Here is a 57,671-nt window from a genome sequence, read left to right on the forward strand (position 1 = left end):
TCCATCGGCGTGCGTCTGCTCATCGACCTGCACATGAAGCAGTTGCAAAGGTTCCAGTTGAATCCCGAAGCGCACACGGGTAAAGCTCATTCCGGCGGGCTCGCGTACGTCCGGAAAACCAAAAAGCACGGCAAGTGACTCGGTGCGGTCATCGGGCTGAAGGTCAACTACGTATTCGCGATACACGGGAATGAAATCCAGAGGATCCGCTACCGGCAGGATCTCGTACGGCGGGTCGTCTGACGCCACCACGGTCCCGACCGGCAGTTCCATGTTCTCTCCCCATACATCATCGTGGGCGATTCGGAAAAAGCCGTTTGCTCGCGTACTTTGATACAGAAAGCTCAATACATGAGTCACACCCTCGTTGCGCAGCACCGGCAATGGGAACTTTTGCTCGAGAGTTGCCTGAACGACCAGGCGCGCGACGTAGATCCGTCCCCCTTCATAATCGGGTTCCTCCAGGCTGGCAGCGTGGTGTGGGGGGGCACCCTTTTTCCACCCCTCAAACCAATCATCTTTGTCAAAACTGCCATTGACTATCAGGCTCTCGCCTTTCCTTACGGATTTCTTATTCATGATGATCAAGTCCTTGTATTCAACCAAAGTCGCCGACTGCGCAACCCACCGAAAACCCCTCACTGGAACTCACGGCGTCGTCTCCGGGGGGGGCGAGCAGCTTTTCCACCTCGCGTGCCAGATCCGGTCCGCCATCCCTGGCCAGATAGCGGACGGTCACAATGATGTCGTTCAGAGTCGCAAGCATTGACGCTTGTTCTTCCTTGCCATGCCGGGGGAAGCTCAACGTCCAATTCGACACCGCACCGGTACCTTCGAAGGGCAGGTAACGGTCGTCGGTCGCCATGACGACCATGCCGTTATCGTCCAGGCCGGTGGAAACGCAGATCTGTTGGCTGTTGCGCACGTTGATCTTGATATCCGGCCCCGCCGCGCTGTCCTTCACGCCGTGCATGAACTGCACCGCTGAAAACAGTGGTTTTGTCAACGTATGGCTGCCACGCTGCACCAGAGTCGCTCGCACGTCCTGATAAGGCCCCACCAATACTGGCAGCGAAACGCTGACCGAAATGATCTGCCGGCAGTAATGCCCCGGGTAATCGAAGTCGAACAGCTTTTGGGTGAGGTTAAAGTTCAGGCTGCCCGCCCCGTCGATGGGGTCAAATACCGTCAAGGCCTCCCGCCAATTGCCAAAGTCTTGGTCCGCCGCATGGACCGGATTATCGAACAGCTGTCGCAACGACACCGTCTTGACCAGCTCCAGCCGCCGTTCGTGTCGTTTGAGGTACTCGCTTTCCAGCAACAGCAAGTCCAGTTTCAGCGACTCGGCCGCCGTCAGGCCGTGGTACTTCTCCATCCACACTTCCGGGCGAATAAAGGACTTTGAGTCATAGTCGCCGGTTTCGTAGCGCAGGCAGGTTTCAACGGTCTGACACAGTGAGATCACCGCATCATGGGCCGGAAAATAAAGGTTCTTCATCTGGCCCAGCATCCAGGAGCTGAGTTCGACCGTGGTCAAGCGCTCCTGTTTGTAAAACGTGTAAAGCGCCTGAGCCTGGGCACTCGCGGTTTCGGTCTGGCGCAGGCTGGCCGTGGCCGCGCTGATGGAGTGGTCATGAGCCAGCAGTTGCTGATCCATCGCCTGCAGTTCAAGCCTGGCCTGCTGGCTGTTGAAGTTCCAGTCTTGCTGGCGACGCCGGTACTGTTCGGAGCTGGCCATGCGGTCGGCGTCCATGAGCAAGCCTTCCGAGATCACTTGCATCCCGTAACCTACAGCACGAAAGGGACTGCCAATCTGATGACCGCCATTGGCCAGACCGAAGACATTGGGAAATGTATCGACAATGGCGCCCACGCCGTTCAACGCGGAACCCGTGGCAGCAAATATTTTGCTAGCCAGTATTTGATCCATGACCTCGTATTCGACCACCGACACATTCTCGCGGGATAACTGCTCGAAATGCACCATGCGTGCCTGCACCTGCCCCCGGGTTTGCAACAACGCATTCCTGGCCTCTTGCAACTGGCTGATGGTTTCCTTCTGAACATTTTCGGCAAAGGCACCCAACTCGATCAAATGGCTCTGTTGCAATTCCTCCTGCTGGCCGCGATCACGCTGCTCCATATGAAGGCGCAATTGCTCGCCAAAACGCGCATGGGTTTCCACGGCACGCAAGGCCATTTCCAGCATCGTGCGGAACCGATACGGTGGCACCACCAGTTGCCCCCCCATCCGTCGTGCCAGACCATCGGTGCCGGCCGCTTGTGCCCGCAACAGTTCCCGAGGGTCCGCTGGCGGCGCGTAAAGGGGCAGGGACAACGGTTTGCCATCCAGCGTCAGGTAGTGACGCAGGTTGAACATTCGTTGACTGATTTCACGGTAAGTATTCAGCCACTCCTGGTTGAGCGGTGCCCGAAAGACGTTGACCCCCAGCATCTCCAGTCGGGGTCGGGTGGTCGTGCCCTGGGGCCAAGTGTCCGCCGACAGCACAAATGTTTGCTCGAACTCCCTCAATGTCTGACGTTCGCCCAGTTCGCTAATCAGATCTTCGATGGGTTGGGGCACCCAATCGTTGGCCGTACCAAACTCAGGGGCTTCGCCCATCAGCGACTGCGCACGCAAGTAATGCAATTGCGCCGCCGCCAGACTGTCGCGGGTCAACTGCCGGTACAACCAGTCGCCCCATTCGATCAGCGTACGCACATACCCCATGAACAAGGCAATCTGGTAATGCCTGGGTTTGCCATAGGCAATGGCGTCCGGGTCATTGGGCAAGGCCAGTTCATGGGCAATGTCGCCCGGCAGGTTGAGCGGCCGGCAGCGCCAATAGTCGGGGGCGTCCGGCACACCGGGTTCGATGTCCGTAAAAGACTGCGCCTTCAATTGCGGATCGAACAGGTAATGACTCCAGCGCTGAGCCTCAAGAAAACGCCCTTCATCGCGCAGGCGATGGGTGACCAGGTGCACCAGGTGAAAAAACAACTCCCAGAAGTACAGCCCATTGCTGCCGTCGAAGGGGCCATTGATTTCCACGGCACCACCGGGCAGCGCGGGTTCTGGCAAATGCTGGGTCGTCCAGTCCAGTACCGCCGCCACGGAAATATCTGCCCGGGCCACCAGTTGCGGGCCAATCAGCGTATTCAGTCGGGTGTAACGGAATTTTTGCCCGGCGATCGCATTATTGAAGTCCAGAAACTGCGCCGCCGAGTCGGTGCTTCGATGGAGTTTTGGCACCACATACGTTTGCGGTAATGAGGACAGCTTCACATCGAAAGCGTTGCGACCGTGCCCCTCGGCCCCAAACACAAAAGGAATCGCCTTATTGATGGGTAATTCACCACCACCGCGTTCTATTTTCATCCACGGTGTGCGCAGATTTCCGTCGATATTGAGCTTGCCTGTCCATGGTGCCGGGTCTACTTCTGTCGCGGTGGTGAATTCAAGTTTGAACGTCGCCTCCACGCCGCCAAGGTTCTTGTCGCAGGTCCCCCGCACCCGCAGGACGTCCTTCAGCGTGCCGGCTACCAACTCGCGCGCAATGGTCACCTCCAGCTTGAGGTGCTCATTCAGGTCTCCCGACTCGTTGGTTGTACTGTCCACCGTCAACGAAATGCGCTCCTGCGGCATGACGGAGAACTGCAACGTATCGCGGTCCTTGAACCGTACGTGCGCCAACTCCAACAGGGCGGCCATTTCGTTCGGCCGCTTGCGAAACAGCGTGTCACGGATCTCGTAGATGGAAGGCTTGCCGTCGTCATCCTCGTCCATCGATGAGAGGCCGGTGAAACACACCGCCAGTTTGTCATCCGCGCCGCGTTGCTCGGCAAACACCACCGCTACCAGACGCCCCGTTAACGGTTCAAAGTCCTTGTCGTACTGCGACTGGTGCAAAGTCACCGGAGCGGACCATTGCCCGCTGATTGTCACGAAAGACGCCAGCACGTCCAGCCGCGCCGGCTCCACCTGCTGACCTTCATCGTTAGTCAGCGCCTCGGCCCAGGTGGCCCAGACCACGGACAAACGTCCCCTCCAGAACACTGGACGAATATCCAGCATCGTTTCAGTCAACGGAATATCGATCGATTGCCACTCGCCCCAGGCCGTCGGGTTGACATAGTTCGGGTTTGCAGAGACATCGATCCGCGCCTTACGCCAGAAATACCGGTAAGGCGGAGTGCGCTCCCTGCCGATGAAATAATACGTGGCGTCCTTGAAGTCGCTGCGGTCGATATAACCGCTGAGCACCTCCATGTCACAGGTTTCCTGGAAGGCTCGCAAATACTCCTTGATCGCACTGTGCACGGAATCTTCGGTGAGCCGCGTCTGGTTCAGGTTGCTTTCAAGGGTTTTGAACAAACTCGTCCGTTTGATCCGCAACGAGGGATCGATAAAATTTTCCGGGTAATCCTCGACCATTTGATTGGCGGCCCAGATATCAAAGCGACTTTGGATGTTCTGCCAGTACTCCACATCTTCAGGGTCGAAACGCGCCTCGGAATAACCCGGTTCCATGCCGTTGTATACGCTGTTGATGTACTGCTGGACGCTGGCGATCGCCTGCGCCACATGAGTGGTCCGAGGCTCGGCACTGACCTGCGGGTCGACGAACAACAGCTCGTACAAATCGTCCCGGGTCACCGGTTTTACGCCACCCGGTTGTGTAATCAGTCGTGTATTGCGCGCGAGGCTGGCGACGGCGTCGAGCAATGACTGAGCCATTGGGCCCTGGTTGGACATCGACATGTTGGACTCCCATCCTGTTAACTCAATGCCTCAGCCCGACAACGGGCGCAGGGGCAACCGTGGTTTACCGAACGCCAGGGCCTGGTGGCCCCGGCGAGACATTCAGCTCGCGGCAGGTTTTCTCAACGTGCCCGGCAAAAATAAAAGCTCGCTCACTTGCGAGCAATTGAGTGCCAACTGGAAATCGCCATCGCGCACATCGGCGCAATCGATGAGCCAGGACAACGGTTCGCCCGGTTTAAACGCTTCGGTAGCGGCAAGCCTTGGCGTGAACGTTATGCCCATTGCGGCGGCGCTATGGACGGCACTCCAGCCGACAACGGCGGTCGCCTTTTCCCTTTCGGGCAGCGCACTCACCGGCTCGATCTCCAGCCGGTAGCGACTGTTTCTCAGCAAGGGCAGCGTGTCGTTCACCTGTTCTACGGGGTGTTCGACGCCGTCCTCCAGCCTGAAGAGCTTGACGTCCCATATGAAAGCCGCCTCGACGGTCAGGTTGAAAACCTTCCCGGAGTCCTGGTCTTCCGGTTGTGCCGTTACCTTGTACGTCCCTTCGTTACTGACCTTGAATGGGAACGTCGAGCGCCCGGCCGAATCGGTTTCGATCGTAATGCTTTGGGGGGCGGCCCCTTTTTTCGAGCTCGATTCAATGCTCCATCTGACCGGATACTTCGTGATCGGACGAGCACCGTCCGAGAGGCTGTCCTTGAGCTCGATCCAGAGCATGCTCGGCTCACGCGCCCCCGCGACAGGCGCCCTATAGTCGGTGGACCAGTCCGTAATCAACACATCCTCAGCCACGAAGATCTCTATACGTTCCTGCAGACCGAGCGTGCCGACTTCCGCCGTCACCTCCGATTCACCTGCGCTGTCCAACCTGGACGTCCAGACAGCACGACCGTGTTCATCGGTCTTCGCGGTTCCCACATTGATTCCCACACTCCATCGAACGTCGTAGCCCGCATACCCTTCACCGTCTAACCCGATCACATCACATACCAACCGCAACGACCGGCCAGACACGGCTGCCGAATCGATATAAAAGGCTTTGATGCGGGGCTCATCGACAAATCTGATGTCGGTGAACACTGCGGCCTCCCCGCTGAGCGCATGGCGGGCAATGACTCTCTCCGCCCCCGGCTGCCGGCTCGTCAAGTACACTCTGGCGATACCCTCGCTGTTGGTGAAGGTTTCTTCCGGACTGATCGTGCCCAACATCGAGGACCAGGAAATCGGCTTGCCGATGGCCAGGTTTCCATATTCATCGATGACCCGCACCGAAACCCTGGCGGTGTCTTTTCCATCGGCCAGCAATTCGCGATCCGGCACGACCTCTTTACTGAACGTCTCAAAGTACAGAGCATCACCGCAATCAATCACTACGGTGCCCGCATGGACCTCTTCACGCATGTCCAGCCTATACGACACATGAGCAGCGCCCATTTCACTGTCGGCCAGCAATCGGGTCGACGTCTTGCCCTCATGGTCGGTACGGGTGGCGTAATCCAACAGCACCCCGACTCCGCTGTGGCTCCAGTACACATCGACATACTTCATCAACTCACCGGCGAAGTTGCGCAGGACCAGAGTGAAGGTCGCCATTTCACCCGGCACATTGGCCACCAGTTTTTTGTTGTCCACCTGGCAACGTACATCAAGGCTTTGGCCGAACTCGCCAAGGGGCTCGTCCTGTCCGTCCACAGACGCCCGCGACAGGCTTTCCAGCGCACGCTCTGCGGCCTCGCGATAGGCTTCGTCGCTGCTTTTAGGCGTCAAACGTCCCAACGTCAGCAACGTTGTGAACCCCATGCCTGTCAGCTCCTCGCCTTCCAGTAATCGCAACAGCAACGCCAGTTGCGGCAGGTTGCGGATCAGCGGTTTGGGTGCCTCGGATCCGTCCTGCGCAGGCGGGTTGACATGGGCGGCGCACTCCAGAACGTCTCTGATGCCACAGCCGAAAAAGTCGGCCAACTTCCCGGCCGCCGCATCACGTACCAGGCTCAGGGCATCCTCGGAGAGGTCCTCGGGCAGTTGATTGACCATTTTCAAGTAGTCGAGCAGTTTCTCAGCCGGTTGCCTGGCCAGTTTCACGGCCCGACCGTACAGAGTCAGATAGAAGATGGTTCTGAGTGACAGCTCGCTTCTGTCCTCCACGCCGAACCAGGTCGATTGTCCACCTTCCAGGTACTGCACCAACATCGCCGAACTGAGCTTGATCTCGCGGGCCACGCTACTGCGCCGGCTCAATTCGACGAGCAACCGCAAAAACTCCCGTCGCTCGGACTCCTCAGGTTCAGGGGGCTCAACCGGCTCCTCGGCGGCTTCCGCCGGCAGGCCTGCGGGAATGGCCTTGATCGCCTGGTCAAGGAGTTGATAGACATTACCGCCCGACCAGTCGATAACCGGCAATACCAGGTCCGAAGACAACTCCAGATACACCGCAAAACTTTCCTGCACCACCGTGCGCTGTCCCGTCCGGGTCTTTAATACCGCCGTCAGGATGGTGTCTTCTACCCAGGGCATGCTCTCTAACGGAACGCCGGCGGCCTTCACTGCCGCATTGATTTCCACACTGGCGCGGTCCCGGTAACTGTTTTCGGACTCCCCGCTCCGGCCGATTATCAGCCCGGCACCGTCCACCAACTCTGCAAGCAGCTGCATCCAGCCTCGAAGGGGCTTGTCGGGTGGTACCCCTGCGTCCAGCAGTAGCACTTCGCTCATGCGTACCGGTTGCAGCTGGGTATTCAATTGCTCCAGCAACTTGAGTTCCGCATCGGCCGCCGCCACCGGCACCTGCACCGGCTGCACATGCTGCATCAGCCACATTGCGCTCAACTGTTCGTGCCGGCTCCAAAACACTGCCGTAAGCGCTGCATGGATAACACTCAACGTATCGGTCTGCGTCGTGAGTCTGTGCAGGGCAACCTGCGTAGGCCCCGCCAGTTGAGCGAGCCAACCATCGTTTTCGGTATCCAGAAAATTCAGCAGCGCCACCCCTTCCAACGGGCTGATGCCAAACAAGCGAGGCAGTCGATAAAAACTCGATAGCACCGAGAGGCTGCGCTTGAGCTTCATGGCCGACGCGCCGGCCTCCGGGTCATGGGCAATCGCAATCAACACGGCCAGATACCGGTAAGTGCTGAAGGTAATGCCCAGGGCCGCACAAATGTGATCGGCGGTACGTTGATCTTCGTCGTTTTGCGGGACCACGGAGAACTCGACGTCATCGATCTGCAGTGGCTTGAGGAACAACGATTGCGCGTTGTAAATACGGTCGAACTGCGAGAGTTCCTTGCCCCGCCCATACACCGAAACAACGTCCAGAAAGGCCGCACACTCTTCCGCCGTACAGCCGTAATCGCCTCGCAACTCTTGAAACAGGCCAATAGAGCGCATCGTGTCATCAGTGATCCAGATGACTTTGACGCGCGCCGATCCTCCACGGTTTTCGGCGTTGATTGACGCAATGATCAATTGGTCAGTCTCGTAGGCCGCCAGACCCAGCCAGCGATCCAGGCGCACCTTGCGATTGATGCGGTCAAAACGATGCTGGTTGCTGCTGTCCAGATTCCGGAGCCTGAAATTCACTGCGTTGCCGTTGCTCACCCTTTGCAGAGAGATCGGCTCTCCCTGGCCACCATTGACATACACCGATCCGAAATCGACCGGGGTGGTCGGTGCGGCAGGATTCGTTTCGTCGATCGGCTTGAGCGGGTCTCGCCCCCTGAGCAGGGCCGGGGCATTGGGAGACAACACAGGGGCAAACGAGCCAATGGAAAACAGCGCCTCCACCCCGGTCTGATCAAGCTGCGTGGCCCGGCTGAACGCATCGAGGTCCAGCAATTCCTGATAGCGTTCACAGTTGAAGTTGTCCCGAAAAAAGTCCTCGATCGGAGTATTCGATGGCTCAACGACATGCCGGGTTCGCGGGTTGACCCAGGGCAGCGCCGGTCTTTTATCACCGAGGGAGGACGAGGCGGGCGTGCGCCCAGGCTCGGTCAACAGCGCCTGCTGTCCGGGTGCCAGGCCTGACGTCATGCGCAAGGCAATATCGGAATTGGCACCACGGGCACCCGTTTCCTTGAAGTACGGATACTGCAAGTCAGTCAGGCGCACGATATCGCCCAGCAGGTTGGACGTCCTGCGAGCCTTGACGGCATGTTCAATGGTTTGCCAGGAGCGGTCGAAAGGTAGTGTGTTGGGGTAGCGCGCGGTGATCAGCAAACCGTCGATGTCCAACGGGACCTGCTTGTTGGCTTCGATGTTGGCCATCAACACCTCGGTCACGATACTGATCGCCGGTTCCACACGATTGACCGCGCCCTCGTCGATCAAAAGAGCCCACAGATCGGGACGTCGCACGTTCAGACCAATGCTTTGCCCTGGCGCCCCGCTGGGCTCAACATTGAGTAACGCCCATTGAATGATCGACATCAGGTACGCCACCGGGGAAACGCTCGATTCAATAGACCCGGCGGGGCTGCTGTTGGCCAGATCCGGCTTGAACAGATCGGCGAACGTCGGCCCGTCAACCAGCGCTCGCACGCCGGTACGCGGCCCGCGGCCGGCATCCTCGTGGCGCGTCAAACGCTGCTCGCGGAACTCACGCGCCAGGTACCGGGCCAGGCTGTAACTGCGCTGCAGCAACAGACGCCCCTCGTGCGCGGTGAGTTTGAACTCCTTGCACAGATCGGCGTGGCGTCGCTGCACCAGATCGAACACGTTACCGCCCTTGTCCATGAACGCCTGCAACGTGCCCAACCGGGCAATGCGCGCCTCATCGAAGAGATTAACCAGCAGTTGCTGGCTGGGACGAAGACTGGAACCTGTCATTGTCATGCTCCTTGATTGACCGATAGCGCCGAGCATCGGCCTGGGCGCTTGAAAAGCGCATACTGTGGGGAGATTCAATACCTGCATCGGAGCCGCGTCTACTGTCATAAATGACAGTAGACGCAACTATTTATCTAAATATTCACGCATCGACATGAACGCTCATTCAACCCGCGTTAACCACCCGCAGCCGGACGGGCACCGGCATCCAGTCAGACGGTGTCCCTGCTTTGGTTACATTCCCGGTAATGACAAACTGGCCAATTGGCAACGTACGTGTGACGACGATCGCCCAATGCCCCTGAGCGTCCGCCACACCCGTGCCGTAACCGGTATTACCGTCACCGTCCTTGCGCAGGTTCACGGTCGCCCCCGGCAATGCGATGCCGCGGATCAATGGGCGAGGGGGGACTTGAGCGTTGCTCTGTGGGCTGAGTATGACCAGGGGTCTGATTGTGTTTGTCACGGTGACGTTGATCGGGCCGAAAAAGACTGAGAGCTGGCCGTCGATAAACTGTCGCGCCACAATCTGATGCGGTCCAACAGTCAGCACAGGCAGACGAACCGACCACATGCCCTGTGCATCCACGATGGCGCTGGCTTCGACCTGCGTCAGGTTGTTGTGTTTATGCACATCGATACGGGCACCCGGCATGCCAGTACCGCTGATCAGTGGCTGCACTTCGACTTGTTCGTTCATCTGCGGCCCGATAATGACGGGGCCTGGAAAATTGGCGGGTACCTGAACCACAGTCAACGCCTGATTCGACAGCCGCAAGGCCGACGACACATCATCCCGGAGCTGACGAACAGAACAGGTAAACGCCCCTACCGGCAACGCTGCCGTGAAACTGGCCGTCCAACGCCCCTCGCGGTCCACGAAACCACCGGCCAATTCGGTGAGGACGCCTGCTTTAAAAATCTGAACATACGCCCCTGGCACACCACTGCCCGACATCACCGGCTTGCGCCCCACGCGGTCACCTGGCTTTGGATAATCGATCGTCGGTGCCGTGAAGTCCCTGGGCAATTTCTCCACCATAAAACGCCCGCTTTCGACCCGCTCCGATACGACGCCCCCAGAGATTTGTTGCACCACGACCCGGCAAGCCCCCTCCGGCAACGTCTGCGAACTCTGTATCTCCCATCGCCCGTAGGCATCGGCAGTTGTGGACGCCAGCACCTGCGCAGGGTTGAAGCAGGAGGCAACGGTGATCGCCGCCCCCGGCGTGGCCAGCCCCCGGTAAAACGGTTGGGCGCCCACCCAGTCACCGGCGGCCGGTTCGTAAAGGGTCGGCCCGGCAGCGAGCAACGTCACGCTGGCGACACTCCAGTCCGACACCACGGCATTAAAGGTACTGAGTGCACGATACAAGTAAGGATCTGCCCCTCCCAGCACATGGGTCAATTTGCCAGACCAGTAACCCTGCGGATCCACCACAAAACTACCGATGACCTCCGTGTAACCATCCCGCGTCACGCTCACCGTATCGCCGGGATAACCCGCCCCGGACGCCACTACCCACGCTGGCGTGACGAATTCGCCCCCGCTCGGGCTTTCGATCACCGGCGCATTCGGCACGACGGTGAACACACGATTGATACTGGGCCGCATCCCGCCCCTGTAACTCTGCTCGGCCACCATTGTTGTCGAGCCCACAGTCGGCAGGTTGACAGTCCGGCGCCATTGGCCATTCGCGCCCACCGGAATGTCGGATGCAATCACCGTGTTGCCAATCTTCAGCGTGACCGACGCTCCGGGTATACCGGTGCCCACCACCTCGCTGCTGCGAGCAAACCGGGCATTGGCAGCGGGCGTGGTGATGACCGGCAACCCCACCTTGACGTTGAAGACTATCGCGGCACTGGGTTCGGATGGATACGTCCCGAACTGTTGCACGACATAGATAACCTGCTGCCCCTCTTTCTCGAACTCCTTGTCGAGCTCAACCGCCCAGGCACCCGTGGTCGATACGGTCGTTTGCCCCAACACCTTGTTGCTGCTCGTTGCGTCGAACACTTTGATCGTGCTGCCCGGGAAAGCGTTCGTGCCCCGGACGATGAGTTTGAAACCCACCTCGTTATTGTTCTGCGGGTAAGTAATGCCCGGCACCGGGGTTTTGACCGTGAAGGTGTGATCCTTCCAGGTGGATGCCTGTCCGCCAAACGTCGCTTCTACCTGAACGGTGATCGAGCCGGGAGACTTCAGCGTGGCGTTAAAACCCCAATACCCTGTCGTGGCGTTGGACTTGAACGCGTGGATCTGCGCGCCATCCTTGTAGCGCACGACGACATCGGCATTCGGCCAGGTGGTGCCGTTGAACTCTGTCGTTAGCTCCACGGGCGCGCTGCCGGGTTTGGTGACGAGCGACGGGTCAGGTTTGATGATCAGATTGGGCGCTGTTGCCGCAGTGGACCAGACGTTGTTCATCAACTGAAAGACAGTGACCACGTAAGTACCGGGGGCCAACTTGGCAGTAGCCCTGACGGTCCACGTACCGCCAGCGGCCACATTTGCTTGCCCCAGAAGGGCATGAGTGCTGCCGTTGAGCCGGACTTCGATCCTGGCAGCGGCCTGCCCCGTCCAGACGTTGCCTCGCCCGGTGAACGTAGGGATCTGTCCGCTCAGAGTGGGAGTATTGAGGATCGGCTCGGGCGTAATCATCGTCACTACTGCCGTGGTCCAACTCGCGTTCTTGATCCGACCACCGATGCCGTCAGTAACGCTCTGCTGTGCGTCGAACGTGTATGGAGAGTTACGTGGCAAGAGACCCATGATGTCCCTTGTCCAGCTTCCGCTTGAGGCATCGACATCCGGCAAGGTCGGCGCACTAGGCTGCCTGTAATGAATGTGGACCTTCGTATCCGCGCCCACAGCGTTATATGCCGTGCCTGACAAACGCACGGTGGTCTCGTTGGGGTACGTGACAGTGATTGGCGGTAACTGGGGGGGTCGGATGTTGAATCCGCGCGGAGCACCTCGCTGTGACTGTTTCCCGCTATGGTTTTGTAACGCAACCAGAGATTGGTTCCCCGGGTCCACAGTGACCTGAGCGGTCCAGTTCGCACTCGTCAACACGCCACTTTCGCCGACCTTCGTGGTTCCCAAATCCTTGAATATCTCGACCTTGGCGCCGAGAAGCCCCTGGTTACCGGAAAGGGTGAACGTCTGGTTCTGTTGGCTACCGGAAGCAGGGGCGGCGATGACTGGAGTGCCCAGTACACGAAAGGTCAGTGGGTCGGAAAAAGTGTATGAGCCTCCCAAAAGATACCGGGATCGCACAGTTATAACGCCACTAGGCAGACGCGGCGTTTCTTTGGCAGCAGCTTCCCAGAGTTTGGTCTCTTGGTCCGGCTCCGCAACGACGCTCACTACTTCGTTAAGGTCTTTCTGATTCACCACTGTGACGGGAAAAGTGAACAAGGAGCTTGTCCGGCCCTTGAAGACGATCTTATCGCTGCGCACAACTTCATTCGACGTGGGTGAGGTGAATACAAGACCCGAAACCCATAGAACAACCCTTTCAGAGTAAACAGGCGGGTAAGTGCCGAAAGACATCTGCGCAATAATCCCGTTGCCCGGGGTCTGGGGTATATATTGGTTCAGCTCGACTTCCCAGGTACCTAAGCTAGATACGTCGACAAAATCGCTCAAGACAACGTTCAGATTATCGGACCGGACGATTCTAATCTTCGCGCCTGGTGCCCCCTCTCCTTTGACTCGCAGAGGATTCATTACCGACTGAAGGCTCAACGGCTCCGTGATGCGTACGGGCTTTCCTGCCCAGCACTCCCTCCGTAAGCGCTCACGGGGATAACCACTCCTGAAACCTTCAAACAACAATGGCGTTGCGTGGGTGTAATCCAGACTCCCCGCAGAGGGAAAGTCGAATCGCAAACCGGCTAACAAAAGCAGCCCATCCACCTTGGCAACTTCTGAGCCAGCTGCCTTCAGAGACAGCCATACTTTATCCGGCAGAATCCCGCCTAAACTCCAGACAAAGTGGGGGTTGCGTCCTGTAAACGACATACTTTCGGGACCATGTAGTTGCATGCCAAAAATCTCGTCGTCCCCTTCGGAAGTCATCTCAGTGCGTTCTTCGTCTGCCATGAGGAAATTACCTATCAGCCTGGTAAGGAGAGTTGATTTCTTGACTCCTGTTCTACAACGCCTCCAACAGACCTTCAACCTGTAAAAACTGACAGTCCCGACGAACGGCAAGCCCCTTCGCCAACTCATTCGCAGTGATTCTTCAGCAGTCGGCGAGTGACTACACCGCCTTGCGTAACGGACTACAGATCCGCCAGAATCCGCCGGCTTGTGCGCCTTGGTATTGCCCCGTAACTTGATCCGCGTCGCTGCCAATCAGCGGCCGGGTTTAGTCGCCTGGGTAGGTATTGCGAAAGGTGCATAAGCGTCATCCAGTCGGGTATTCCCTATCCCCGCACTCGATGGTGGCTGTGCGCAGGGCGCCCTCGGGCGCGCCGGTTTTTTCGTAATCCTCCCGGTCGACTAACCTGCGTACAGCCGCCACCCCTCGTTTAGTCGCGAGACGGTGGTAGCCCCATTAGAGGATTTACGTTTATGTTCAAACCAACACCGAATCCCCCCGAAACCAACCCGGTTTCCCCCTACTCCACCCTCGATTCAAAAAAGCTCCACGCCGCTGCCGACAAGGCGCTGGACCATTACCTCAAACCCGACATCAACCACCTCCGCTCTTCCCAGGACCGCGCCATGAAAATGTTCACCGTTGTCCCCGATGCCAATCCCGAAGCCTTGACCATCGAGACCTACGAGGCCTTTTCGACCGTCAGCATTCTGCTGCTCGACCTGGCTGAAAGCCTGGACGACAGACCGCGTCACCTGGCGATGGCGATTTATCGGATGAGTGAGTTGGGGTTGATGCTGGTGGAGCGGTCACTGGCGAACGAGATGGCGATCAAGACGACGTAGCATTTCAGCCGTTGGTTCTTTGTTGTTTGCGCTGACGTCATCGCGAGCAAGCTCGCTCCCACAGGAGATCGTTGCTGGGCACAAATCTTGTGGATCAACACCGAGCCCCTGTGGGAGCGAGCTTGCTCGCGATGGCTATCGCCAAGATTGCGTAGATTTCAGGCAGAGGCAGGCAACGACTGAAAACTGAAGTATCGCTTCAAGGCGCTGATCAGTTGCCCATACTCCGGCGGGGCCCGTTGCAGGCTGAACCCGGCGTCATAGTGGTGAGGGGTCGTGTCTTCATGGCACCACAGGCAACACGCCTGAAGATCAATGACCTGCATGCAGCCATCGCTGGCAGGGATTTTCAGGCGCAAATCGAAATCGGCGCCGATCATCATCGGCAACTGACTGATCAGCATCAGCCCGTCTTCGGACACGTTGCCCAGAAAGCCGATGGGTTTGTCGGTGACGCTGTTGAACACTCTTAGAAAATACGGCAGTTGATGCCGCTCGATCCGGCGGTCAGTGAACATGCGCAAATGGCCCAGCAAGGCCCTTAAGCAGAGCCGCACTAATGCTTCGGAACGGGCCTGCTTCTTTTATACAGAGGCATGGGCGCGCTCTCCCCGATCCCGGTGCGACAGTCCATAAAGCTGCTGCCGCTTACTCCTGCCGATCACAGGTGTTGCGTCGATTAGAGGCAAGGCTCTAAATCGATCTATTCGACTATAGCTCACCACCGCCGGTGAGCCAGTCTTTGAACAACTACGGCAATCAGAACTGCGTCGGGCGCACGACCGCAGCCGCACTGCGCAGCGGGTAGTGGCCCAGCGACTGCAAGGTTTCCAGGCGGGCGCGGGCGCGGTAGGCGTATTCACTTTGCGGGTACGAGGCCATGATGAACTGGTAGGTTTGCGCCGCATCGACAAACAGTTTCTGCCGTTCCAGGCACAAGCCGCGCAACATCGACACCTCCGGCCACACATACGGCCGCGCGCGGCTGGCGCGTTCGACTTTGGACAGTTCGAGCGTTACTTGCTCGCAATTGCCACGGTCATAGGCGCTGTAGGCGTTATTCAAATGATGGTTCATCGACCAACGGGTGCAGCCCGTGACGCTGAGGGCACTGATGGCAAGGGCGGCAATGAGCACGAATCGCATGGGGGTTCTCCTGTCTTGAGCTCTGTATCGACCCGCTGGCGGAAATCTTCAGGGAACCCATATTGAAATAACGCTGCGCCAAAATCTGTACATAAAAAGCGCCGACCTGGGTCGGCGCTTGTTCACCGCGACTAAAACGCCGGATCAATCGACTGTGAATGCTCGATCGGGTGACCAGGCCGAAGCAAAACCATCACGCCGCTGACGTGCAGTAATGCTGTGCACACCTTTCAGCAATTTGGCCGACCCCTGCCAAGTGCCAGCAGCACTCACGGTCGAAATCAGCAGAGCACCGCCTGCGACTGCGACCTCAACAGTCGCGCCAGGCTCTCCACTGCCCGTGATATTGAACGGATCGGAAACCGTTGAACCCTCTACCGGTTGCACGATGACTGGAATGGAAATCTGAGTCTGTGTTGTCATCTTCATCTCCTTGGTGCGTCACCTGTTGACGACATCCAGAGAATACAAACACCTCCGCCTGCCAAACGTACCTGATAGAAATGACAGTTCAGACAAACGGCCGACGTAGCGCATTGTCGGACGCCTGCGCATCGCGACTTGCCTTCAACTCTGCAATCTGGCGCCCGAAAGAAAAACTGCCCCCACTCACGTTCAATAAAGAAAGCAATAAGTAGTGCAAACGAACAATGACTACACCCGCAGAGCATAGTAGCCTCACTCAGCGCTTGAACTCAGGAGTCTATGCATGTCCGTCCGTCGCACCAAAATCGTCGCTACCCTTGGCCCGGCCAGTAACTCGCCGGAAGTTCTCGAACAGCTGATTCTGGCTGGCCTGGACGTCGCCCGCCTGAACTTCTCCCACGGCACCCCCGACGAGCACAAGGCTCGCGCGAAGCTGGTGCGTGACCTCGCTGCCAAGCACGGCCGCTTCGTCGCCCTGCTGGGTGACCTGCAAGGCCCGAAAATCCGTATCGCCAAATTCGCCAACAAGAAGATCGAGCTGAAGATCGGTGATCAATTCACCTTCTCCACCAGCCATCCTCTGACCGAAGGCACCCAGACCGTCGTCGGCATCGACTACCCGGATCTGGTCAAGGACTGCGGCGTAGGCGACGAGCTGCTGCTCGACGACGGCCGCGTGGTCATGCGCGTTGATACCGCCAATGCCACCGAGCTGAACTGCACCGTGCTGATCGGCGGCCCGCTGTCGGACCACAAAGGCATCAACCGTCGCGGTGGCGGCCTGACCGCACCGGCCCTGACTGAAAAAGACAAGGCCGACATCAAGCTCGCTGCCGAGATGCAAGTCGACTACCTCGCCGTGTCCTTCCCGCGAGACGCCGCCGACATGGAATACGCCCGTCAACTGCGCGACGAAGCCGGCGGTACTGCCTGGCTGGTGGCGAAGATCGAACGCGCCGAGGCCGTGGCCGATGACGAAACCCTCGACGCGCTGATCAATGCATCCGACGCCGTCATGGTGGCTCGTGGTGACCTGGGTGTGGAAATCGGCGACGCCGAGCTGGTGGGCATTCAGAAGAAAATCATTCTGCACGCGCGCCGCCACAACAAGGCTGTGATCGTGGCGACCCAGATGATGGAGTCGATGATCCAGAACCCGATGCCAACCCGCGCCGAAGTGTCCGACGTGGCCAACGCCGTGCTCGACTACACCGACGCCGTGATGCTCTCGGCTGAAAGTGCTGCCGGTCTGTACCCGCTGGAAGCCGTGCAAGCCATGGCGCGCATCTGCATCGGCGCTGAAAAGCACCCGACCAGCAAGACCTCCAGCCACCGCATCGGCAAGGTCTTCGAAAGCTGCGACCAGAGCATCGCCCTGGCGGCCATGTACACCGCCAACCACTTCCCGGGCGTGAAGGCGATCATCGCGTTGACCGAAAGTGGCTACACGCCGTTGATCATGTCGCGTATCCGTTCCTCGATACCGATCTACGCGTTCTCCCCGCACCGCGAAACCCAGGCCCGTGCGGCCATGTTCCGCGGTGTCTACACCGTACCGTTCGACCCGGCATCGCTGCCGCCTGAGCAAGTCAGCCAGGCCGCGATCGACGAGTTGCTCAAGCGCGGTGTTGTGGAGAAAGGCGACTGGGTCATCCTGACCAAGGGCGACAGCTACCACACCATCGGCGGCACCAACGGGATGAAAATCCTCCACGTTGGCGACCCGATGGTCTGATTGACCGGTTGCTGAAAAACAAAAGCCCCGCCATGTGAATGGCGGGGCTTTTTTGTTTCTGATCCAGAAGAGGTGTTGCCTGGGCTGACGCTATCGCGAGCAAGCTCGCTTCCACATTGGATCTCAAGTGTTCACAAATCCCCTGTGGGAGCGAGCTTGCTCGCGATGGGGCCCGCCCAGTCACCGCAGAATCAATGGCGTTTGATGAACCCGGTCAACGCCGCAATCGCTTCCGGCGAGCGCAACCGTTGGGTGAACTGTGCGCTCTCTTCTTCTATTGCCTTGCGCAGTTGTTCGCGGTCCGGGGCTTTCATCAATTGCTTGCTGATACGCACCGCTTCCGAAGGCAGCGACTCGAAACGCAACGCCATCTCCCGTGCCTTGGCCAACGCCGCTTCGCCACTGTCCAAGGCTTCGGTTGCAATGCCCCACCGCGCGGCTTGTTCACCACTGAAACCTTCGCCCAGCAGCAACAACTCGGCGGCTTTGGCCTGCCCGAGCAACCGCGGCAGAAGCAGGCTGGAGCCGAACTCCGGGCATAACCCAAGATTAACGAACGGCATGCGAAGGCGCGCATCGCGACTGACATACACCAGATCGCAATGCAGCAGCATCGTCGTGCCAATGCCCACCGCCGCGCCGGCCACGGCAGCGATCACCGGTTTGCGGCATTCGAGCAGGGTGAGCATGAACTGAAACACCGGGCTGTCGAGGTTGCTCGGTGGTTGCTGGATGAAATCGGCGATGTCGTTGCCAGCGGTGAAGCACTCGGTAGAACCGGTGATCAGCACGGCGTTGATTTCCGGGTCGGAATCCGCCAGTTTCAGCGCTTCGGCCAAGTGGCTGTACATGGCGCGGGTCAGGGCGTTTTTCTTGTCGGGGCGGTTGAGGCGCAGGATCAGCAGGCCGCGCTCACGTTCAAATTGGATGGCATCGCTCATGGTGGTCTCGGTGTCTGAAAATCAGCGCTCAACCACGGAGAACAAAGACATCCGCCAGCAGTTGATTGCGCGGCAATCCCGCCAGGTACAAGCGCCGGGCAAAGGCGTCGACGCTGTCAGGGGCCCCGCAGAGTAAGGCCAGGGTTTGCCGGGAGACAAGCCGCAGTTGCGCCAAAGCCTCTGGCAACTCGGCCGCTGTCCACAGCTCAATGCTCAGGTTCGGGTGGCTGGCTGCCATGGCTTGCAGGGGTTTGGCCAGGTAATGTTCCTCGCCATCATGGGCCAGGTGAATGACACGAATGGCACCTTGGTGATCTTGCCGTAGCGCTTCACGCAAGATACCGAACAACGGCCCCAAACCCGTGCCGGCGGCCATCAGCCAAAGCGGTCGGGTGTTCCAGTCCAGGTCGTAATGCAAGGCCCCACCGCGCAACTCGCCGAGGCGGATCGAATCGCCGATTTTCAGCTGGCGGGCCGCGTCGCTGAATTCCCCCGACTGGCGACAATCGAGATGGAACTCCAGAAAGCGGTCTTCTTCCGGCAGGCTGGCCAATGAATACGGGCGCGCCACGTTGCCCGCCCACAACACCAGATGCTGCCCGGCGCTGTAGCGCAAAGGGCTTTGAGGGGTCAGGCGCAAACGCAACACGCTGGCGCTCAGCCAATCGACAGCCGCCACCTCGGCCGGGCGGCCATCCTGCTGAGGATCGAAGGTGTGCACCTGCAAGTCCTCGACCACCTGACACTGACACGCCAGGCGCCAGCCTTGCTGACGCTGGTCTGCGCTCAGGGCGTCGGGGCGGCTGTCACTCGGCAGCCCTTGGACACATTGCACCAGACAGGCATGGCAACTGCCGGCGCGACAGCTGTAGGGCACAGACACGCCGTTCTGATTCAACGCATCGAGCAGGTTGCTGCCCGCCGCCACCGACCATTGGCGTTCGCCGACCCGTAACTCAGGCATCGACGTTCTCCCACGCGGCCGCGCAACGATTGCGGCCGTCACGCTTGGCGCGATAAAGCGCCTGGTCGGCGCGCTGCAAGGCTTCATCGAGATCGTCGCCCAGTTCGAGCAATGTCATGCCCGCCGACAAGCTGAGATGGGCGACGTTGAGTCCGATCAGTTCTACATCGGTGAACGCAATGCGCAGCCGCTCGCAACAGGAGGTCAAGCGCTCGGCGTTGCAATCGGGCAACAGCACGACGAATTCTTCGCCACCGTAACGGGCCAGCACATCGCCATCGCGCAAGCAGGCGGTGGCCACGGCGGCAAAAGCTTGCAGCACCTGATCACCGGCGGCATGGCCGTGCACATCGTTGATCCGTTTGAAATGGTCGAGGTCGATCAGCGCCAGGCCATGCATGACACCGGCGTCCATGGCCTTCAGCTCACGGGAGGCCAGGCGCAGGAAATGCCGGCGATTAAACAGCCCGGTCAGTTCGTCGGTGGCCACCAGGTCTTCGAGCTGGCGCATCATCCCGCGCAGGGTGTCCTGATGCGCCTGCAAGGCGAATCGGCGCTGGCGCATGCGTTGACGGGAGGTCTGGACGTGACGGGCATAAAGTTCCAGCCAGACCAACACGATGAGCAACACGCACACCTGCAATGCGGCCAGTGCCGGGTCGGGTAACTGGAAGTGGTAGCCCTCCCACAGCGTGATCGCGCTGAAACTGAAAAACACCAACAGCGCGCACCGCAAAAAGGCCATGCGCGAAAGATGGAACAACCCGAACAGCAGAATCAGCACGTAGAACACCAGGAACGCGCCGCGTGCTTCATCCAGATTGGCGATCAGCCAGGTTTGCCAACCCAGCCCCAGCAACACTTGCGCTTCAGTCAGGCTGGGGTCGGAAAAACGCAGGTTGCAGCCACTGTAAAACACCGCAAACAACGCGGCCTGACTGATGACCACCAGCGCACTGCCGATGGCCACGTTGGCCAGGGATTCATCGTAATGACCGGTGAAAAACGCCAGCCACAACAGCAACAAAGCCAGGGCGTAGGTGCCGGCTGCGAGGGCAAAGCGTTTGAGCAACAAGCGTTGGATGGCGTTATGGGTCAATCGTTGACTCACCGTGCGAAGGGAGGCTGCTTGAGTGTCCTACTCTACAGACCGAATGCCACTTTAGTAGCGTGCCTGATAAATGACCATTCAATTTTAAGGGCGGAAAACTGGCGTCAGAACGCTGACTGACTTCCCCTTGTAAACGCTGTGTAGGAGCTGTCGAGTGAAACGAGGCTGCGATCTTTTGACTTTGCTTTTTAAAGACAAGATCAAAAGATCGCAGCCTCGTTTCACTCGACAGCTCCTACACAGCTCCTACAGGGATCGGGTTCACACGACCGACTTGCGTATGCGACCAACGATTGACTACCGGCGGGTGTGCCCGGAACCGAGGCGCGTTATACTGCCGCGCCTTTTTAGCGTCGCGCCAGCAGCCCCGGCGTGCCTTGTAAAGGTGCTTGCAACCGACCGATGCACCCAAGCTGCAAGCACCTTATTGAATGTTCCCGTCTTTTAGAGGAGCGCGACTCATGACCGTGATCAAGCAAGACGACCTGATTCAGAGCGTTGCCGACGCCCTGCAGTTCATTTCCTATTACCACCCCGTTGACTTCATCCAGGCGATGCACGAAGCCTACCTGCGCGAAGAATCGCCAGCAGCCCGTGACTCCATGGCGCAAATCCTGATCAACTCGCGGATGTGCGCCACAGGCCACCGCCCGATCTGCCAGGACACCGGCATCGTTACCGTGTTCGTTCGCGTGGGCATGGACGTACGTTGGGATGGCGCCACCATGGGCCTGGACGACATGATCAACGAAGGCGTGCGCCGGGCTTACAACCTGCCGGAAAACGTCCTGCGTGCCTCGATCCTCGCCGACCCGGCGGGCGCTCGTAAAAACACCAAGGACAACACCCCGGCCGTTATCCACTACTCCATCGTTCCGGGTAACACCGTGGAAGTGGACGTGGCGGCCAAGGGCGGCGGTTCCGAGAACAAGTCGAAAATGGCCATGCTCAATCCGTCTGATTCGATCGTCGACTGGGTGTTGAAGACTGTTCCGGAAATGGGCGCCGGCTGGTGCCCACCGGGCATGCTGGGTATCGGTATCGGCGGCACCGCCGAGAAAGCCGCCGTCATGGCCAAGGAAGTGTTGATGGAATCCATCGACATTCACGAACTGAAAGCGCGTGGCCCACAGAACCGTATCGAAGAGATGCGTCTGGAGCTGTTCGAGAAGGTCAACCAACTGGGCATCGGCGCCCAGGGCCTGGGTGGCCTGACCACCGTGCTCGACGTGAAGATCATGGATTACCCGACCCACGCCGCTTCGTTGCCGGTGTGCATGATCCCGAACTGCGCCGCCACCCGTCACGCGCATTTCGTGCTCGACGGTTCCGGCCCGGCCTCGCTGGAAGCGCCACCGCTGGACGCCTACCCGGAAATCGTCTGGGAAGCCGGCCCGTCGGCCCGTCGCGTGAACCTCGACACCCTGACCCCGGAAGACGTGCAGAGCTGGAAGCCGGGCGAAACCGTGCTGCTCAACGGCAAGATGCTCACCGGTCGCGACGCTGCGCACAAGCGCATGGTCGAGATGCTGAACAAGGGTGAAACCCTGCCGGTTGACCTCAAAGGTCGCTTCATCTACTACGTCGGCCCGGTTGATCCGGTGCGCGAAGAAGTGGTGGGCCCTGCCGGTCCGACCACCGCGACGCGGATGGACAAGTTCACTCGCCAGATCCTCGAGCAAACCGGCCTGTTGGGCATGATCGGCAAATCCGAGCGCGGCCCGACCGCGATCGAAGCGATCAAGGACCACAAAGCCGTTTACCTGATGGCAGTCGGCGGCGCGGCTTACCTGGTGGCGCAAGCCATCAAGAAATCCCGCGTGGTGGCTTTCGCCGAACTGGGCATGGAAGCAATCTACGAGTTCGACGTGAAAGACATGCCGGTTACCGTTGCGGTCGACAGCAAGGGTGAGTCGGTACACATCACCGGTCCTGCCATCTGGCAGAAAAAGATCAGTGAAAGCCTGGCGGTAGAAGTGCAGTAAGCGCTTCAGCTTGCCAATACGGCCGGGTCGTCTTTTAGATGACCCGGCCGTTTTTTTGCGTGTCTCTTTTACTATTCGCTATATAACGCAGCGTTTCCCACGGTATTCGGTCTAAAAAAACCGGCCTCACCTGTCAGATCTGACAGGTCACGCCTTCCCCTGATTTTGTTAGCGTCGCTCTATCACGCGACACCGTTGCTACGGGAGAGCGCAAAGCCGACACAGGATCAGCCCCATGGAAGAGCAAGCCTCTCTGAGCATTACTGAACCCTCCATCGCCAAGAGTGCTTCCATTGCCACGATTGGCAAAAGCTGGGGATCGGTCGGCGTGACGGGCAGTGCCTCGTTCGAGTTGCCGCTGCCCCTCTCAGCAGGGCGCGGTTTCGATCCCGCCATGGCGCTGAGTTATGACAGCCAGGGCGGTAACGGTCCGTTTGGCATTGGCTGGCGTTTGGGCACCAGTGCTATCACTCGCCGGACCAGCAAGGGGGTGCCCGATTACCTAGACGTCGACATCATGGTCGGTCCTGGTGGCGAGGAGTTGATGCCCGAGCTGGATGACAAGGGCAAGCCAACGTCCAGAGAGGAACTCCTCTATCGTGGCCTCCCCATTGGTAAGCACGATGTTGTGCGCTACAGGCCACGGGTCGAGAGTTCGTTCGATCTGTTCGAGCTGTGGCAACCGGATGAAAAAAAACCATCTTTCTGGTTGGTGCACGGGGCCAACGGCAGTCTTCACGTCTATGGCAAGACCGACGCTTCGCGCCGTGCCGAACCTGTCGACCCGAACAACGCTGACGCGCCGCAGCGTATCGGTGTGTGGCTACTGCTCGAAAGCATGAACCCCCACGGCGAACACATTTGTTTCGACTACAAGCCCGAAGATCAGGCACACACCCCGAATGACAAACACGACTATCGTGCCCAGCGTTACCTGCACCGGGTGTGTTACGGCAATGCCCGGGCCAGCAAAGACTTGTACGCCTGGACGGTGGAAAACCCGGCGAGCCTGGACTGGCATTTCCACTTGGTGTTCGACTACGGCGAGCGGACCCTCGATCTGGAAAAAAAACCGCTCTACGGACCGCCATTTGATGCGCCCGGCGAGGGTTATGGTGAGTGGCAACTGCGCAGCGACCCCTTCCACAGCTACACCTACGGATTCGAACTGGGCACCCGACGTCTGTGCCATCAGGTATTGATGTTTCACCACTTCCCCGAGCAGTTGGGCCCCAAACCGGTACTCGTACGACGTTTGCTGCTGCAATACCAAACGACTCCCCTGGCATACACCCAACTGGCAGCAGCGCACTATCAGGCGTATGACGCCAGCGGCACCGTGGAAAACATGCCACCGGTGGAGTTCGACTATTCAGGCTTCGAACTCAATAAGGAGTCGAGCCCGTTCTTCCCCTTCGAAAACATGCCCGGCATCGAGGACGGCGCGCACCACCAATGCGTGGATCTGTTCGGTGAAGGCGTGCCCGGATTTATCTGTCGTTACGACCAGAGTTGGTATTACCGCGAACCCTTACGCGCACTGACGGGGGGCGATGACATCCACTATGGCCCATGGACAGAACTGGCCCGCATCCCCGTGGCCGATCGCAATCAGCCGACCTATCAGGCGCTGACCGATCTGACCGGCGACGGCCGGCTCGACTGGATCCTCGCCTCGCCCGGCGTGAGCGGTTTCCACACCCTGAATCCCGATCGCAGCTGGTCAGGGTTCATTCCCTTTTCGGCGTTCCCGGTGGAGTTCTTCCACACGCTTTCACAATCTGGCGACTTGATAGGCGACGGGCTCAGTTCGATGGCGCTGATCGGCCCGCGGAGCGTGCGCCTGTACGCCAATCGGCGTGAGGACGGTTTCGCCCCGGGCCAGGACGTCGAGCACACACCGGCCACCGACCGCCTGCCACTGTTCAGCAACTCCCGCACCGAACTGGTGATGCTGGGCAACTTGCTGGGCAGCGACATGACCGAGCTGTGCCGCATCCGGTACGACGAAATCAAATGCTGGCCGAACCTCGGTCACGGTCGGTTCGGCGAGGGTATTGTCATGAGTGCCCTGCCCTTCGATTACGCGACATTCGACGCGGCGCGAGTGCGGATTGCCGACCTCGACGGCTCTGGCGCACCGGCACTGATTTATCTGAAGTCCGACTGTTTCGAGATCTATTTCAATCACGGCGGCAATGGTCTGGAGCAAACCCCCGTAACGGTCCCGTGGCCCGAAGAAATCCGCTACGACAACCTGTGCCAGGTCACCCTCGCCGACTTGCAAGGCCTGGGTTGCGCGAGCCTGATCCTGACCGTGCCGCATATGAAGCCACGGCACTGGCGCTACGATTTCGTCAGCGCCAAGCCTTACATGCTCATCGCCAGTAACAACAACATGGGTTGCAGTACGCAGGTGGTGTATCGCAGTTCGGCACAGGAATGGCTGGATGAAAAGAATCGGATACTCAAGCTCAAACGCTTGCCGATTTGCTACCTGCCGTTCCCGGTACCGGTGGTCAAGCAACAAAGCCAGCTCGATGAAATCACCGGCAACTGCCTGAACCAGTTTCTCCAGTATTTGCACGGTTACTACGATGGCCGAAACCGCGAGTTTCGCGGCTTCGGGCTGCTGTGCCAGACCGACAGCGAAACCAGCGCAAGTGAAGACGACATCGGCTTTACCGCCCCGGCGCTGGTCTGCACCTGGTTTCACACCGGACGGCAAATCGACCTGCCACGCGATGGCTATTTCAACCGTGACTCCGAAGCGTGTGATTTGAAACCCACGCTGTTCTGCCAGTATCACCGCAACGACGCTTTCGATGACCCAGTCCCGCCGCCCGACGAAGCCACCACCCACGAAATCGCCCGCGCCCTCGCAGGTTCAGTGCTGCGTGTGGAAACCTACGCCGCCGACGATGACCTGGCCATGGCGGTGCCTTTCGCAGTGGAGGAAAGTCGTTACAAGGTCCGCGAACTGCGCAAAAAGGGAGACCATGACGCTTACCCCATCATGCTGCCCTTGCCGCTGGAAAAGATCAGCTATCAGTACGAACGCTTCGTGAATGACCCGCTGTGCCGACATGAAATCACGTTGGGCCATGACGAGTTCGGTCTGCCTGTGCATGCCATCACGGTCAGTTATGCACGGCGCAGAAACCCGGATGATGACGAACCACCGTTCGATGACGTTGATGAAAACCAATGGTGGACGGATGCTCACGATCCGGCCCAACAGTCCTACTACCTGAGTGAATCCCGCGCCGAGTTCATTCACTTGAAGGAGGACCTGCAAGGCTGGCGACTGGGCCTGCCTTATCTGCAACGTGGCAATGCGTTGGTACTGCCCAAGAAGCCAGCATCCGGGGGGCTCGCCCCCGCAGACATTTCCTATGAAGGATTTATCGATCTGTACGCCTCGCCCGAATGGGTCGCTCAGAGGCTACTGACCACGCAGTCGGTCTATCGCTACCTCAAGACTGCCGATCAAACACCGCTCGCCGATGGCAAAGCCGAGTTCGAGGCACTGCAGGCACCGCTGGAAATTGCCCAACTGGACAAGACAGCACTGCAAGCCTACGACACGGTGCCGTCGCTCGTTATTCGGGACGAACTGGAAAAAATCGGCTATTCGGCCATGCCTCTGGTTCTAGGGGTAGACGAGGAGGAGGACAAGGAGAGGAATCTATGGTCGTCCCGGTATGGTTATGCCAAGTACGGCGAGCTCGACAGTTTTTACAAAGTGATGGAGTACAACGAAACGCCCAGTTACGGCATCACGACAGCCCGCTACGACGCCTACTGTCTGCTGCCGAAAAGCATCACGCAGCCGGACGGGTGCGAAACCCGCTTCGAATATGACTATCACGCGCTACAACTCATGCGCAGCATCGATGCCAATGACAATGTCGAGGAAGCCCTTTACGAGCCGTCCGGACAACCCCTTGCCATCAGTTTTTATGGCACTGAAGACGGCGAAGAAATGGGTTTTCGCCCCCTCGACGAACACGAACGTCCTGCGGACCATCGTCCAGACCCTGCCATCGAAGATCCGCAACGCGCCCTGCAAAAAGCGGCCAGCGTATTGCGCAAGGACCTGTTCAGCTGGATGGGCGAACTCCCCCATTCCGTCAGGCAGACACCTGACTGGCTGACCACCTGGATTGCGCAAGGTTACGTGCTACCCACCCTGCATATTCGCGCCAGCGCCAGACGTAGACTGTCTCGGCTCAAGTCCCTGACCGGGCCTGAACAAGCGCTGCTCGACCTGATCCACTCGATTCCCCGAGAACCGGTGCACAGCGTCGTCCTCACCGCTGACCGCTATTGGGATGATGAGCTGCAGCAAATCCAGATCGTCAAAGCTTTCGTGGATGGTTTCGGCCGGCCACTGCAGACCAAACAGTTGGTCGAGCCGGGACAGGCTTTTGTGGTGGAAAACGGTGAGCTGGTGATTGAAGACGGCAAGCCAAAGGTCGCGCACGCCGATCCGCGCTGGCGCGTCAGCGAACGTGTGGAATACAACAACAAAGGCCTGGCTGTTCGGGTATTTCGCCCTTACTTCGCCAATGGGCACCGCTATATCAATGACCATTCCTTCCGTGAGTTCGGCCATCACGATCAGAACTTTTACGACGTGCTGGGTCGCCAGAAAAAAGTCATCAACGCCAAAGGAGATGTCGCGCTCGAGGTCATCCATCCCTGGTACTCCACTAGCCTGGACTTTAATGACACCCATGTTGCACCGATTGAAGGTGAGCTGAAGGCAGGCAAGCCATGACAGCCACAGTTCATTGGCGGACCCCGAATGTGACGGCCATTGATAGCCGGGGCTTACCGATTCGCCAGATCGCGTACTTGCGCAAGGTCGCTGCCGGCCCAGTGGAACACCTGATCACCCGCCAGCACTACGACGCTGCCGGGCGATTGCTCGAACAATGGGACCCGCGACTGTTCGGCGTCGTCCCCAACCTGGCCACGGTCTACCGCCTGTCCGGTGAACCGCTGAAAGTCGACAGCGTCGACGCTGGCTGGCGTCTGAGCCTGCCAGGGTTGGCCGGAGAAGCGCTGCAGCGCTGGGACCAACGTGGTAGTCATTGGCGCATCACCTACGACGCTCTGTTGCGCCCGATTGCCATCGAGGAAAACGGTGAGCCGAATGTCGAAACCTTTACCTACGTCGATGCCTCCGCCGATCCTGCTTTCAACCGGCGCGGCCAGTTGACCGAACAGCTCGACCGTGCCGGCACCTTGAGTCTCGACAGTTACAGCTTATTGGGGCAATCACTGCGCGAAACCCGAACCCTGGCCGAGGGCAAGCCCTACCGCAGCAGCTGGATTTACAGCCCACTCGGCACACTGCTGAGCCAGACCGATGCCGGTGATCACCAGCAACAGTTGCGTTATGACGTCGTCGGGCAGCTCCAGCAGGTTGAGCTACGGATTAAAGATGGCTTGGGCTGGGAATCGGTTCTGAAAGAAGCGCAGTACAACGCCGCCGGCCAGATCATCGAACAACGCGCCAGCAACGAAGTGCTCGGCACTTGGACCTACGACCCGGCCGATGGGCGCCTGTCTACGCAGCGCGCGCAAAAAAATGCCGAGACAGCGCTGCAAGATTTCGAATATTTCTACGACCGCGTTGGCAACATCATCCGGCTCGCAGACCACGCCTTCCAGCCAACTTTTTTCGCCAACCAGCTAATCGACGGCCACCGCGACTTCACCTATGACTCGCTGTACCGGCTGACCAGTGCCACCGGTTACGACGATGCCCAGCCGTCGGATATTCCGGGCCGGCCCCTGCCCGACGATCCGAACAATCGGCTCAATTACACTCAACACTATGAGTACGATTCTGGTGGCAACCTGATCAAACTGCGTCACGTACGTGCGGGCGCCTCACTGACCCGCGAGATGTTCATCGACCCTGCCAGCAACCACGGTGTGCGCTGGAAACCTGATGATCCGGTCCCTGATTTCGAAAAATTGTATGACCGCCATGGCAATCTCCAGAACTTGCAGCCGGGCAAAGCCTTGCAGTGGAACTGCCTGGACCAACTGGAATCGGTAACGCTGGTCAAACGCACCAACGGCCCGGATGACGAAGAGTTCTACCGCTACAGCCAGGGCGTGCGCGTGTACAAACGCCACGAAACCCACACGTCGTCACTCAGCCATTTCCAGGAAGTGATCTACCTGCCGGGCCTGGAAATCCGCACCCGCGACAACGGCGAAGAATTGCACGTAATCACCCTGCCTGGCGGGCACGGCAGCGTGCGTTGCCTGCACTGGGTCAGCGGCAAACCCGCCAACATCGCTGCCGATCAATTGCGCTACAGCCTCGATGACCACTTGGGTTCCTGTGCGCTGGAGCTCGATCAAAATGCGCAGGTGATCAGCGAAGAAGGTTATTACCCGTTCGGAGCCACGGCCTGGTTCGCGCGGGGAAGTGAGGTGGACGTCGACTACAAAACCGTCCGCTATTCCGGCAAGGAAATGGATGACAGCGGGCTGTATTACTACGGCGCGCGTTACTACGCGCCGTGGTTGCAACGTTGGGTCAGTGCCGACCCGGCGGGGGATGTGGACGGGCTGAATCTGTACGCGATGGCGGGTAACAATCCGATCGTTTTTACAGACACCGATGGACAGACTTTTGGCAACTTCCTGGACGGGTTCGTTGAAACGAACGAGCAGCGAACCAGCAGAAAAAGTCAGAGTGCAGCAGATCAAATTCAATACAGAGCCAATATGAGCTTATCGGGAGCTATCGTACGACATACGAAAATCCTGGAGCTCACCACCCGAAGAGCCCAGGAAGCTGAGACACAAATTCTCAACCACCAGTCAGCGACGGCACATGGACAATCCGCAGCGATAAGGACGGTGGCGCACATCGGAGGACAAGCCATCAGTTACGCAGCGGGTATCGGCATCGGCACCGCAACAGCAGCACTGGGAAGCGTCGCAGGACCTGTTGGTATCGCCGTTGGCATCTTTCTTGGGTTCGTGGCAAAAAAAGCGGTGAGTATGGGGGTAGATTTTGCTTCAGAACGCTTGAGCCTCGGCGCCTCGGTTAAATTCAAGGCAAGCAAACTGGACCCAAACCGAATAGTGGCCAAAGGCGAATACAAGGCCATGAATTATGGTTCATACGCTATTAACAAATTCAGGGGAATGGGCCGCGGCATCATTGAACTGAACAAGAAGGGGTGGCTAAAGGGTGGTAAGGAAGCAGTGAACGTTGGCGCAAGCATCGGTATGAAGGCTGCCGGCACTCCCTTTGCCAGTGAAATCGGCGCTGCGCTCAGTACCGTGACAGGCACATTTGAGGTACTGCATGAAATCGCAGGAGCAGGTGCTGAGCTCACGCAGGAGAAAATAGACAGAGCGGACGCACACATCAGCGGGATGATCGAGCTATTGAACGCAGGGGTAAGTGAACTTGAAAGCCTGTTTGACCAAGCCGGACGCAGTTCAATTCATACCTATAGTCCGCTCAGTAAAATTTTCGGGAAGTCTCCCGGCGACACGCGCGCAAGCGTGAGGAGCGCTACAGACGCAACCATTGCACAATTGAGGCGGACACAAACCATGCTCAGGGCGGCCTGATCGGGCGGCAACACGTCACGCTTTGCGTGCTATCGTGCTCGCCCTGTCTTTCGCCTGATACTTCCATGCTTGCGACTTCACGTTCCTTGCGTTTGATGCTTTATACCCTTCTGATTGCCGCCGGTGCCGCGCTGGTTGCGGGCTTCGCCATGCGTCACGCCGAGCGCCAGGCCCTCGTGGAAGACGCCGCCCGCGCCAATCAGCAATTGGCTCTCTATGCCAATTCCCTGCACACCCTGATCGACCGCTACCGCGCCCTGCCCGCCGTGCTCGCGCTGGACCCCGAATTGCGCGCCGCGCTCAAGGGTTCGGTATCCGCTGAACAGCAGGACGCACTGAACCGCAAACTGGAAAAGATCAACGGCGCAGCGCAATCCTCGACCCTGGAACTGCTCGACCACACCGGTCTGGCGGTGGCCGCCAGCAATTGGCGTTTGCCCAGCAGTTACGTCGGCCACAACTACGGTTTCCGTCCCTACTTCAGCGAAACACGCACCCAAGGCACCGGGCGCTTTTACGCGGTGGGCGTGACCAGCGGGATTCCCGGTTACTTCCTGTCCAGCGCGGTCACCGATGACAACGGCCAGTTCCTCGGAGCGATGGTGGTGAAACTCGAGTTTCCGGAACTGGAGCGCGAGTGGCGTCAGGGCAGCGACACACTGCTGGTCAGCGATGCACGCGGGATCATCTTCATCGCCAACCAGCCGGGCTGGCGCTATCGGCTGTTGAAACCGCTGAGTGACAGCGATCACGCCGAACTCAAGGTCACCCGCCAATACGACAAACAACCGCTGACACCGCTCGAGTATCAATCGGTGCGGCGCTTCGACGACAACAGTGATCTGACGCGGGTCGTGGGTCCTGACGGGACGGCGAATTACCTGTGGGAATCGCTGCCGCTGAGCACTGAAGGCTGGACGTTGCACCTGCTGCGCCGCCCGCAAGTCGCGTTCGAAGACAGCCGCAACGCCGGGCTCGCCGCCGCCGGGTTGTGGCTGGCCGTGGTGTTTTTGTTGCTGTTCCTCAATCAGCGTTGGCGTCTGGCCAAGCTGCGCCAGCGCAGTCGCGAAGAGCTCGAACAACTGGTGGAAGAACGCACTCGCGACCTGCGCACCGCTCAGGACGGTCTGGTGCAATCGGCCAAACTCGCCGCCCTCGGCCAGATGTCTGCCGCGCTGGCCCATGAAATCAACCAGCCGTTGACCGCCCAACGCATGCAGCTTGCTACTCTGAGGCTGCTGCTCGATCACGGCCGGGTCGACGACGCCTACAAAGCACTCAGACCGGTGGATGAGATGCTGACGCGCATGGCCGCCCTCACCGGTCACCTGAAAACCTTCGCCCGCAAAAGCCCCAGCGGTTTACGCGAACGCCTGGACCTGGCGGCGGTGGTGGACCAATCGTTGCAGTTGCTCGACACACGGTTGCGCGATGAACAGGTCAGCACGGTGCTGCACCTGACGCGCCCGGCCTGGGTGCGTGGCGATGCGATTCGCCTGGAACAGGTGCTGATCAATTTGCTGCGCAATGCCCTGGACGCCATGCAGGACAAACCCTGCAAACGCCTGGAAATCCGTCTCGAAGCCGACGAACAACTCTGGCGCCTGACGGTCACCGACAACGGTGGCGGCATTGCCGAAGAGCATTTGGCCAACGTGTTTGATCCGTTTTTCACCACCAAACCGGTGGGTGATGGCCTGGGCCTCGGGCTGGCCGTATCCTTTGCCATCGTTCACGAATCGGGCGGTCGCCTGAGCGCCGACAATCATGCAAACGGCGCGGTGTTCACCGTGACTTTGCCCATCGATCTGGAGGCTCCTGGCTCATGCTGAATTCAGTGATGGTGGTCGACGACGAGAGCAGCATTCGCAGCGCCGTCGAACAATGGCTGAGCCTCTCGGGGTTCGAGGTGCAATTGTTCAGCCGCGCCGATGAATGCCTGGCGCAGCTGCCGAAGCATTTCCCCGGGGTGATCCTCAGCGACGTGCGTATGCCGGGCATGACCGGCCTGGAACTGCTGGCCGAGGTTCAGCGCCGCGACGCCGACTTGCCGGTGATTCTGCTGACCGGTCACGGCGATGTGCCGATGGCGGTCGAAGCCATGCGCGATGGCGCCTACGACTTCCTTGAAAAACCCTTCAGCCCCGAAACCCTGCTCGGCAGTCTGCGCCGTGCACTGGACAAGCGGCGGCTGGTGCTGGAGAACCGCGCCCTGCACGAGCAGGCGGACAACCGCGCCAAACTCGATGCGACGCTGCTGGGGGTGTCCCGTGGTTTGCAGACGCTGCGTCGGCAAGTGCTGGACCTGGCGACGCTGCCGGTCAATGTGTTGATCCGCGGTGAAACCGGCAGCGGCAAGGAATTGGTTGCCCGTTGCCTGCACGACTTTGGTCCGCGTGCCGACAAACCGTTTGTGGCGCTGAACTGCGCGGCGATTCCCGAGCAGTTGTTCGAGGCCGAGTTGTTCGGTCACGAGAGCGGCGCGTTCACCGGCGCCTCGGGCAAACGCATCGGCAAGCTCGAATACGCCGATGGCGGCACGCTGTTTCTCGATGAAATCGAAAGCATGCCGCTGGCCCAGCAGGTGAAATTGCTGCGGGTTTTGCAGGAGCAGAAGCTGGAGCGGTTGGGCTCCAATCAGAGCATCCGCGTGGATTTGCGGATCATTGCAGCGACCAAACCCGATTTGCTCGACGAAGCCCGGGCCGGACGCTTTCGCGAAGACCTCGCCTATCGGTTGAACGTGGCCGAGTTGCGGCTGCCGCCGTTGCGCGAGCGGCGTGAAGACATTCCATTGTTGTTCGAGTCGTTTGCGCACAATGCCGCCGAGCGTTTGGGGCGGACTTTTCCACCGCTGAGCGGCCCGCAGTTGAGCCACCTGCTGAGCCACGACTGGCCAGGCAATGTGCGTGAATTGGCGAACGTTGCTGAGCGGCAAGTGTTGGGGCTGGGCGAGCCGGAACCGGTGGGGATCGATCCTGGGCAATCGCTGGCGGCGCAGCAGGAAACCTTTGAAGCGCATTGTCTGCGCGCGGCGTTGACCCGGCATAAGGGCGATGTGAAAGCGGTGCTTGAAGAGCTGCAACTGCCGCGCCGGACGTTCAATGAAAAGATGCAGCGGCATGGCCTGACCCGCGAGATGTTTTTGCAAGACAGCTGATTTTTGTGGTGCCTGAACTGGCCTCTTCGCGAGCAAGCCCGCTCCCACAGTTGATTCGAGGTGTAGGCAAATTCTGTGTTCACCGTAGATCCAATGTGGGAGCGGGCTTGCTCGCGAAGGGGCCAGCACTGACGAAGCAATCCCACGCCTGAATAAGCGGTTTTCCGCTCGCACCCGATCCTGAATAAGCGGATTACCGCTCAATAAAACTCGCTACCCCCTCTAAACCGGCCCTCCTCCCTTTGGCACATCTCCTGCTATAGCCCAAGCAGGCTGCGTTTCAACGCGCTCCACAAAAACAATTAAATGAAGGATCCGTCATGGATAACTCACAAACCCTGCCTCTTGGGTCGACCGCTTCGCCTGCCAAAGAAAGAACCACTGCCAGTCGCATCAAATCGATCTTCAGCGGCTCTGTCGGCAACATGGTCGAGTGGTACGACTGGTACGTCTACGCTGCCTTCTCCCTGTACTTCGCCAAAGCCTTTTTCCCCAAAGGCGACACCACCGCACAACTGCTGAACACCGCCGCGATCTTCGCCGTGGGTTTCCTGATGCGCCCGATCGGTGGCTGGCTGATGGGCCTCTACGCCGACAAGGCCGGTCGCAAGAAAGCACTGATGGCTTCGGTGTACTTGATGTGTTTCGGCTCGCTGCTGATCGCCCTGAGCCCAGGTTATGAAACCATTGGCATCGGCGCACCGATCCTGCTGATTTTCGCCCGTTTGCTGCAAGGTTTGTCGGTCGGTGGCGAGTACGGCACCTCAGCAACGTACCTCAGTGAGATGGCGACCAAGGAACGTCGCGGCTTCTACTCCAGCTTCCAGTACGTGACCCTGATCTCCGGCCAGCTCATCGCGTTGGCGGTGCTGATCGTGCTGCAACAAACCCTGACCACCGAGCAGCTGTATGCCTGGGGCTGGCGCATCCCGTTCGCCATCGGCGCACTGTGTGCCGTGGTCGCGCTGTACCTGCGTCGTGGCATGGAAGAAACCGAGTCGTTCACCAAGAAAGAGAAGGCCAAGGAAAGCGCGATGCGCACCTTGATGCGCCATCCGAAGGAACTGATGACCGTGGTCGGCCTGACCATGGGCGGCACCCTGGCGTTCTACACCTACACCACGTACATGCAGAAATACCTGGTGAACACCGTCGGCATGAGCATCTCCGACTCCACCACCATTTCCGCCGCCACGCTGTTCCTGTTCATGTGCCTGCAACCGATCATTGGCGGGCTCTCGGATAAAGTCGGTCGCCGGCCAATCCTGATTGCCTTCGGTATTCTCGGGACGCTGTTCACCGTGCCGATCCTGACCACCCTGCACACCGTGCAGACCTGGTGGGGCGCGTTCTTCCTGATCATGGCGGCGCTGATCATTGTCAGCGGCTACACCTCGATCAACGCGGTGGTCAAAGCCGAACTGTTCCCGACCGAAATCCGTGCGCTGGGCGTCGGCCTGCCGTACGCGCTGACCGTGTCGATCTTCGGCGGCACCGCTGAATACATCGCGCTGTGGTTCAAGAGCATCGGCATGGAAACCGGTTACTACTGGTATGTCACCGCGTGTATTGCCGTGTCGTTGCTGGTCTACGTGACCATGAAAGACACCCGCAAACATTCGCGGATCGAGACTGACTGACAGGCACATCGAGGTCGGCTGTACCGGCCTCTTCGCGAGCAAGTCGAATCGTCGCACCGCCGCTCCCACATTCGACCGCATTCTTCTGAAAGAACTCGGTCAACCTGTGGGAGCGGGCTTGCTCGCGAAGGCCGCGACTCGGTTTCAAGACAACTCGGCAACTTCCGGTTTCGTGAACTTGTTCTGCGCATACGAAGCCCCCGCAATCATCACCACCAATATCCCCGCCAACACCAACGACGAACCGATGGTGCCGAAATCCAGACCTCCCTTTTCATGGGGCTTGGTCAGGAAGTCGCCCAGCGTCGCGCCGAACGGCCGCGTCAGCACAAACGCCACCCAGAACAGCAGCACCGACGAAATCTTCGTGAAGCATTTGAGCAACACCACCACCGCAATTGTCGAGCCAATCAACAGCGCGCCACCGGCAAATCCCAGGCCTGAATCATCGGCCAGGTAATCGCCAAGCGCAGTGCCCAAGGTGTTGGAAAACAGTATCGCCATCCAATAGAACATCTCGCCGCGAAAGGTCTGGACCTTGGTGACGTTCAGCGAATCGCCGCTCAAGCGCCACGCAGCAAAAATCCCTATCAAAATCGCAATCAGGATCATCGAGCCCGCGGCATAGCCCAACCCAAGGGTGCGGTCCATGAAATCAGACATGGTGGTGCCGGCCGTGCTGGTCGACAAAATCACGATCCAGTACAGCACCGGCTTGTAGGTTTTGGACATCAACTGCGTGATCAGCGTCAGTACGAACACGCTGATCAAAATCAGCGAGCTGATGGCATAACCGACGTTGAGAGTCATCGACAGCAAATCTCCCGCGGTTTCCCCCAGGGTCGTCGCGCAGATTTTCATCACCCAGAACGCCAGGGTGATTTGAGGAAGTTTGTTCATCGAGGATAAATCTCCAGTGTTCATGGCGGCCGTTTATCAGGCTTTTGGCCGGTGCGTAGACTGGAGGTGGGGCAGTGAAAAATAGGTAAGTGCTTTATGAAAAATCTGTCACACATGCAAAAGAGCCAGATTAATCGCCGCGCTGGAAATTGCTGGCCACCGCTTGCACTATGGCCCTCTTCGCTACAAACCGAACTCAGGAACCCCGCGCCATGCCCGACGACATCCATTTCTACGAACCCGCCAACGGCCACGGCCTGCCGCATGACCCGTTCAATGCCATCGTCGGCCCGCGTCCCATTGGCTGGATTTCCTCTCAGGATGCCGATGGTCGCTTGAACCTGGCGCCCTACAGCTTCTTCAACGCGTTCAACTACATTCCGCCGATCATTGGTTTTTCCAGTGTCGGGCGCAAAGACAGCCTGAATAACATCGAGCGAACCGGCGAATTCGCCTGGAACCTGGCGACCCGTCCGCTGGCCGAGCAGATGAACCAGTGCTCGGCCATGGTCGGGCCTGAGGTCAACGAGTTCGAGCTGTCCGGGCTGACGCCGGCAGCGTCGAAAGTCATTCAGGTGCCGCGCGTCGCCGAAAGCCCGGTGTCCTTCGAGTGCAAGGTCACGCAGATCATTCAGTTGCAGCGGGCTGACGGGAACGTGGTGCCGAGCTGGCTGATTCTCGGCGAAGTGGTCGCCGTGCATATCGCCAAATGGCTGTTGAAGGATGGGGTGTACGACACCGCCGCGGCAGAACCGATCCTGCGCGGCGGCGGGCCAGCGGATTATTTCCAGCTGGGGCCTGAGGCGTTGTTCAAGATGTATCGCCCGGGGGCGGTCAAGTAATTACCAGATCAGGTCGCCGTCTTCGCTGACGTCCCTGAGGCGGGTCAGTTCTTTGGCTGCGGCCTCATCGGCCTCATGGGCAGTTTTAAAGGTCTGTTCTTCGAGCAGCTTGTGAAAGCGCGGCGCACCCGAACCACCGATGGCCTTGGTGGCGATTGCGGCGTGATAGCCGCCTTCACGGGGTACTACGGCAGATACGGCTTCGAAGGTTTCAAAGGCTTTGCGTGCCATGTCGCGGATCCTGGCTAATGGAGAATTGAGCCATTAAACCCTCAACCCGCCATTTTGTGTACCCACGACTGGGACTGTCCCAGCGCCTGGGCGGCCGACACGTCCTTGAAGGTATGAAAATCCAGGCTGTTGACCACCAGGTCTTGCACCAACCCGGCAAAAATCTGCATGGCCGGGGTGCTGAAATAAGCGGTCATGGCCTGCTGGTTCATCCAGAAACCGGACACCAGCCACAACTCGGGATCGCATTGCGAATGTTGCAGGGCAAAATTCAGGCAACCCGGTGCGCTGCGGGACGGCTCGATCAAGGCGCTGAGGCGCGCACCGAGTTCCGCCGAACGCCCGGCGCGGGCGCGGACAAAGGCCATATGACTGACGGGGATCTGCGTAGACATGTTCAACCCTCCCAGGTACTCGAGTGGCAGCCGTGGGACGGGCTGCGACAGGATCCAAGGTTAAGCGCGCCCCTTCCATCGCGGTTAGTCGATTCCTGCCGGCTTGTTGCACAATCCTGCGCAGCTTGGCTCAACACCTGTAACAACCGGTAAAACCCGTCATACCACTGTCACACGAGCTTTGTGTAGGAGCTGCCGAAGGCTGCGATCTTTTGACTTCTGTTTTCAAGATCTAGAGATCGCAGCCTCCGGCAGCTCCTACAGGGGCAGGCTTGCGTCAGCCGTTGCCCATCTGCATCACGTCATGACGGGGCGGCACACGAAGCCCATGCAGAATCAGGCAAGCTTGAGGCAGGATGTGTCTAGCGCTTCGTCTTGCACAAACTTAAGCTCAACTCATTACCAACGCCTTGCCGAGGATGCCTTGCATGTCGTCGCTCGATCATTTTCAAGCCCCGCTGGACGCCGACATGGAGAAACAGCGCGCGGAACTGGCCGCCATCATTCGCCACAACACGGCGGAGGATGGCACTTATGCGACTGCCGTCGGCTCGCTGTTCATGTCTCGCCACAGTAAGTCCCATGAGTTTGCCCCGGTACTGGCGCAACCCGCGCTGTGCATCATGGCGCAGGGCCGTAAAGAGGTCAGGCTGGCCGATGAATACTTCAATTACGATCCGCTGAATTACCTGGTGGTGTCGGTTTCGATGCCACTGAGCGGGCGCGTGGTGAACGTCACGTCTGAAGAACCGATCCTCGCGGTGCGGCTGGATATCGACCCGGCAGAAATCACCGCGCTGATTGCCGACGCCGGTCCTCTCGGTGTGCCCACCCGGCCGACGGGACGCGGCTTGTATGTCGAACGGATCGACACCGCGATGCTTGACGCGGTGTTGCGTCTGGCACGTTTGCTGGATGCGCCGAAAGACATCGCCATGCTCGCACCGCTGATTCGCCGGGAAATCCTGTATCGACTATTGCGCAGCCAGCAGGGCCATCGGCTGTACGAAATCGCTATCGCCAACAGCCAGAGCCATCGCATCAGCCAGGCGATCAAATGGCTCAACGGCAACTATGAACAGCCGCTGCGCATCGATGATCTGGCGAAGGAAGTGAACCTGAGCGTGTCGACGTTGCATCACCGGTTCAAGGCGATGACGGCGATGAGTCCGTTGCAGTATCAGAAGCAACTGCGCCTGCAAGAAGCGCGGCGGTTGATGCTGGCGGAAGGGCTGGAGGCTTCGGCAGCGGGGTATCGAGTGGGGTATGAAAGCCCCTCGCAATTCAGCCGGGAGTACAGCCGGTTGTTTGGGGCTCCGCCGTTAAGGGATTTGGCGCGGTTGCGGTTGATGGTCTAGCTGAATCTTGTGTTGTTTGTGCCGGCCCCTTCGCGAGCAAGCCCGCTCCCACAGGGGTCTGGTGTACACCGGTCCAATGTGGGAGCGGGCTTGCTCGCGAAGAGGCCGGTACAGTCAATCCACCTCTAATGTCAGGCACCGAGTACGCGACAAGCCTCAGCCGGCAATGTCACCGACACCGGATTGCCAATGCTCAACCCAAACCCCTGACACGGCGTGCTCAACGCCGTAAACGACACCCCGGAACACTCCACGGTCGTCTCAATCGTCGCGCCAATATCACGCACAAACGTCACCTTACCGAGCAACCGATTCCCCGCCGTCGCCTGTGGATGCGACAGTTGCAGGTCCTCAGGGCGAATCAGCATCTTCACTTTCTCACCCACCACGATGCTGCTGCAGATCGGCACTTCCAGCGCCTCGCCACCCGGCAGCCCAATCTTGCCGTTGCCCAGTGCCGTGGCCGGGAAGATATTCCCCGAGCCGATGAAGTCCGCAACAAATTCATTGGCCGGGTGACGATAGATTTCAATCGGCGTGCCCACTTGCTGCACGCGATGTTCACCCAATACCACAACGATATCCGCCATGGTCATGGCTTCACGCTGGTCGTGGGTCACCATGATGGTGGTGATGTTCAAGCGTTGTTGCAGTTGACGGATTTCCACCTGCATCGACTCGCGCAGCTTGGCGTCGAGCGCCGACAGCGGCTCATCCAGCAGCAGGATTTTCGGCCGCGAGGCAATCGCCCGGGCAATCGCCACGCGCTGACGTTGACCGCCGGAGAGTTTGGCCACCGGGCGATCAATCATCTCGCTCAGCTGAATCAGCTCGAGCAACTCCACCACCCGCGCCTGCTGATCAGCCTTGCTGACCCCGCGCAGTTTCAGCGGATAGGCGATGTTCTCCCCCACCGTCATGTGCGGAAACAGCGCCAGTGATTGAAACACCATGCCGAAATTGCGTTGATGCGCCGGGGTGTGGCCGATGTCTTCACCGTCCAGGCGAATCTCGCCGCCGCTCAGGGTTTCGAGCCCTGCAATCATTCGCAGCAACGTGGTTTTACCGCAGCCCGACGGGCCGAGAAAACACACCAGTTTGCCCTCAGGCAAATGCAGGTTTACATCCTTTACCGCGCAGGCCGAGCCGTAATGTTTCTCGACGTTTTCCAGAATCAGACCAGTCATGTTGCACCTCAAGAATAAGGTTCTGGCTGGAGGTCGCCGAGCGAAGATCAGGCAAGGCAAAAGTCTGCGAAGAAGCAGAGTTGACTTTAGTCAATGAGCATTCTGAGCGGACTTTTAACGCAGCATGATCGAGCGCAGGCACCTCCAGGCAGAAGCTAGAACGAAACGCCACCTTCACCAACCAGCTTCTCCAACGCCCATATAAGGACGAAGTCGATCAGCACGATCAGCACGGCAAACGAAAATACGGTTGGGTCGAGCGATGACACGGTGCGGCTGTACATCCAGATCGGCACGGTCATGACGTCGATGGTGTAAAGGAAGTAGGTCACGGTGAATTCGTTGAACGAGACGATGAACGCCAGCAGCATCCCCGCCAGAATCCCCGACTTCATCAGCGGCACCACCACATCGATAATCGCCCGGGTCGGTGAAGCGCCAAGCATCTGCGCGGCTTCTTCGACTTCGCTGCCAATGGAGAGCATCGCGGCGGTGCAGTTTTTCACCACGAACGGCAGCGCCAGGATCACGTGGGCAATCACCAGCCGCGAGGTGGTCATCTGGAACGGCAGGCTGTCGAACACCAGCAGCAACGCCAGGCCCAACACCACCATCGGAAACACCAGCGGCAGCGACATCAATTGCAGCGCCACGGCTTTGCCGCGGAACTCGCAACGGGTCAGGGCATAAGCGGCCGGCACCGCAATGATCGTTGCAAACACCATGGTCAGGCACGCCACCATCAGGCTGGTGGTCATGGCCTTGCCGAGGCTCAGCACATCGCTGGCATCCGGCGACACGAAGGTGTGCCAGGCAGCCTTGTACCATTGCAGGCTGTAGCTGCTCGGCGGGAAGTCGAGGTTCGACGCACCGCTGAACGACATCACGATCATGGTCAGGATCGGCAACACCGCCAGCAGCAGGATGAAGCCCGACAGGATGCCGGCAAACTTGCCGGTCTCGCCGGGCAGCAGCCCATAACGTTTCTTGATCAGAGTGCTCATTGGGAAGCCTCCAGCATGCGCCGACGACGGCCAGTGATGTATTCGGACAAGGTCATGATTGCGAGCGTGGTGACAATCAGCACCACACCGGCAGCGGAGGCGGCGGGCCAGTTCATCAGCGGGGCGATCTGGTCATGCACCATCACCGCCAGCATCGGCACGCGTCGGCCACCGAGCAGCAATGGCACCACGAAGCTGCTGGCGTTGTAGGCGAATACCAACGTCGCGCCAGTGATGATCCCCGGCATGCTCATCGGCAACACCACCTGACGGAACACCTGAAAACGGCTGGCACCCAGGGTTGCAGCGGCTTCTTCATAAGTACGGGCGACGCCGCGCATGGCGCTGGCAATCGGCAGCACGGCCAACGGGAACGCGGTTTGCACCAGGCCCATCAGTACGCCGTTCTGGTTGTAGAGCAGCATGATCGGACGCTTGATCAGGCCCAGGCCCATCAGCGCCTGGTTGAGCATCCCGCCCGGGCCCAGAATCACCAGCCAGCCGTAGCTTTGCAGCAGCAGGTTGACCAGCAATGGCAGCAGCACCGCGGCGAGGAAGATCCGTCGCACAAACGGTGAGGTCAGCCGCGACATGGTGTAGGCCACCGGGATCGCCAATACGACCGCAATCACTGCGCTGATCAGGGCCAGACGCAGGGTCAGCAGCAAGGATTTGAGGTAATACGGTTCCAGCAGTTGGGCGTAACTGGCCAGGCTGAACCCGGTCCATTCCGCGCCTTTGGTGCCCACGCTCATGCGCAGAACCAGAAGGCTGGCGGCGATCAATACGCCCAGAAACAGCATCGACGGCGAGAGGAAAAACCAGGCACGCGTCGTCGGCGAAACACCCCGATTGGTGCGCACTGGAGCGACGGCGACCGGATGAGTCAGAGGTTGGTGTTCCATAGCAAGGGTCTCGTCAATGGCAGATCAGGAATATCTCGCGCCCGGCCCTGTAGGAGCTGCCGAAGGCTGCGATCTTTTGATCTTTTTCAGAGCCACCGAAGAGCAGGATCAAAAGATCGCAGCCTTCGGCAGCTCCTACGGATCAGGAAGAAAAGATTTCCGTGTAACGACGAATCCATTGGTCATGCACGGTGGCCAGGAAGGCGTTGTCGTGCATGATCGCCTTCTCGGTAATCTGCTCTGGCGTGAGGATGAACGGGCTCTTGCGCGCTTCGGCGGAGATGATCGCCTTGGCGTTGACCGGGCCGTTGTAGATGTCTTCAGCCATCTTGCCCTGCACCAACGGGTCCAGAGAGTGGTTGATGAAGGCGTACGCCATGTCGGTGTCGCCCGGACGGTTCTTCGGCATCACCGATTGCATCAAGTCGGTGTAGAAACCTTCCTTCATGCCAAAGGTTGCACTCAGACCGTAGGCCGGATCGCGGATCTGTTTCGGGAAGAATGCCGGCGCGTACAGGCCGCCCATGTCCAGGGAACCGGTGCGGAACAGCTCGGCGATCTGGTTCGGGTTTTCACCCAGGGTTACCACGCGATCTTTCAGCTCGGCGAGTTTCTTGAAGCCCGGCTCAATGTTGTGTTCGTCACCACCGGCCAGTTTGGCGGCGATGATGATCAGGTCCATGGCCTCGGTCCAGTTTGGCGGCGGCAGGAAGATGTTCGGTGCCAAGTCCGCGTCCCACAGGGCGGCGTAGCTGTCCGGCGCTTCTTTCTGAGTGCGCGTGCTGTAGACCAGGCTGTTGCACCAGAGCAGGTAACCGATACCGTGGCCATTGGCGCCGGTGCGGTATTTTTCCGGTACATCGACCAGGTTCGGGATGCGGTTGAGATCGGGTTTTTCCAGCAGGTTGGCCGCGGCCAGACCTTCGGCGCCGACGCCTGCCAGGGTGATGATGTCGTACTGCGGACGATCACCGCCGGCCTTGAGTTTGGCGACCATTTCCGAGGTACTGCCGGTGCGGTCAGCGATGACCTTGCAGCCGTACTTGTCTTCGAAGGTCGCGGCGATGTTGCGCAGGGCTGCCAAGCCGGTGTCATCGGACCAGGTCAGCAAACGCAGGGTCTTGCCCGCAAAGCGTGTGTCGCTGGCGTTAGCCTTGATGAACGGCATGCTCATGGCGGCCGCTGCCACCGAGGCTACGCCCACGGTTTTGATGAATTGACGTCTGTTCAGATCATGCTCGCCCATTACGGACTCCCTTTGTTTTTGTAGGTATGAGGCTGGTCGCAACCGTTGCATCTGCGCCGCCAGATCTGCTCCAAGCCCCCGTATTCACGGGGTTTGCGCTGAGCCGACGGGTTCATCCTGAGGTCGTGCAAAAAACCTGACTATCGATAAAAACTCATTGAAGCCATGACGCCAGCGCATGCCTCATCACGAGGCATGCGCTGACCCTTTTCGAGCCGTCAGACCGCTCGAATCACGTGTTTGATTTCCTGGAAAGCCTGCAAACCCCACGGCCCCAATTCGCGGCCGATGCTGCTCTGTTTGTAGCCACCCCAAGCGGTCTGCGGGAAGATCACTTGCGGCGCGTTGATCCACACAAGCCCCGCCTGCAAAGCGTTGGCGACCCGATCTGCCGCTTCGGCGTCGCGGGTGACCACGCTGGCCACCAGACCGAACTGGCTGTCATTGGCCAAGGCAATCGCCTCGGCCTCGGTGGCAAAACTGCGTACGCAGATCACCGGACCGAAAATCTCTTCACACCACAGCGCACTGTCGAGGGGCACTTCGGTGAAAATCGTCGGCTGCAAAAAATAACCGCGCGACAAGTCCGCCGGGCGATTGCCGCCGCAAACCAGCTTGGCGCCAGCACTCAAACCACGATCAATGTGGCCCAGCACGCGCTGGTATTGCGCCTGATTGACCAGCGCGCCCATTTCCACGTTCGGGTCGAACGGGTCGGCCACGCGAATGGCTTCGGCGCGGGCCTTCAAACGGATGAGGAATTCGTCGGCCAGTTCATCGGCGATCAGCACGCGACTGGTGGCCGAACACATCTGCCCGGCATTGAAGAAACCGCCACCACAGGCCACTTCGACGGCCAGTTCGAGGTCGGCGTCTTTGAGCACCAGCAGCGAGGATTTGCCGCCAAGTTCCAGGCTCACGCCCTTCACGGTTTCTGCGGCGCGTTGCATGACCTGCACGCCGACGGCGTTGCTGCCGGTGAAGGAGATTTTGGCGATGCGCGGATCAGCGGACAACGGCGCGCCGACCGCCAGGCCGGTACCGCAGACCAGGTTGAACACACCCTTGGGCAGACCGGCCTCGGCGATGATCGTCGCCAATTCCAGTTCTGGCAGCGGTGTCACTTCGGACGGCTTAAGCACCACGCAGCAACCGGCGGCCAAGGCCGGGGCGAGTTTCCAGGCGGTGGTAACCATCGGAAAATTCCACGGCACGATCAGGCCGACCACACCGCAGGGTTCGCGGCGCACACGAGCGCTGAAGTCATCGGTTGGCAGCTCCACATTGCTGTCTTGCTTGGCATCGAGACCTTCGGCTAAACCTGCGTAGTACTCGAAGGTGGCGATCACGTCGTCGACATCGATGGCGGCTTCAAACAGCGGCTTGCCGTTGTTGCTCGACTGCAAATGCATCAACTGTTCGCGACCGGCCTGCACGCCCGCAGCAATTTTGCGCAGGATCGCACCGCGCTCGGCGCCGGTGGTTTTCGACCATTCCTTGAAGGCATTGGATGCGGCAGTGACGGCTTGATCGACTGCATGTTCATCGCCACCGTTCACGGTGGTCAACAGGGCTTCGGTCGCCGGGTTGATCACGCGCAGGTGTTCGTTGCCGGCGGACCATTGGCCGTCGATGAACAGGCCGTCGAGTGTCGTAGGGAAACTCATTTCGACACCGCCTTCATCCACACAGTCTGATCGATTTCAATCAGGGTCGGTCCCTGGCGATCGGCAGCGGCGCGCAGAGCGCTGCGCAGTTGCTCGACACCGCAGACGGCTTCGGCTGCACAGCCCAGCGCCTTGGCCACACCAATGAAGTCCGGGGTGTAGATGTCGACGCCAACCGGCTCGATGGCGCGGTTGACCATGTATTTCTTGATCTCTTCGTAGCCCTGGTTATTCCACAGCAGGACGATCACCGGGGTGCGCGCTTCAACGGCGCTGGCCAGTTCCGGCAAGGTAAATTGCAGGCCGCCGTCGCCGATCAGGCACACCACTGGAGGACGCGCGCCGTTTTCAACGCTGCCGCCGAGCCAGGCGCCAATCGCTGCCGGCAAGGCGTAACCGAGGGTGCCGTAACCGGTGGACGAGTTGAACCAGCGACGCGGGCGTTCCGGGTTGAACGTCAGGTTGCCGGTGTACACCGGTTGGGTCGAATCGCCGACGAAGACTGCGCTTGGCAGTTCGTGCAAGACGGTTTCCAGGAAGCGGGTCTGGGCCAGGGTCGGAGCATCCCAGGTGGCAGCCAGTTCGTCGCGCAAGCGTGCGGCACGGACCTGGCCCCAATCGTTACGGCGCTCGGCCAACGACTTGTGGGACAGCGCGCTCAGCAAGGACTGGGCAGCGTTACGGGAGTCGGATACCAGCGCCACTTGCGGCGGATAGTTGCGCACGGTCTGGTCCGGATCGATGTCTACGCGCAGCAGTGCGCCGGGAATTTCGAACCCACCGGCGAAGGTCACGTCGTAGTCGGTCTCGGCCAGTTCGGTGCCGATCGCCAACACCACGTCAGCTTCAGCCACCAAAGCGCGAGTCGCGACCAGGCTTTGGGTTGAGCCGATCAGCAACGGATGGTTGGATTCGAGCATGCCTTTGGCATTGATGGTCAGGGCTACCGGGGCGTCCAGCAGTTCGGCCAGTTCAGTCAACTCGGCCGCGGCATCGATGGCGCCGCCACCGGCGAGAATCAGTGGGCGCTTGGCACCGGCCAGCAGCGCGGTCATGCGGCTGATTGCGCTCGGCGAGGCACCGGCGCGGTCGATGTTCACCGGTACGCTGGCGAGCAGGTCATCGGCCTCTTCTACCAGCACGTCCAACGGAATTTCGATATGCACAGGGCGCGGACGGCCGGCCTGGAACAGTGCAAAGGCACGCGCCAGGACGCCCGGCAATTCAGCCGCCGACATCAAGGTGTGGGAGAACGCCGCCACGCCACCGACCAATGCGCTCTGGTTTGGCAGCTCGTGCAGCTTGCCGCGACCGCCGCCCAACTGGCTGCGCGATTGCACGCTGGAGATCACCAGCATCGGGATCGAGTCGGCGTAGGCCTGGCCCATGGCAGTGGTGATGTTGGTCATGCCTGGGCCGGTGATGATGAAGCACACACCCGGTTTGCCGCTGGTGCGAGCGTAACCGTCGGCCATGAAACCGGCGCCCTGTTCGTGGCGCGGAGTGACGTGGTTGATGCTCGAACGGGCCAGCCCGCGGTACAGCTCCACGGTGTGAACCCCGGGAATGCCGAACACCTGCTCAACCCCGTAATCTTCGAGTAACTTGACCAATACTTCGCCGCACGTCGCCATGTCTTTGCCCTTCTTGTTCGTTTGAGACGCCGGACCTGCGCAGTGTTTATGATGAGTGGGCAGGTCCAGGGATGACCTCATTGGAACGGGCGACACGTAGCCGCAACAATGGATAAAAAGTCATACTAGCCATGTCCTCACGTCATACCTTGGATCCCAATGAAACGATTGCCTCCCCTGCCGGCGCTGCACACTTTTCTGATTACCGCGCAGTGCTGCAACTTCACCCGTGCTGCTGAACAGCTGTACATCACCCAAGGTGCGGTGAGTCGGCAGATCGCCGGGCTGGAAGAACATCTGGGTTATGAACTGTTCATTCGCCAGGCCCGGGGCCTTGACCTGACTGCCGAAGGACGGGAATGGCTGCCACGGGTCCAGCAGATTTTCGGCTTGATCGACGAGGCGGTGGAGCAGATCGGCGAGAAGCGCGAAACCCTGCAACTCAAGGCCCCGACGTGCGTCATGCGCTGGCTGTTGCCACGGTTGTTGCAGTGGCAACGGGAGCGCCCGGATGTGCCGGTGGAATTGACCACCACGGTCAAACACGGCGTGGATTTTCATCGCGAGCAGTTCGATGCCGCGGTGATGTACGGCGCACCGCCGGACAGCTCATTGGTGTCTCAACATTTGTTTGATGAACAGCTGACGCCGGTCTGTTCCAAGCCGTTGCTCGAAGGTCCGGTGCCGCTGCTGGCGCCGGAGGATCTGGAGCAGCACATGCTGCTGCACCCGACCCGGGATGAACGAGACTGGAAGGCCTGGCTGGCCACCGCCGATATTCGCTTGAGCAATGTCGCCAAGGGTCAACATTTCGAAACGCTGGACCTGGCGATGTCGATGGCATCCCAAGGGACAGGCGTGGCGATCGGGGATTGGTCGCTGATTGGCGACGATTTGAGTGCGGGGCGGCTGGTCATGCCGTTTGAATTGAAGGTGAAGACCGGGTTGGCGTATTACCTGGTTTTCCCCGAGAAACCCGGACCTTCGCCGAAGTTGCGCGAGTTGATGGGGTGGTTGGTGGAGCAGGCTCAGGCGCGGTGAGTCGAAACCCTGTAGCAGCTGGCGCAGCCTGCGTTCGGCTGCGAAGCAGTCGTAAAACCATCCACCGCGGTGTGTCAGAAAAACTGTGGATACCGGGTTTACGACTGCTGCGCAGCCGAACGCAGGCTTCGCCAGCTGCTACAGGTTTGTGGTGTTACGAGGATCAGTACCCGACTGCAAACCTCTGCCGAGGATGCTTTGGCACTTCCACTTCATCCAGCATCGCAATCGCATAGTCAGCAAAAGCAATCCAGCTCCGCCCTTCGCTACTCACCAGCAAATCATCCTTGCCGATCCGAAACGTCCCCGTGCGCTCACCTTCGACAAACTCTGCCGACGGCGACACAAAGGTCCAGTCCAGCTCTTTTTCCTGCCGAAGGTTTTCCAGAAACAGCGCACCCGCGCTGGCCTCAGCCTTGTACGCCTGCGGAAAACCCTCGCTGTCGATGACGCGGGTTCCGTCCGGCAGCAACAGCGAACCGGCACCGCCCACCACCAACAGACGTTTTACGCCGGCCTTCTGCACCGGCTCGATGACGGCGCTGGCGGGAAGGGTCGCGAAGTGCGCAGCGCTGATCACTACGTCATGGCCCGCAACGGCCGCTTGCAAGGCTTCGGCGTCGAGCGCATCCACATTTTTGCTGACCACACCAGCACGCTGGCCGATCTTCGACGTGTCGCGGGCGATGGCGGTGATGCTGTGACCACGACGCAGGGCTTCTTCCAGCAGTTGGCTACCGGCACGACCGGTGGCACCAATGATTGCGATCTTGCTCATGACGTTCTCCAGTTGGCTTAGGTGTACTTGATCGAGTTACGACGGGTTACCACTTCATCTCGCCCTTGGCGACTTTGGCGCTCAGTTCAAGCGAGCTTTCTTCACCCAGCTTCGGGTAGCGTTTTTTCATCGCTGCGATCAGCGCGGCAGCGTCCTTTGCCTTGGCGGTTTCCTCGTCGAACGCCTTGATGTAAACGGCGGTGAACTGCACGGCGGCCAGCGAACGGGCGCTCTCACCGAGGTAATGACCCGGCACGATGGTTTTCGGTTTCAGGGTTTCGATGGCGTGCAGCGTGGTCAACCAATCGGCGTGGGATTGCGGCGTCTGGGTGTCGGCCATCCACACGTGGATGTTTTCTGCGACGACGACGCCACCGACCACAGCCTTGATCGACGGAATCCAGACAAAGGTGCGATCCGGCTGCTTGCCCTCAAGCCCCACTACCTGCAACTTCTGCCCTTCGAGCATCAGGCTGTCGCCTTTTAGTACATCCGGCACGATGGTTTTGGCAGGCACGTCGGCGCCCATTTTCGGCCCCCAGAACGCCAGTTTGCCGTCGACGGTTTTCTGGATGTGATCCACGGTCGGCTGCGAGGCGAGCACTTTGGCGTTGGGGAATGCGGCGGTCAGGGTGTCGAGGCCGAAGTAGTAATCCGGGTCACCGTGGCTGATGTAGATGGTGGTCAGTTGCTTGCCGCTGGCGCGGATCTTCTCGACCACTTGCTCGGCCTGGGATTTGCCAAATTGTGCATCCACCAAAATCGCGTCTTTCTCGCCGCTGACCAACACCGAGGTCACCGGGAAGATCGCCTTGTCGCCCGGGTTGTAGACGTCCAGGGTCAGGCTCGATGCAGCCGCTGCGTGGGCGGCGAAACCGAGGGTGGCGGTGGCCAGCAAAATACGTTTAAGCGAGGTGAAGCCGATCATCTGTTGCTCCGTTGTCGATGGCCAGGGTTGGCCGATGGCTCTGTAGGAGCTGACGAGTGAAACGAGACTGCGATCTTGTGACTTTGCTTCTTAAAGGCAAGATCAAAAGATCGCAGCCTCGTTTCACTCATCAGCTCCTACAGGGGACAGAGCTTAGTTGCATGACTCAGTACAAAAAATGCGATGCTGGGACATAGTTTGTTTCTGAAAGTGAGCAAATGATGGATCGTCTACAAGCAATGCGGGTGTTCGTCACAGTGGTTGACCTCGGCAGCCAGTCGGCCGCCGCCGATCACCTGGACCTGTCACGGCCCGTGGTTTCGCGCTATCTGGCGGAGCTGGAGGATTGGGTCGGCGCACGCCTGATGCACCGCACCACGCGCAAGCTGAGCCTGACCGCTGCCGGCAGTGAAATCCTGCCCCGTTGTCGGCAGATGCTCGACCTGTCCACGGACATGCAAGCCGCCGTCAGCGAACCGGACGAGGCACCACGCGGCCTGTTGCGCATCAGCGTCAGCACTTCGTTCGGTCAGGCACAACTGGCGGATGCCATGGCCGCTTACGTCAAACGTTACCCTGGTGTGAGCATCGATATGCAGATGCTCGACCGCACGGTGAACCTGGTGGATGAGCGCATCGATCTGGCGATCCGCACCAGCAACGACCTGGACCCGAACCTGATCGCGCGGCGGTTGACCGTCTGCCGCTCGGTGATCTGCACCTCCCCCGCTTATCTGCTCGAACACCCGACACCGCGGCGGGTCGAGGATCTGAGCCAGCACAATTGCCTGACCCACTCCTACTTCGGCAAAAGCCTCTGGCATTTCGAGGAGGACGGTGAGCAGGTGTCAGTGCCGGTGCAGGGCAACATCAGCGCCAACGAAGCCAGCACGTTGTTGCGCGCGACGATGGCTGGCGCCGGGGTGGCGATGCTGCCCAGTTATCAGGCGGGCGTGCATATCCACAGCGGCGAACTGATCCGCCTGCTGCCCCACGCCGAACCCCGGCAAATGAACATTTACGCGGTGTATGCCTCACGCAAACACATGCCGGCGGCGTTGCGCAGCATGCTGGATTTTCTGGTGCTCAGATTCCCGGAAGAACCGGCGTGGGATGCAAACCTGTAGGAGCTGCCGAAGGCTGCGATCTTTTGATCTTGATCTTTTCAGAGCCACAGAAGATTAAAAACAAGATCAGAAGATCGCAGGCTTCGCCAGCTCCTACACAACTCACAGGCGCTGACCTATGCTCAAAGTAATACCGAAGGGTATTCGTTCAGAGGTCAACGCCATGAACATCAAAACAAGAAGATACCTCGCGATTTTCATCACCTGCGCGGCCACGCTTGCGCTGTATGGCACGGCGGCCTGGCGCGTCGAGCAGTTGCGACAACTGCCCCGTGAATTCGCGAGCTGTAACTTCGAACGCTGCATTCCCCACAACGCGACCCTCAATGCCCTCAAGTAACGAAGGGGATCAGGCCTCGTTGTCCTGATCGGCCTTCAAGCGGTCGCGAAATGCCTTCGGCGAGATCCCCACTCGACGCCGGAACAGGCGCGTGAAGTTGGTCGGATCAGAGAACCCCAACACGTCGGACATCTCATAAATGGTCATGCTGGTGTAGGTCAGCAAGCGCTTGGCCTCCAGCAATTGACGTTCGTGCATGATCTGCAACGCCGGTTGTCCCGCCAGCTCACGGCAGGTGCCGTTGAGGTGGGACACGGAAATCCCCAGCCGATGGGCCAGGTCCTCGACCTTGACGTGTTGGCGATAGGTCTCTTCCACCAGTTGGATAAAACCGTTCAGATATTCCCGGGCACGCTGCGGACGCTGGCTGGCGTTGCGACGGCAAATCACCTGGCGGCTGACCCACACCATGATCACGCTGACTAGCGAATGCATGAGCATTTCGCGAGCCGGCTGGTGGCCGGTGTATTCGTCTTGCAGCGCTGAAAACAGGCTGTTGAGGTATTCGCCTTGCTTGCCCGCCGGATAACTTTCGGCTTGGGCCAGGGCGTTCACCGAGTTGCCCAGTTGCGCCTGAAGATGGGCGACCAGCGGCGCGGCAAGGGTCACGACAAACCCTTCGACGTCCTCGGAAAACCGATAGCCATGCACCGATAACGGCGGCAGGATCAGGATCGCCGGCTCAGTCAATTGCGTGCGTTTACCTTCGATTTCAAGCTCTGCCTGACCTTTGAATACGAAGAGCAGCTGGCACACATCGGCGTGGCGGTGGGGTTTGATTTCCCATTGGTGTTCGCGGCTGCGTTTGGAAATGGTTTCACAGTGCAGCAAGTCCGGGGTCGGCCAATCCAGGCTTTCACCGTAGAGCTTGAACACTGGAATCGAAGGTAGGTCAGGCTTGTTCATCACTTCAATCCAGGCCTCGGGGGTAGGCGGGCGATAATCGCACCGATTGGCAGAATGTACAGGTATCGGCTCAGTTTTCCCCTTCAATTGACAGACTCGCGAGAGAAAAATGCAAGCACTCGATCCATAAAAATTATTCACCGGCCCTGGTTGCGTGAAGCTTGCGAGTCATAAAAACAATGAAAACGCTGAAAACCCAAATCGCCATCATCGGCGCCGGTCCGTCCGGTTTATTGCTCGGTCAATTGCTGCACAACGCCGGCATCGACACCCTCATTCTCGAACGCCAGACCCCGGACTATGTGCTTGGACGAATCCGTGCCGGCGTCCTCGAACAAGGCATGGTAGAGCTGTTGCGCCAGGCTGGGGTGGGGCAGCGCATGGACGCCGAAGGGCTGGTCCACACAGGCTTCGAACTGGCCCTCGACGCACGCCGGGTACACATCGATCTGCAAGCCCTGACCGGTGGCAAAACGGTGATGATCTACGGTCAGACCGAGGTCACTCGCGACCTGATGGCCGCTCGTCGGGAGGCCGGCGCGCAGACGATTTACGAGGCAAGCAACGTCGTTCCTCACGGGATGAAAACCGAAGAGTCGTTCGTGACTTTTGAGAAGGACGGCGAGCTGTATCGACTCGATTGCGACTACATCGCCGGGTGCGACGGTTTCCATGGCGTGGCCCGGCAGGCGATTCCTGCCGAGTGCCTGAACGTGTTCGAGCGGGTCTATCCGTTTGGCTGGCTGGGGATTCTTGCCGATACCCCGCCTGTTCACGAAGAGCTGGTTTATGCCAGGCATGAGCGCGGTTTTGCCCTGTGCAGCATGCGTTCGGCCACCCGCACCCGCTATTACCTCCAGGTGCCGGCCGACGAGCACGTCGAGAACTGGTCTGATCAACGCTTCTGGGATGAACTCAAATCCCGTCTGCCTGGCGCGTTGGCAGCGTCGTTGGTCACTGGACCTTCCATCGAAAAAAGCATCGCGCCGTTACGCAGTTTTGTCGTCGAACCGATGCAGTACGGGCGGATGTTTTTGGTCGGCGACGCTGCGCACATCGTCCCACCCACCGGCGCCAAGGGCCTGAACCTGGCGGCCAGCGACGTCAGTACGCTGTTCAACATTCTGCTGAAGGTTTACCGAGAAGGCCGTGTGGATTTGCTGGAGAAGTACTCCGAGGTCTGTTTGCGCCGGGTGTGGAAAGCCGAAAGGTTTTCCTGGTGGATGACCTCGATGCTGCACCGTTTCGAGGATAACGACGCCTTCAGTCAGCGCATCGCCGAGTCGGAACTGGCGTACTTCGTCGACTCCGAGGCTGGTCGAAAAACCATTACAGAAAATTACGTCGGCCTTCCGTACGAGGCTATCGAATAGCCTGCTATCGACTTACACTGGCGAGCATCCCCGCTCGCCTTGCTCCTTGCGGGTCAATCACTGTCCGCAGGTTCTAACCCGTGACCAATCTCAACCAGCCTGAAACGCCCAAACCAGCCATTCGCAGCGTGTTGATCGCCCTGATGCTGGCAATCTTTCTGGGCGCGCTGGACCAGACCATCGTCGCGGTGTCGATGCCGGCCATTTCCGCACAATTCAAGGACGTCAGCCTGCTCGCCTGGGTGATTTCCGGCTACATGGTGGCGATGACGGTGGCCGTGCCGATCTACGGCAAATTGGGCGATCTGTACGGTCGCCGCAAGTTGATGCTGTTTGGCATGGGGCTGTTCACGGTCGCTTCGCTTTTCTGTGGCATGGCCCAGAGCATGGAGCAGCTGGTGCTGGCGCGGATTCTTCAAGGCATCGGCGCCGGCGGGATGATTTCGGTCAGCCAGGCGATCATTGGCGACATCGTGCCGCCCCGGGAACGCGGCCGCTATCAAGGCTATTTCAGCAGCATGTACGCCGTGGCCAGCGTGGCCGGCCCGGTACTCGGCGGTTACATGACCGAGTACCTGTCGTGGCGCTGGGTGTTCTTGATCAATCTTCCGTTGGGCCTCGGTGCCTGGCTGGTGGCCAATCGAACGCTGGTGGGTTTGCCAGTGCCACAACGCAAACCGATCATCGATTACCTCGGCACGTTGCTCATGATCATCGGCTTGACCGCCTTGTTGCTGGGCATCACCCAGGTCGGTCAGGGCCATTCGTGGCGCAGCGCCGAAGTGCTGGGCCTGCTCGGTTGTGCGGTGTTGGTACTGGCGCTGTTCGTCTGGCATGAACGCCGGGCGCGGGAGCCGCTGCTGCCGATGCATTTGTTTGCCAATCGCAATGCGATCCTGTGCTGGTGCACGATTTTCTTCACCAGTTTCCAGGCGATCTCGCTGATTGTGTTGATGCCGCTGCGCTTCCAGAGCGTTACCGGCGCCGGGGCCGACAGCGCCGCGTTGCACCTGTTGCCGCTGGCAATAGGTTTGCCGATTGGCGCGTATTTCGCCGGCCGCCGAACCTCGGTGACCGGGCGCTACAAACCCATGATTCTGACCGGGGCCCTAATCATGCCGATCTCGATTCTCGGTATGGCGTTCAGTCCTCCCCAGGCCTTTGTGCTCAGTAGTCTGTTTATGTTGCTCAGCGGGATCGCTAGCGGCATGCAGTTCCCGACTTCCCTGGTTGGAACGCAGAATTCGGTGGCACAACGGGACATCGGTGTCGCCACCAGCACCACCAACCTGTTCCGCTCACTGGGCGGCGCGGTGGGTGTGGCCTTGATGTCAGCCCTGCTGTTGGCGTTGTTACAGGACTCAAGTTTTGCCCACCTGGCCGGCTCTTCGATGATTGCCGAGGGCAGTTCGGGGAACGTCTTGCTCGATGGTTTGAACGCCGCGCCGGGGGATGCGCAGAACGCCTTGCGCGCCGAGCTGCTGCTGACCTTTCAACATTTGCTGATGGTCAGCGCGGCGGTATCGCTGCTGGGGCTGGCGGCGGCGGTTGCCATGCCGAATATGGTGTTGCGGGGGCGCGAGGATAAGGTTCGATAGACGGACCGAGTCGCCTGCATTCGCGAGCAAGCCCGCTCCCACATTGGATCTCCGTCGTACACAAATGCTGTGATCACTGAAGATCTACTGTGGGAACGGCGGTGCGACGATTCGACTTGCTCGCGAAAGCGGTGTGTCAGGCACCGCCATTCAAGGGCTGTAATACCCGACAGCCACCAGAAAATGCCCGACCTTTTTCAGGTAGGCATGCTTGTCCTCGACCTTGCCGTCGGACCAGTTCTGCCAGCGGTATTCGGCCCGAGCATCACGCCCTTGGTGTCGACCACGAACACGTAACGATCCTTGTCGACAAACTCGCCCTGACGGCTGAAAGCAGCGAAGGCCTTGTCGCCATTGTCGTGGTAGTACGCCAGGGCTTTTTCCAGCAGGGCTTTGGCAGCCTGGCTGTCGTCCTTTTCCGTGCCGGCAGCTGAACCTGGCCTCGTTCTTGTTGGTGTTCAAGAGCGTAGACGGCTTGGGATTTGTACGAATATTCAGGAAAGCACAGAGCGAGCAGCTGTCGAAGGCTGCGTTCGGCTCTGTAGCAGCTGTCGAGCCCCAGCGAGGCTGCGTTCGGCTGCGAAGCAGTCGTAAATCAATCAACGCGGTGCTTCAGGTAAACCGAGTTAATTGAATTGACGACTGCTGCGCAGCCGAACGCAGCCTCGCTGGGGCTCGACAGCTGCTACACAGGCCGGTTGAAGGCTCACTGCCTTGCGCGCAGCTGCTGCTGCAAATTCTGGATCTGCGCCTGAAGGGTGTTGATGTTGCGGGTGACCTGGCTACGGAAGGCGTCGAACTCGGCGGTATTGGTCCCGCCTGGCGTCGCGGCCGGGCGATTGTCCTGTTGGCTTTTGAGGACAATGACTTCCTGCTCCAGACGCTCGATGGCGGCGCTCGGGTTGCCTTGTTTCTTCAGTGCAACGATGTCAGAGCCAAGGCTTTTTAGCTGTGCGTCGAATTTGTCTGTGTCCGCCGGGTTGCTTTTCAGCACGGCTACATCGCTGTTCAAGACTTTGACCTGAGCCTGCAATTGAATGGTGGCGGCCTGTTGTTCGGTGCCTTGCGCGGTTATCTGCGCCAAGCGCTTATCCAGATCGGTGGTCTGTGCACTCATCTGCGCCAGGCGTTTGTCCAGATCGGTGGTCTGGCCGACAACGCCTTGCTGTTGTTTGCTTTGATCCTGGAGCTTGCTTTCCAGCTGTTTGATTTGCAGCTTCAAGGCCTCGCTGTCGCTGCTGACGTTGGTCTGACTGGCGACAACCTTGCCGGAAATGTCCTGCAAGCGCCCCGCCGCATCCTCACTGATACGCGCGAAACTTTCCTGGGTCGCCACCAATTGCTGTTCCATCAGCGAGAGCTGCTGGAAGCTCCACCAGGCAAGGCCTGCAAAAGCAAAGAACAAGGCGCCAACCAGCGCCCACAGCGGGCCGGTGCTCGCGCTTTTGACTTTGACGACTGGCGCGGGCCGCGAATGCACGGTGGTACGAGCAGTGGGCACAAAATCATCGTCGTCGAGGCTGTCGGCACGCAGGCTCGGTACATCGTCGAAGTCGTCGTTGGCATCGTTACGCATGGACATTGAGTCAACCTTTGTGGAACGCGGTGATGGCTTGATGCGGCGCAGTATAACCCCCACTGCCGCATCGATTGACCCTCAACCCTGAACTCGGTTCAGTGTGGCGGCGCTAACCCGCGCGTCAGCGGATGTCCTGGGCCTTCCACCAGCCGCAGAATTCATCGAGGGCGGTCCAGAGACTGACTTTCGGATCGTAGTCCAGATAATGCCGGGCGCGGCTGATGTCCAAGGTGAAATTTTTGTTCATCACCTGCATGCCCAGGCGCGACAGGGTCGGTTCGGGACGACCCGGCCACAACTTGCACACCCCCTCGTTGAGCGCCGCTACGGTGTAGGCCAATCCGTAGGAACGGTAGCGCGTGACCTGTGGGACTTCCATCTTGCGCATCACGTAATTGACCACGTCCCACAACGGCACTGGCGTGCCGTTGCTGATGTTATAGGCCTTGCCCAAGGCCGAACCACTGGCCAGCAAACTGCTGAGCAACGCTTCATTGAGGTTTTGCACGCTGGTGAAATCAACCTTGTTCAGGCCGTTGCCGATGATCGCGAGCCGTCCTTTACGCTGCATTTTCAGCAGCCGCGGAAAGATGCTCATGTCACCAGCCCCCGTCACGAAACGCGGGCGCAGGGCCAGGGTTTCGAGGCCGAACTCCTGAGCGCCGAAAACCTTTTGCTCGGCCAGGTATTTGGTCGCGGCGTAGGGATGCTTGAAGCGCTTGGGCACCTGTTCTTCGGTCAGACCCAGATGATCGCGGCCATCGAAGTAGATCGACGGCGACGACAAGTGAACCAGTCGCCGAACCCGCTGTTTCAGGCAGGCCTCGACCACGTTTTCCGTGACCTGCACGTTGCCTTGATGGAAGTCCTGATAACGCCCCCACAAACCGACCGCACCGGCGCAATGCACCACGGCTTCGACGTCTGAGCACAGGTCGCGTGCCAGTTCCGGGTCGCTCAAGTCACCCTGGGTGAACTCGGCGCCACGGCGCACCAGATGCTCCACACTTTCGGCCCGGCGACCGTTGACCCGCACGTCCAGGCCCTGCTCCAGGGCAAAACGCGCAAAGCGCCCGCCAATGAAGCCGCTTGCGCCGGTAACCAGAATCTTCATGAATTGCTCCGAATATTTCGTTTTGCGTATTTCGTCAGGTCTTGACGCTGCCCGTCAGTCCAACGGCACCAGCCATTGCTTCGACGAACGCACCAACTGATCGGTGAGTAACCCCAGCAACTGACCGCCATTGCGCCAATGATGCCAGTACAGCGGCACATCGATCGGCTTATCGGGCAAAAGCTCCACCAATGCGCCGCGCTCCAGTTGCTCGCGCACCTGCAGTTCAGGCACCAGGCCCCAA

General features: G+C 59.3%; 40 protein-coding genes and 1 pseudogene (2 of these 41 cut by a window edge). 15 read left to right on the forward strand and 26 right to left on the reverse strand.

The window, feature by feature from the left end:
- From CUN63_RS05990 to CUN63_RS06005, 4 genes are all read right to left on the reverse strand, one after another.
- Positions 1-579, reverse strand: partial view of a hypothetical protein gene (locus tag CUN63_RS05990; protein ID WP_129437897.1) — the start only. The gene continues 2,607 nt to the left of window position 1, outside the view; only the first 579 of its 3,186 coding nucleotides appear in the window; its start codon is at positions 577-579; its stop codon lies beyond the left edge, outside the window.
- A gap of 19 nt (positions 580-598) precedes the next feature.
- The gene (locus tag CUN63_RS05995) at positions 599-4,762 is read right to left on the reverse strand and encodes a neuraminidase-like domain-containing protein (protein ID WP_129437899.1); all 4,164 of its coding nucleotides are present in this window, start codon (positions 4,760-4,762) and stop codon (positions 599-601) included.
- Positions 4,763-4,864: 102 nt separating this feature from the next.
- Positions 4,865-9,628 carry a Tc toxin subunit A gene (locus tag CUN63_RS06000; RefSeq protein ID WP_165353234.1) on the reverse strand — a complete coding sequence of 1,588 codons (4,764 nt, stop codon included), beginning with the start codon at positions 9,626-9,628 and terminating at the stop codon, positions 4,865-4,867.
- 130 nt (positions 9,629-9,758) lie between these two features.
- Entirely contained in the window at positions 9,759-13,703 is a 3,945-nt protein-coding gene (locus tag CUN63_RS06005) for a hypothetical protein (protein WP_129437903.1), read from the reverse strand.
- A gap of 474 nt (positions 13,704-14,177) precedes the next feature.
- On the opposite strand from CUN63_RS06005, the gene CUN63_RS06010 reads away from it, so the two are divergent.
- Positions 14,178-14,549, forward strand: coding sequence for a DUF6124 family protein (locus CUN63_RS06010; protein ID WP_129437905.1), 372 nt, complete (start codon positions 14,178-14,180; stop codon positions 14,547-14,549).
- Between the two features lie 158 nt (positions 14,550-14,707).
- Here the strand turns inward: CUN63_RS06010 and CUN63_RS06015 are convergent, their stop codons facing one another.
- From CUN63_RS06015 to CUN63_RS06025, 3 genes are all read right to left on the reverse strand, one after another.
- Positions 14,708-15,067 carry a PilZ domain-containing protein gene (locus CUN63_RS06015; RefSeq protein WP_129437907.1) on the reverse strand — a complete coding sequence of 120 codons (360 nt, stop codon included), beginning with the start codon at positions 15,065-15,067 and terminating at the stop codon, positions 14,708-14,710.
- A gap of 241 nt (positions 15,068-15,308) precedes the next feature.
- On the reverse strand, positions 15,309-15,695 hold the full coding sequence (locus CUN63_RS06020) for a tol-pal system YbgF family protein (RefSeq protein WP_046049689.1): 387 nt from the start codon (positions 15,693-15,695) through the stop codon (positions 15,309-15,311).
- Between the two features lie 144 nt (positions 15,696-15,839).
- On the reverse strand, positions 15,840-16,118 hold the full coding sequence (locus CUN63_RS06025) for a hypothetical protein (RefSeq protein WP_129437909.1): 279 nt from the start codon (positions 16,116-16,118) through the stop codon (positions 15,840-15,842).
- Positions 16,119-16,404: 286 nt separating this feature from the next.
- Between CUN63_RS06025 and pyk the strand changes: the two genes are divergently transcribed.
- Positions 16,405-17,856 carry a pyruvate kinase gene (gene pyk / locus CUN63_RS06030; RefSeq protein WP_129437911.1) on the forward strand — a complete coding sequence of 484 codons (1,452 nt, stop codon included), beginning with the start codon at positions 16,405-16,407 and terminating at the stop codon, positions 17,854-17,856.
- 191 nt (positions 17,857-18,047) lie between these two features.
- Here the strand turns inward: pyk and CUN63_RS06035 are convergent, their stop codons facing one another.
- From CUN63_RS06035 to CUN63_RS06045, 3 genes are read right to left on the reverse strand one after another with little or no spacing between them, the layout of a single operon-like run.
- Positions 18,048-18,797, reverse strand: coding sequence for an enoyl-CoA hydratase-related protein (locus CUN63_RS06035; RefSeq protein ID WP_129437912.1), 750 nt, complete (start codon positions 18,795-18,797; stop codon positions 18,048-18,050).
- Between the two features lie 28 nt (positions 18,798-18,825).
- Complete coding sequence (locus CUN63_RS06040; protein ID WP_129437914.1) at positions 18,826-19,761, reverse strand: iron-sulfur-binding ferredoxin reductase; 936 nt, start codon at positions 19,759-19,761, stop codon at positions 18,826-18,828.
- A complete protein-coding gene (locus CUN63_RS06045; RefSeq protein ID WP_129437916.1) occupies positions 19,754-20,860 on the reverse strand; it encodes a GGDEF domain-containing protein in 1,107 nt (368 codons plus the stop codon). The genes CUN63_RS06040 and CUN63_RS06045 overlap by 8 nt, the downstream gene beginning before the upstream one ends.
- A 473-nt stretch (positions 20,861-21,333) precedes the next feature.
- Between CUN63_RS06045 and CUN63_RS06050 the strand changes: the two genes are divergently transcribed.
- From CUN63_RS06050 to CUN63_RS06075, 6 genes are all read left to right on the forward strand, one after another.
- Entirely contained in the window at positions 21,334-22,857 is a 1,524-nt protein-coding gene (locus CUN63_RS06050) for a fumarate hydratase (RefSeq protein ID WP_129437918.1), read from the forward strand.
- Between the two features lie 235 nt (positions 22,858-23,092).
- The gene (locus CUN63_RS06055) at positions 23,093-27,640 is read left to right on the forward strand and encodes a SpvB/TcaC N-terminal domain-containing protein (protein WP_129437920.1); all 4,548 of its coding nucleotides are present in this window, start codon (positions 23,093-23,095) and stop codon (positions 27,638-27,640) included.
- Entirely contained in the window at positions 27,637-30,474 is a 2,838-nt protein-coding gene (locus CUN63_RS06060; protein WP_129437922.1) for an RHS repeat domain-containing protein, read from the forward strand. Before CUN63_RS06055 ends, CUN63_RS06060 begins: the two co-directional genes overlap by 4 nt.
- 65 nt (positions 30,475-30,539) lie before the next feature.
- Positions 30,540-32,306 (forward strand): ATP-binding protein, encoded by a 1,767-nt coding sequence (locus CUN63_RS06065; protein WP_129437924.1) that lies wholly within the window; start codon positions 30,540-30,542, stop codon positions 32,304-32,306.
- Entirely contained in the window at positions 32,300-33,634 is a 1,335-nt protein-coding gene (locus tag CUN63_RS06070) for a sigma-54 dependent transcriptional regulator (protein ID WP_129437926.1), read from the forward strand. Before CUN63_RS06065 ends, CUN63_RS06070 begins: the two co-directional genes overlap by 7 nt.
- A gap of 320 nt (positions 33,635-33,954) precedes the next feature.
- A complete protein-coding gene (locus tag CUN63_RS06075; protein ID WP_129437929.1) occupies positions 33,955-35,274 on the forward strand; it encodes an MFS transporter in 1,320 nt (439 codons plus the stop codon).
- Positions 35,275-35,418: 144 nt separating this feature from the next.
- Here the strand turns inward: CUN63_RS06075 and CUN63_RS06080 are convergent, their stop codons facing one another.
- Positions 35,419-36,174 (reverse strand): hypothetical protein, encoded by a 756-nt coding sequence (locus CUN63_RS06080; RefSeq protein ID WP_129437931.1) that lies wholly within the window; start codon positions 36,172-36,174, stop codon positions 35,419-35,421.
- Between the two features lie 212 nt (positions 36,175-36,386).
- Between CUN63_RS06080 and CUN63_RS06085 the strand changes: the two genes are divergently transcribed.
- Positions 36,387-37,016 (forward strand): flavin reductase family protein, encoded by a 630-nt coding sequence (locus CUN63_RS06085; RefSeq protein WP_129437933.1) that lies wholly within the window; start codon positions 36,387-36,389, stop codon positions 37,014-37,016.
- Here CUN63_RS06085 and CUN63_RS06090 read toward each other — a convergent pair whose 3' ends face one another.
- The gene (locus CUN63_RS06090) at positions 37,017-37,247 is read right to left on the reverse strand and encodes a hypothetical protein (RefSeq protein ID WP_008156042.1); all 231 of its coding nucleotides are present in this window, start codon (positions 37,245-37,247) and stop codon (positions 37,017-37,019) included.
- A gap of 41 nt (positions 37,248-37,288) precedes the next feature.
- Entirely contained in the window at positions 37,289-37,642 is a 354-nt protein-coding gene (locus CUN63_RS06095; RefSeq protein ID WP_046049698.1) for a putative quinol monooxygenase, read from the reverse strand.
- 428 nt (positions 37,643-38,070) lie between these two features.
- Here CUN63_RS06095 and CUN63_RS06100 point away from each other — a divergent pair, with 428 nt between their 5' ends.
- Positions 38,071-39,000, forward strand: coding sequence for an AraC family transcriptional regulator (locus tag CUN63_RS06100; RefSeq protein WP_129437935.1), 930 nt, complete (start codon positions 38,071-38,073; stop codon positions 38,998-39,000).
- A 131-nt stretch (positions 39,001-39,131) separates the two neighbouring features.
- On the opposite strand, the gene CUN63_RS06105 is transcribed toward CUN63_RS06100, so the two are convergent.
- The 6 genes from CUN63_RS06105 to CUN63_RS06130 all read right to left on the reverse strand — a co-directional run bounded on the left by CUN63_RS06105 (position 39,132) and on the right by CUN63_RS06130 (position 46,643).
- Positions 39,132-40,187 carry an ABC transporter ATP-binding protein gene (locus CUN63_RS06105; RefSeq protein WP_129437937.1) on the reverse strand — a complete coding sequence of 352 codons (1,056 nt, stop codon included), beginning with the start codon at positions 40,185-40,187 and terminating at the stop codon, positions 39,132-39,134.
- A 155-nt stretch (positions 40,188-40,342) separates the two neighbouring features.
- Positions 40,343-41,191 carry an ABC transporter permease gene (locus CUN63_RS06110; protein WP_129437940.1) on the reverse strand — a complete coding sequence of 283 codons (849 nt, stop codon included), beginning with the start codon at positions 41,189-41,191 and terminating at the stop codon, positions 40,343-40,345.
- Complete coding sequence (locus tag CUN63_RS06115) at positions 41,188-42,096, reverse strand: ABC transporter permease (RefSeq protein WP_129437942.1); 909 nt, start codon at positions 42,094-42,096, stop codon at positions 41,188-41,190. Before CUN63_RS06115 ends, CUN63_RS06110 begins: the two co-directional genes overlap by 4 nt.
- Positions 42,097-42,238: 142 nt before the next feature.
- A complete protein-coding gene (locus CUN63_RS06120) occupies positions 42,239-43,342 on the reverse strand; it encodes an extracellular solute-binding protein (protein WP_129437944.1) in 1,104 nt (367 codons plus the stop codon).
- Positions 43,343-43,560: 218 nt separating this feature from the next.
- On the reverse strand, positions 43,561-45,009 hold the full coding sequence (locus CUN63_RS06125) for an aldehyde dehydrogenase family protein (RefSeq protein ID WP_129437946.1): 1,449 nt from the start codon (positions 45,007-45,009) through the stop codon (positions 43,561-43,563).
- Complete coding sequence (locus tag CUN63_RS06130; protein WP_129437948.1) at positions 45,006-46,643, reverse strand: 5-guanidino-2-oxopentanoate decarboxylase; 1,638 nt, start codon at positions 46,641-46,643, stop codon at positions 45,006-45,008. The genes CUN63_RS06125 and CUN63_RS06130 overlap by 4 nt, the downstream gene beginning before the upstream one ends.
- A gap of 159 nt (positions 46,644-46,802) precedes the next feature.
- Between CUN63_RS06130 and CUN63_RS06135 the strand changes: the two genes are divergently transcribed.
- The gene (locus tag CUN63_RS06135) at positions 46,803-47,684 is read left to right on the forward strand and encodes a LysR substrate-binding domain-containing protein (RefSeq protein WP_129437950.1); all 882 of its coding nucleotides are present in this window, start codon (positions 46,803-46,805) and stop codon (positions 47,682-47,684) included.
- Between the two features lie 163 nt (positions 47,685-47,847).
- Here the strand turns inward: CUN63_RS06135 and CUN63_RS06140 are convergent, their stop codons facing one another.
- Together CUN63_RS06140 and CUN63_RS06145 are read right to left on the reverse strand one after the other, a co-directional pair.
- Positions 47,848-48,462, reverse strand: a complete 615-nt coding sequence (locus CUN63_RS06140; protein WP_129437952.1) for an NAD(P)-dependent oxidoreductase — start codon at positions 48,460-48,462, stop codon at positions 47,848-47,850.
- A gap of 46 nt (positions 48,463-48,508) precedes the next feature.
- Positions 48,509-49,390 (reverse strand): MBL fold metallo-hydrolase, encoded by an 882-nt coding sequence (locus tag CUN63_RS06145; protein WP_129437954.1) that lies wholly within the window; start codon positions 49,388-49,390, stop codon positions 48,509-48,511.
- Positions 49,391-49,611: 221 nt separating this feature from the next.
- Here CUN63_RS06145 and CUN63_RS06150 point away from each other — a divergent pair, with 221 nt between their 5' ends.
- On the forward strand, positions 49,612-50,517 hold the full coding sequence (locus tag CUN63_RS06150; RefSeq protein WP_129437956.1) for a LysR family transcriptional regulator: 906 nt from the start codon (positions 49,612-49,614) through the stop codon (positions 50,515-50,517).
- Positions 50,518-50,635: 118 nt separating this feature from the next.
- Entirely contained in the window at positions 50,636-50,857 is a 222-nt protein-coding gene (locus CUN63_RS06155; RefSeq protein WP_129437958.1) for a hypothetical protein, read from the forward strand.
- Positions 50,858-50,866: 9 nt separating this feature from the next.
- Here CUN63_RS06155 and CUN63_RS06160 read toward each other — a convergent pair whose 3' ends face one another.
- The gene (locus tag CUN63_RS06160) at positions 50,867-51,763 is read right to left on the reverse strand and encodes a helix-turn-helix domain-containing protein (protein WP_129437960.1); all 897 of its coding nucleotides are present in this window, start codon (positions 51,761-51,763) and stop codon (positions 50,867-50,869) included.
- 179 nt (positions 51,764-51,942) lie between these two features.
- Here CUN63_RS06160 and pobA point away from each other — a divergent pair, with 179 nt between their 5' ends.
- Both pobA and CUN63_RS06170 read left to right on the forward strand, forming a co-directional pair.
- Positions 51,943-53,136: a 4-hydroxybenzoate 3-monooxygenase gene (gene pobA / locus CUN63_RS06165; protein ID WP_129437962.1), complete on the forward strand. Its 1,194-nt coding sequence runs from the start codon at positions 51,943-51,945 to the stop codon at positions 53,134-53,136.
- 80 nt (positions 53,137-53,216) lie between these two features.
- Positions 53,217-54,734 (forward strand): MDR family MFS transporter, encoded by a 1,518-nt coding sequence (locus CUN63_RS06170; RefSeq protein WP_129437964.1) that lies wholly within the window; start codon positions 53,217-53,219, stop codon positions 54,732-54,734.
- A gap of 153 nt (positions 54,735-54,887) precedes the next feature.
- On the opposite strand, the pseudogene CUN63_RS06175 reads toward CUN63_RS06170, so the two are convergent.
- The 4 genes and pseudogenes from CUN63_RS06175 to CUN63_RS06190 form a co-directional block, all read right to left on the reverse strand.
- Positions 54,888-55,165: pseudogene (locus tag CUN63_RS06175) on the reverse strand (calcium channel protein); the annotation flags it as partial.
- A 275-nt stretch (positions 55,166-55,440) separates the two neighbouring features.
- The gene (locus tag CUN63_RS06180; protein WP_129437966.1) at positions 55,441-56,316 is read right to left on the reverse strand and encodes an ATPase; all 876 of its coding nucleotides are present in this window, start codon (positions 56,314-56,316) and stop codon (positions 55,441-55,443) included.
- Between the two features lie 118 nt (positions 56,317-56,434).
- Entirely contained in the window at positions 56,435-57,427 is a 993-nt protein-coding gene (locus tag CUN63_RS06185; RefSeq protein ID WP_129437968.1) for an NAD(P)-dependent oxidoreductase, read from the reverse strand.
- A 54-nt stretch (positions 57,428-57,481) separates the two neighbouring features.
- Positions 57,482-57,671, reverse strand: partial view of a LysR family transcriptional regulator ArgP gene (locus CUN63_RS06190; protein WP_129437970.1) — the final stretch only. The gene runs 704 nt beyond the window's last position; only the last 190 of its 894 coding nucleotides appear in the window; its start codon lies off the right edge, out of view; the stop codon is at positions 57,482-57,484.

Origin of the sequence: Pseudomonas sp. ACM7 (genome assembly GCF_004136015.1) — a bacterium.
Lineage (GTDB): Bacteria > Pseudomonadota > Gammaproteobacteria > Pseudomonadales > Pseudomonadaceae > Aquipseudomonas > Aquipseudomonas frigoris.

Bases quoted from the DNA above. Each gene is read 5' to 3' on its own strand.
- CUN63_RS06160 (WP_129437960.1), bottom strand. From the start codon at position 51,763: ATGAACAAGCCTGACCTACCTTCGATTCCAGTGTTCAAGCTCTACGGT.
- pobA (WP_129437962.1), top strand. From the start codon at position 51,943: ATGAAAACGCTGAAAACCCAAATCGCCATCATCGGCGCCGGTCCGTCC.
- CUN63_RS06050 (WP_129437918.1), top strand. From the start codon at position 21,334: ATGACCGTGATCAAGCAAGACGACCTGATTCAGAGCGTTGCCGACGCC.
- CUN63_RS06155 (WP_129437958.1), top strand. From the start codon at position 50,636: ATGCTCAAAGTAATACCGAAGGGTATTCGTTCAGAGGTCAACGCCATG.
- CUN63_RS06105 (WP_129437937.1), bottom strand. From the start codon at position 40,187: ATGACTGGTCTGATTCTGGAAAACGTCGAGAAACATTACGGCTCGGCC.
- CUN63_RS06180 (WP_129437966.1), bottom strand. From the start codon at position 56,316: ATGTCCATGCGTAACGATGCCAACGACGACTTCGACGATGTACCGAGC.
- CUN63_RS06065 (WP_129437924.1), top strand. From the start codon at position 30,540: ATGCTTGCGACTTCACGTTCCTTGCGTTTGATGCTTTATACCCTTCTG.
- CUN63_RS06060 (WP_129437922.1), top strand. From the start codon at position 27,637: ATGACAGCCACAGTTCATTGGCGGACCCCGAATGTGACGGCCATTGAT.
- pyk (WP_129437911.1), top strand. From the start codon at position 16,405: ATGTCCGTCCGTCGCACCAAAATCGTCGCTACCCTTGGCCCGGCCAGT.
- CUN63_RS06075 (WP_129437929.1), top strand. From the start codon at position 33,955: ATGGATAACTCACAAACCCTGCCTCTTGGGTCGACCGCTTCGCCTGCC.
- CUN63_RS06150 (WP_129437956.1), top strand. From the start codon at position 49,612: ATGGATCGTCTACAAGCAATGCGGGTGTTCGTCACAGTGGTTGACCTC.
- CUN63_RS06035 (WP_129437912.1), bottom strand. From the start codon at position 18,797: ATGAGCGATGCCATCCAATTTGAACGTGAGCGCGGCCTGCTGATCCTG.
- CUN63_RS06140 (WP_129437952.1), bottom strand. From the start codon at position 48,462: ATGAGCAAGATCGCAATCATTGGTGCCACCGGTCGTGCCGGTAGCCAA.
- CUN63_RS05995 (WP_129437899.1), bottom strand. From the start codon at position 4,762: ATGTCGATGTCCAACCAGGGCCCAATGGCTCAGTCATTGCTCGACGCC.
- CUN63_RS06015 (WP_129437907.1), bottom strand. From the start codon at position 15,067: ATGTTCACTGACCGCCGGATCGAGCGGCATCAACTGCCGTATTTTCTA.
- CUN63_RS06005 (WP_129437903.1), bottom strand. From the start codon at position 13,703: ATGGCAGACGAAGAACGCACTGAGATGACTTCCGAAGGGGACGACGAG.
- CUN63_RS06000 (WP_165353234.1), bottom strand. From the start codon at position 9,628: ATGCTCGGCGCTATCGGTCAATCAAGGAGCATGACAATGACAGGTTCC.
- CUN63_RS06125 (WP_129437946.1), bottom strand. From the start codon at position 45,009: ATGAGTTTCCCTACGACACTCGACGGCCTGTTCATCGACGGCCAATGG.
- CUN63_RS06025 (WP_129437909.1), bottom strand. From the start codon at position 16,118: ATGACAACACAGACTCAGATTTCCATTCCAGTCATCGTGCAACCGGTA.
- CUN63_RS06040 (WP_129437914.1), bottom strand. From the start codon at position 19,761: ATGCCTGAGTTACGGGTCGGCGAACGCCAATGGTCGGTGGCGGCGGGC.
- CUN63_RS06090 (WP_008156042.1), bottom strand. From the start codon at position 37,247: ATGGCACGCAAAGCCTTTGAAACCTTCGAAGCCGTATCTGCCGTAGTA.
- CUN63_RS06185 (WP_129437968.1), bottom strand. From the start codon at position 57,427: ATGAAGATTCTGGTTACCGGCGCAAGCGGCTTCATTGGCGGGCGCTTT.
- CUN63_RS06095 (WP_046049698.1), bottom strand. From the start codon at position 37,642: ATGTCTACGCAGATCCCCGTCAGTCATATGGCCTTTGTCCGCGCCCGC.
- CUN63_RS06010 (WP_129437905.1), top strand. From the start codon at position 14,178: ATGTTCAAACCAACACCGAATCCCCCCGAAACCAACCCGGTTTCCCCC.
- CUN63_RS06130 (WP_129437948.1), bottom strand. From the start codon at position 46,643: ATGGCGACGTGCGGCGAAGTATTGGTCAAGTTACTCGAAGATTACGGG.
- CUN63_RS06055 (WP_129437920.1), top strand. From the start codon at position 23,093: ATGGAAGAGCAAGCCTCTCTGAGCATTACTGAACCCTCCATCGCCAAG.
- CUN63_RS06070 (WP_129437926.1), top strand. From the start codon at position 32,300: ATGCTGAATTCAGTGATGGTGGTCGACGACGAGAGCAGCATTCGCAGC.
- CUN63_RS06080 (WP_129437931.1), bottom strand. From the start codon at position 36,174: ATGAACAAACTTCCTCAAATCACCCTGGCGTTCTGGGTGATGAAAATC.
- CUN63_RS06100 (WP_129437935.1), top strand. From the start codon at position 38,071: ATGTCGTCGCTCGATCATTTTCAAGCCCCGCTGGACGCCGACATGGAG.
- CUN63_RS06120 (WP_129437944.1), bottom strand. From the start codon at position 43,342: ATGGGCGAGCATGATCTGAACAGACGTCAATTCATCAAAACCGTGGGC.
- CUN63_RS06115 (WP_129437942.1), bottom strand. From the start codon at position 42,096: ATGGAACACCAACCTCTGACTCATCCGGTCGCCGTCGCTCCAGTGCGC.
- CUN63_RS06135 (WP_129437950.1), top strand. From the start codon at position 46,803: ATGAAACGATTGCCTCCCCTGCCGGCGCTGCACACTTTTCTGATTACC.
- CUN63_RS06110 (WP_129437940.1), bottom strand. From the start codon at position 41,191: ATGAGCACTCTGATCAAGAAACGTTATGGGCTGCTGCCCGGCGAGACC.
- CUN63_RS06145 (WP_129437954.1), bottom strand. From the start codon at position 49,390: ATGATCGGCTTCACCTCGCTTAAACGTATTTTGCTGGCCACCGCCACC.
- CUN63_RS06020 (WP_046049689.1), bottom strand. From the start codon at position 15,695: ATGCGATTCGTGCTCATTGCCGCCCTTGCCATCAGTGCCCTCAGCGTC.
- CUN63_RS06085 (WP_129437933.1), top strand. From the start codon at position 36,387: ATGCCCGACGACATCCATTTCTACGAACCCGCCAACGGCCACGGCCTG.